The 57,170-nt window shown below is 65.6% G+C and carries 49 protein-coding genes; 20 read left to right on the top strand and 29 right to left on the bottom strand.

What is annotated here, in order from left to right; translation table 11 throughout:
• Positions 1-95: 95 nt before the first annotated feature.
• The 4 genes from VEC01_RS01045 to VEC01_RS01030 form a co-directional block, all read right to left on the bottom strand.
• Positions 96-2,843, bottom strand: coding sequence for a bifunctional diguanylate cyclase/phosphodiesterase (locus tag VEC01_RS01045; RefSeq protein WP_324897875.1), 2,748 nt, complete (start codon positions 2,841-2,843; stop codon positions 96-98).
• 300 nt (positions 2,844-3,143) lie between these two features.
• The gene (locus VEC01_RS01040; RefSeq protein WP_324897873.1) at positions 3,144-3,968 is read right to left on the bottom strand and encodes a cytochrome c; all 825 of its coding nucleotides are present in this window, start codon (positions 3,966-3,968) and stop codon (positions 3,144-3,146) included.
• Between the two features lie 206 nt (positions 3,969-4,174).
• Entirely contained in the window at positions 4,175-5,434 is a 1,260-nt protein-coding gene (locus VEC01_RS01035) for an HD-GYP domain-containing protein (RefSeq protein ID WP_324897871.1), read from the bottom strand.
• A 6-nt stretch (positions 5,435-5,440) separates the two neighbouring features.
• Positions 5,441-5,851 carry a hemerythrin domain-containing protein gene (locus tag VEC01_RS01030; protein WP_324897870.1) on the bottom strand — a complete coding sequence of 137 codons (411 nt, stop codon included), beginning with the start codon at positions 5,849-5,851 and terminating at the stop codon, positions 5,441-5,443.
• A gap of 107 nt (positions 5,852-5,958) precedes the next feature.
• Between VEC01_RS01030 and VEC01_RS01025 the strand changes: the two genes are divergently transcribed.
• Complete coding sequence (locus VEC01_RS01025; protein ID WP_324897868.1) at positions 5,959-6,180, top strand: hypothetical protein; 222 nt, start codon at positions 5,959-5,961, stop codon at positions 6,178-6,180.
• Positions 6,181-6,231: 51 nt separating this feature from the next.
• Here the strand turns inward: VEC01_RS01025 and VEC01_RS01020 are convergent, their stop codons facing one another.
• The 3 genes from VEC01_RS01020 to VEC01_RS01010 all read right to left on the bottom strand — a co-directional run bounded on the left by VEC01_RS01020 (position 6,232) and on the right by VEC01_RS01010 (position 9,856).
• The gene (locus tag VEC01_RS01020) at positions 6,232-6,369 is read right to left on the bottom strand and encodes a hypothetical protein (RefSeq protein ID WP_324897865.1); all 138 of its coding nucleotides are present in this window, start codon (positions 6,367-6,369) and stop codon (positions 6,232-6,234) included.
• Positions 6,370-6,461: 92 nt separating this feature from the next.
• Positions 6,462-7,166 (bottom strand): alpha/beta fold hydrolase, encoded by a 705-nt coding sequence (locus VEC01_RS01015; RefSeq protein WP_324897864.1) that lies wholly within the window; start codon positions 7,164-7,166, stop codon positions 6,462-6,464.
• Between the two features lie 65 nt (positions 7,167-7,231).
• On the bottom strand, positions 7,232-9,856 hold the full coding sequence (locus VEC01_RS01010; RefSeq protein ID WP_324897862.1) for an FG-GAP-like repeat-containing protein: 2,625 nt from the start codon (positions 9,854-9,856) through the stop codon (positions 7,232-7,234).
• A 176-nt stretch (positions 9,857-10,032) separates the two neighbouring features.
• On the opposite strand from VEC01_RS01010, the gene VEC01_RS01005 reads away from it, so the two are divergent.
• On the top strand, positions 10,033-10,311 hold the full coding sequence (locus VEC01_RS01005) for a hypothetical protein (RefSeq protein WP_324897860.1): 279 nt from the start codon (positions 10,033-10,035) through the stop codon (positions 10,309-10,311).
• A gap of 16 nt (positions 10,312-10,327) precedes the next feature.
• On the opposite strand, the gene VEC01_RS01000 is transcribed toward VEC01_RS01005, so the two are convergent.
• The gene (locus VEC01_RS01000) at positions 10,328-10,714 is read right to left on the bottom strand and encodes a helix-turn-helix domain-containing protein (RefSeq protein WP_324897858.1); all 387 of its coding nucleotides are present in this window, start codon (positions 10,712-10,714) and stop codon (positions 10,328-10,330) included.
• A gap of 96 nt (positions 10,715-10,810) precedes the next feature.
• Between VEC01_RS01000 and VEC01_RS00995 the strand changes: the two genes are divergently transcribed.
• Complete coding sequence (locus VEC01_RS00995) at positions 10,811-11,230, top strand: PaaI family thioesterase (protein ID WP_324897856.1); 420 nt, start codon at positions 10,811-10,813, stop codon at positions 11,228-11,230.
• Between the two features lie 38 nt (positions 11,231-11,268).
• Here VEC01_RS00995 and VEC01_RS00990 read toward each other — a convergent pair whose 3' ends face one another.
• The 5 genes from VEC01_RS00990 to VEC01_RS00970 all read right to left on the bottom strand — a co-directional run bounded on the left by VEC01_RS00990 (position 11,269) and on the right by VEC01_RS00970 (position 16,927).
• Positions 11,269-11,688 carry a hypothetical protein gene (locus tag VEC01_RS00990; RefSeq protein ID WP_324897854.1) on the bottom strand — a complete coding sequence of 140 codons (420 nt, stop codon included), beginning with the start codon at positions 11,686-11,688 and terminating at the stop codon, positions 11,269-11,271.
• 332 nt (positions 11,689-12,020) lie between these two features.
• A complete protein-coding gene (locus tag VEC01_RS00985) occupies positions 12,021-13,097 on the bottom strand; it encodes a BMP family ABC transporter substrate-binding protein (RefSeq protein ID WP_324897852.1) in 1,077 nt (358 codons plus the stop codon).
• A 329-nt stretch (positions 13,098-13,426) separates the two neighbouring features.
• A complete protein-coding gene (locus VEC01_RS00980; RefSeq protein WP_324897934.1) occupies positions 13,427-14,341 on the bottom strand; it encodes an ABC transporter permease in 915 nt (304 codons plus the stop codon).
• A complete protein-coding gene (locus VEC01_RS00975) occupies positions 14,341-15,402 on the bottom strand; it encodes an ABC transporter permease (RefSeq protein WP_324897850.1) in 1,062 nt (353 codons plus the stop codon). The genes VEC01_RS00980 and VEC01_RS00975 overlap by 1 nt, the downstream gene beginning before the upstream one ends.
• A complete protein-coding gene (locus tag VEC01_RS00970) occupies positions 15,395-16,927 on the bottom strand; it encodes an ABC transporter ATP-binding protein (RefSeq protein ID WP_324897849.1) in 1,533 nt (510 codons plus the stop codon). Before VEC01_RS00970 ends, VEC01_RS00975 begins: the two co-directional genes overlap by 8 nt.
• 278 nt (positions 16,928-17,205) lie before the next feature.
• On the opposite strand from VEC01_RS00970, the gene VEC01_RS00965 reads away from it, so the two are divergent.
• Together VEC01_RS00965 and VEC01_RS00960 are read left to right on the top strand one after the other, a co-directional pair.
• On the top strand, positions 17,206-18,507 hold the full coding sequence (locus VEC01_RS00965) for an NCS2 family permease (protein WP_324897847.1): 1,302 nt from the start codon (positions 17,206-17,208) through the stop codon (positions 18,505-18,507).
• Positions 18,508-18,769: 262 nt separating this feature from the next.
• A complete protein-coding gene (locus VEC01_RS00960; protein ID WP_324897845.1) occupies positions 18,770-20,227 on the top strand; it encodes a hypothetical protein in 1,458 nt (485 codons plus the stop codon).
• 25 nt (positions 20,228-20,252) lie between these two features.
• Here the strand turns inward: VEC01_RS00960 and VEC01_RS00955 are convergent, their stop codons facing one another.
• Complete coding sequence (locus tag VEC01_RS00955) at positions 20,253-20,468, bottom strand: hypothetical protein (RefSeq protein WP_324897844.1); 216 nt, start codon at positions 20,466-20,468, stop codon at positions 20,253-20,255.
• Positions 20,469-20,728: 260 nt separating this feature from the next.
• Between VEC01_RS00955 and VEC01_RS00950 the strand changes: the two genes are divergently transcribed.
• From VEC01_RS00950 to VEC01_RS00935, 4 genes are all read left to right on the top strand, one after another.
• Positions 20,729-21,205: a DUF2946 domain-containing protein gene (locus tag VEC01_RS00950; protein WP_324897842.1), complete on the top strand. Its 477-nt coding sequence runs from the start codon at positions 20,729-20,731 to the stop codon at positions 21,203-21,205.
• Positions 21,206-21,358: 153 nt separating this feature from the next.
• Positions 21,359-22,330 carry a transporter gene (locus VEC01_RS00945; protein ID WP_324897839.1) on the top strand — a complete coding sequence of 324 codons (972 nt, stop codon included), beginning with the start codon at positions 21,359-21,361 and terminating at the stop codon, positions 22,328-22,330.
• Between the two features lie 87 nt (positions 22,331-22,417).
• Positions 22,418-22,873, top strand: a complete 456-nt coding sequence (locus VEC01_RS00940; protein WP_324897837.1) for a TlpA disulfide reductase family protein — start codon at positions 22,418-22,420, stop codon at positions 22,871-22,873.
• A gap of 157 nt (positions 22,874-23,030) precedes the next feature.
• Positions 23,031-24,224 (top strand): GGDEF domain-containing protein, encoded by a 1,194-nt coding sequence (locus VEC01_RS00935; protein ID WP_324897835.1) that lies wholly within the window; start codon positions 23,031-23,033, stop codon positions 24,222-24,224.
• 24 nt (positions 24,225-24,248) lie between these two features.
• Here VEC01_RS00935 and VEC01_RS00930 read toward each other — a convergent pair whose 3' ends face one another.
• Positions 24,249-24,617 carry an antibiotic biosynthesis monooxygenase gene (locus VEC01_RS00930; RefSeq protein WP_324897833.1) on the bottom strand — a complete coding sequence of 123 codons (369 nt, stop codon included), beginning with the start codon at positions 24,615-24,617 and terminating at the stop codon, positions 24,249-24,251.
• Entirely contained in the window at positions 24,614-24,958 is a 345-nt protein-coding gene (locus VEC01_RS00925; protein ID WP_324897932.1) for an NIPSNAP family protein, read from the bottom strand. Before VEC01_RS00925 ends, VEC01_RS00930 begins: the two co-directional genes overlap by 4 nt.
• A 74-nt stretch (positions 24,959-25,032) precedes the next feature.
• On the opposite strand from VEC01_RS00925, the gene VEC01_RS00920 reads away from it, so the two are divergent.
• Positions 25,033-25,749, top strand: a complete 717-nt coding sequence (locus tag VEC01_RS00920; RefSeq protein WP_324897831.1) for a winged helix-turn-helix domain-containing protein — start codon at positions 25,033-25,035, stop codon at positions 25,747-25,749.
• 16 nt (positions 25,750-25,765) lie between these two features.
• Here VEC01_RS00920 and VEC01_RS00915 read toward each other — a convergent pair whose 3' ends face one another.
• The 5 genes from VEC01_RS00915 to VEC01_RS00895 all read right to left on the bottom strand — a co-directional run bounded on the left by VEC01_RS00915 (position 25,766) and on the right by VEC01_RS00895 (position 34,857).
• On the bottom strand, positions 25,766-26,479 hold the full coding sequence (locus tag VEC01_RS00915) for a biliverdin-producing heme oxygenase (RefSeq protein WP_324897829.1): 714 nt from the start codon (positions 26,477-26,479) through the stop codon (positions 25,766-25,768).
• Entirely contained in the window at positions 26,395-28,671 is a 2,277-nt protein-coding gene (locus VEC01_RS00910) for an ATP-binding protein (protein WP_324897827.1), read from the bottom strand. The genes VEC01_RS00915 and VEC01_RS00910 overlap by 85 nt, the downstream gene beginning before the upstream one ends.
• A 379-nt stretch (positions 28,672-29,050) precedes the next feature.
• Complete coding sequence (locus VEC01_RS00905; protein ID WP_324897825.1) at positions 29,051-30,478, bottom strand: efflux transporter outer membrane subunit; 1,428 nt, start codon at positions 30,476-30,478, stop codon at positions 29,051-29,053.
• A complete protein-coding gene (locus VEC01_RS00900; protein ID WP_324897823.1) occupies positions 30,475-33,630 on the bottom strand; it encodes an efflux RND transporter permease subunit in 3,156 nt (1,051 codons plus the stop codon). Before VEC01_RS00900 ends, VEC01_RS00905 begins: the two co-directional genes overlap by 4 nt.
• 12 nt (positions 33,631-33,642) lie before the next feature.
• Complete coding sequence (locus tag VEC01_RS00895; RefSeq protein ID WP_324897930.1) at positions 33,643-34,857, bottom strand: efflux RND transporter periplasmic adaptor subunit; 1,215 nt, start codon at positions 34,855-34,857, stop codon at positions 33,643-33,645.
• A gap of 148 nt (positions 34,858-35,005) precedes the next feature.
• Between VEC01_RS00895 and VEC01_RS00890 the strand changes: the two genes are divergently transcribed.
• Positions 35,006-35,647 (top strand): TetR family transcriptional regulator, encoded by a 642-nt coding sequence (locus VEC01_RS00890; RefSeq protein WP_324897821.1) that lies wholly within the window; start codon positions 35,006-35,008, stop codon positions 35,645-35,647.
• A gap of 129 nt (positions 35,648-35,776) precedes the next feature.
• Here VEC01_RS00890 and VEC01_RS00885 read toward each other — a convergent pair whose 3' ends face one another.
• Positions 35,777-36,910 (bottom strand): aminotransferase class V-fold PLP-dependent enzyme, encoded by a 1,134-nt coding sequence (locus tag VEC01_RS00885; protein WP_324897819.1) that lies wholly within the window; start codon positions 36,908-36,910, stop codon positions 35,777-35,779.
• A gap of 277 nt (positions 36,911-37,187) precedes the next feature.
• Positions 37,188-37,541, bottom strand: a complete 354-nt coding sequence (uraH, locus tag VEC01_RS00880; protein WP_324897817.1) for a hydroxyisourate hydrolase — start codon at positions 37,539-37,541, stop codon at positions 37,188-37,190.
• A 170-nt stretch (positions 37,542-37,711) separates the two neighbouring features.
• On the opposite strand from uraH, the gene xdhA reads away from it, so the two are divergent.
• The 5 genes from xdhA (at position 37,712) to VEC01_RS00855 (ending at position 45,278) form a co-directional block, all read left to right on the top strand.
• Complete coding sequence (xdhA, locus tag VEC01_RS00875) at positions 37,712-39,199, top strand: xanthine dehydrogenase small subunit (RefSeq protein ID WP_324897815.1); 1,488 nt, start codon at positions 37,712-37,714, stop codon at positions 39,197-39,199.
• Positions 39,196-41,538, top strand: a complete 2,343-nt coding sequence (xdhB, locus tag VEC01_RS00870; RefSeq protein ID WP_324897813.1) for a xanthine dehydrogenase molybdopterin binding subunit — start codon at positions 39,196-39,198, stop codon at positions 41,536-41,538. The genes xdhA and xdhB overlap by 4 nt, the downstream gene beginning before the upstream one ends.
• 15 nt (positions 41,539-41,553) lie before the next feature.
• Complete coding sequence (gene xdhC, locus VEC01_RS00865) at positions 41,554-42,615, top strand: xanthine dehydrogenase accessory protein XdhC (protein WP_324897811.1); 1,062 nt, start codon at positions 41,554-41,556, stop codon at positions 42,613-42,615.
• An 81-nt stretch (positions 42,616-42,696) separates the two neighbouring features.
• Positions 42,697-44,025 carry a guanine deaminase gene (gene guaD / locus VEC01_RS00860; RefSeq protein ID WP_324897809.1) on the top strand — a complete coding sequence of 443 codons (1,329 nt, stop codon included), beginning with the start codon at positions 42,697-42,699 and terminating at the stop codon, positions 44,023-44,025.
• 191 nt (positions 44,026-44,216) lie between these two features.
• The gene (locus VEC01_RS00855; RefSeq protein WP_324897807.1) at positions 44,217-45,278 is read left to right on the top strand and encodes a porin; all 1,062 of its coding nucleotides are present in this window, start codon (positions 44,217-44,219) and stop codon (positions 45,276-45,278) included.
• Between the two features lie 171 nt (positions 45,279-45,449).
• On the opposite strand, the gene VEC01_RS00850 is transcribed toward VEC01_RS00855, so the two are convergent.
• The 4 genes from VEC01_RS00850 to VEC01_RS00835 all read right to left on the bottom strand — a co-directional run bounded on the left by VEC01_RS00850 (position 45,450) and on the right by VEC01_RS00835 (position 50,562).
• The gene (locus tag VEC01_RS00850) at positions 45,450-45,923 is read right to left on the bottom strand and encodes a hypothetical protein (protein WP_324897805.1); all 474 of its coding nucleotides are present in this window, start codon (positions 45,921-45,923) and stop codon (positions 45,450-45,452) included.
• Positions 45,924-45,932: 9 nt separating this feature from the next.
• Positions 45,933-48,737 carry an ATP-binding protein gene (locus VEC01_RS00845; protein WP_324897803.1) on the bottom strand — a complete coding sequence of 935 codons (2,805 nt, stop codon included), beginning with the start codon at positions 48,735-48,737 and terminating at the stop codon, positions 45,933-45,935.
• An 86-nt stretch (positions 48,738-48,823) separates the two neighbouring features.
• Complete coding sequence (locus VEC01_RS00840) at positions 48,824-49,288, bottom strand: DUF2269 domain-containing protein (RefSeq protein ID WP_324897802.1); 465 nt, start codon at positions 49,286-49,288, stop codon at positions 48,824-48,826.
• Positions 49,288-50,562: an SDR family oxidoreductase gene (locus VEC01_RS00835; protein ID WP_324897800.1), complete on the bottom strand. Its 1,275-nt coding sequence runs from the start codon at positions 50,560-50,562 to the stop codon at positions 49,288-49,290. The genes VEC01_RS00840 and VEC01_RS00835 overlap by 1 nt, the downstream gene beginning before the upstream one ends.
• 112 nt (positions 50,563-50,674) lie before the next feature.
• Here VEC01_RS00835 and VEC01_RS00830 point away from each other — a divergent pair, with 112 nt between their 5' ends.
• The gene (locus VEC01_RS00830) at positions 50,675-51,166 is read left to right on the top strand and encodes a hypothetical protein (RefSeq protein WP_324897798.1); all 492 of its coding nucleotides are present in this window, start codon (positions 50,675-50,677) and stop codon (positions 51,164-51,166) included.
• Positions 51,167-51,218: 52 nt separating this feature from the next.
• Positions 51,219-51,926: an intradiol ring-cleavage dioxygenase gene (locus VEC01_RS00825; protein ID WP_324897796.1), complete on the top strand. Its 708-nt coding sequence runs from the start codon at positions 51,219-51,221 to the stop codon at positions 51,924-51,926.
• A 23-nt stretch (positions 51,927-51,949) separates the two neighbouring features.
• Here VEC01_RS00825 and VEC01_RS00820 read toward each other — a convergent pair whose 3' ends face one another.
• Positions 51,950-53,575 (bottom strand): aromatic amino acid ammonia-lyase, encoded by a 1,626-nt coding sequence (locus tag VEC01_RS00820; protein WP_324897794.1) that lies wholly within the window; start codon positions 53,573-53,575, stop codon positions 51,950-51,952.
• A 79-nt stretch (positions 53,576-53,654) separates the two neighbouring features.
• Positions 53,655-54,857, bottom strand: a complete 1,203-nt coding sequence (locus VEC01_RS00815; RefSeq protein WP_324897792.1) for a urate hydroxylase PuuD — start codon at positions 54,855-54,857, stop codon at positions 53,655-53,657.
• 244 nt (positions 54,858-55,101) lie between these two features.
• Here VEC01_RS00815 and VEC01_RS00810 point away from each other — a divergent pair, with 244 nt between their 5' ends.
• Together VEC01_RS00810 and puuE are read left to right on the top strand one after the other, a co-directional pair.
• Complete coding sequence (locus VEC01_RS00810) at positions 55,102-56,037, top strand: LysR substrate-binding domain-containing protein (protein WP_324897790.1); 936 nt, start codon at positions 55,102-55,104, stop codon at positions 56,035-56,037.
• Positions 56,038-56,169: 132 nt separating this feature from the next.
• Positions 56,170-57,135 carry an allantoinase PuuE gene (gene puuE / locus VEC01_RS00805; protein ID WP_324897788.1) on the top strand — a complete coding sequence of 322 codons (966 nt, stop codon included), beginning with the start codon at positions 56,170-56,172 and terminating at the stop codon, positions 57,133-57,135.
• Positions 57,136-57,170: the final 35 nt, after the last annotated feature.

Raw genomic sequence — 57,170 nt, 5'->3', positions numbered from 1 at the left:
AAGGCCGGTGCAAAAAACGGCGGCATTTTTGCGCGGCGCACGCGGCTTGCGCCGCATGACGGCACTGCCCTGTCGACGGCTTCCGTGTTGGATAATCAGGCCGGCAGCGGCTCTCGGTGGCGCTGAACGAAGCGACCGCTCGCAAGCAGCGCAGGGCATTCCTCTGCGGGCACCGGCTTGCTGAACAGATAACCCTGGTAGGAATCGCAATCGAGGTCACGCAGGAAGTCCTGCTGCTCGCGCAGTTCCACGCCTTCCGCCACCACATCCATTCCCAGGCTCTTGGCCAGCGACACCACCGCCTTGACGATCGCCGCATCATCCGGGTCGGTATGGATGTCGCGCACGAAGGAGCGGTCGATCTTGAGGCTGCTGACCGGGAAACGCTTCAGGTAGACCAGGCTCGAATAGCCGGTGCCGAAATCGTCCAGCGCGATACCAACGCCCATGCCCGCGATCCGCCGCAGCATCCGTTCCGCCTCGTCCGGATGCTGCACCAGCATGCTCTCGGTGATTTCCAGCTCCAGCCAGGCGGCGTCCAGCCCGCTGTCGCGCAGCGCCGCGGCCACCATATCGGCCAGGTTCTTGTTGCGGAACTGGCGCGCCGAGATGTTGACGCCCATGACCGTATGCGGCAGGCCCTGGTCCTGCCATGCCTTGTTCTGGCGGCAGGCGGTGCGCAATATCCATTCGCCGATGCTGTCGATCAGGCCGGTTTCCTCCGCGATGCCGATGAACTGCGACGGCGGCACCAGTCCGAGTTCCGGATGCCGCCAGCGCACCAGCGCTTCCATGCCCTTCACCTTGCCGCTGCGCGCGCAGACCTGCGGCTGGTAATGCAATAGCAGCTCGTCGTTCTGGACCGCCCTGCGCAAGCGGTTTTCGAGCGCCATGCGGCCGCTCGCGCGGGCATCCATCTCAGGCGCATAGAATCGATAGGCATTGCGCCCGTCGCACTTGGCCTGGTTCATCGCGATGCCGGCGTTCTTGAGCATGCTTTCGGCGTCATTGCCGTCGTCCGGCGCGACGGTGATGCCGACGCTGACCGAGAGGAAGAGTTCATTGCCGTCGACCAGCAGCGGCGTTGCGAATGCCTGCAGCACGGTGTCGGCTGCGAGCTGGATTTCCTGCTCGCTGCGCACCTCCTTCAGGATCACGAATTCATCCGCTCCCGGCCGGGCGATGTCATGGCGTTCGCCCAGGCTCTTCGCCAGCCGCTCCCCAACCGCCTTGAGCACGCGGTCGCCGGCCTGCTGGCCGAGCGAGTCGTTGATTTCCTTGAAGCGGTCGACGTCGGCCAGCAGCACCGCGAGCCGGCTGCCGTCGAGGGTGGCGCGGTGGATCGCCTGCGCAAGGCGGTCACGCAGCAGGTGACGGTTCGGCATGCCGGTGAGCGCGTCGAACTGCGATATGTAGGCCAGCTTTTCCTCGTAGTGCCGACGCTCGCTGACATCGCGGATGATGGCCGATACGATCAGCCCCTCGTCAGTCATCAGCGGGCTCAGGCTGACCTCCACCGGAAACTCGGTTCCGTCCTTGCGCTGCGCGGTCAAGCCGAGGCGCGGCGCCAGCTGGAACTTGTCCGGCGCCGCCGCATACTGCCCGGCGCTTTTTTCGTGCCGCTCGCGCGCCCGCTCGGGTAGCAGCATTTCAATGGTGCGGCCCGTCAGTTCATGGATCGCATAGCCGAACATGCGCACGGCCTGGAGATTGGCAAAAACGATACGGCGCGATGCGTCGGCGATGACGATCGCGTCCGGCGCGGATTCGAGCAGGTTCCGGTACTTCTGCTCGGTGCGCTGGCGCACGTCGAGCATGTTGTTGAACTGCTCGGCGACGTCCTGGATTTCAGGCGGGCCCTCGACCTGCGCGCGCCGGTCGAGATCGCCGCCGGCAACGGCGCGGGCCGCGTCCGCAATGCCGATCACCGGCGACACGATGCGCCGTCCGAACAGGTAGGCAAGCGCGCCGCCCAGCATCGTGAGCAGGACCAGCACGCCGCCGGTACGTGCCGCCTCGCCGAACACGCCGGAGAGTATGGTCGCCGCCGGGACGCGGCATATCACGAACCAGTCGGTGCCGGACACCGTGGTAAAGCCATAAGCCGCGCCGCCGTCGGCTGCGGCCCAGGTGTGTCCCTGCCGCTCGCGCTGTATCCGTTCCAGCAGGCCGCGGTCGGGAAAAGCAGTGCCGACGCGTTTCTCCGGCTCGGCAGAGGTCGCGATGACGGTGCCGTCAGCGCCGACGATGCTGATCACCGCGCCCGCGGGAAGCACCGCATCCGCCGGCAGCGGGTTGTAGCGCACCAGGTCGACCGGGAAGCCGATGGCGCCGATGAAGCCGCCGTTCGCGTCGCGGACCGGATACGCGAGCACGGACACCCATTTTCCGCTCACCGGGCCCACATGCGGCGCACCGGCGACATAGCGGTTGGCGGACGCGACCTGCTGAAGCCATGCCGCGCCCGCGACCGAAGCGAGCTTGCCGCGGGATTGCGCGAGCGCCGAACAAACGACGCGGCCGGCCGCGTCGGCAATGGCGATATTGGCAAACTGCGGAAGGAAATCGCGGAAGTCGCTTAGGATGCTGTCGCAATTTGCAGGATCGAGCGCACGCACCTTGGGCCGGCGCGCCAGTCCCGCGAGCAGCTGCTCGGAGTCGCGCACCATGCGCTGCGCGTCCGCGGACGCGATGCGCGCCAGCGACAGTGCGGTCGCACTCCCTTCTGCAATGCTGCTGCGGATCCCGGCTTGCAGCGAATAGGCAAGCAGCACCGCCATCGGAAGAACAATGGCGAATACGAGGGCGAACAGGTGTCGGCGGATCGGCCAGCTGCGGGGCATCGATAGTCAGCTTGATATGAAATTGACCTGGCTCAAGCAAGTTCGGTGCCGGTTGCGCGACGCCGGGTGCGGACACCCGGCGGCACGCGGCCGGCGCATCCCTGCCTGATCATCCTGTCATGCTGGGGAAACGAAGGAGCGGCCAAATCGGTTCCCGAATCCGGGAACCGGGCGCAGCAGTTTTCCAGCCGATTGGAATCCGTGCAACGCTCGCCGCTCCCCGGCGGTAACGCGCGCACGGCGGACAGGAGGCCCGGTCAATGCGGCCGGCGTGCGGCAGACGCTCCCGTGGATCTTGTGTTATTTGCCGTGACCATGCGCATGGCCGTGTGCATGCCCGTGCGCGTGGCCGCCCGCGTGTTCCTGCGCTTGCGTGCCCTGCTGCTTGACGAAGCTCTTCAGCACGTATTCCGACACGTCCGCGATGTCCTGGTTGCGCAGGCTCTTATCCCATGCGCCGGCGTGGACCTTGCCGCGCGAGACGGTCGAATACAGCGTGAATCCGCTCGCCGTGCGCAAGCCGGGGTCGCGGAAATCGCGCGGCTTCGCCGATGCGGTGCGTTTCGGGTCGCCGCGGCCGTCGCCCTGCGCGCCGTGACAGGACTGGCAATTGGCGGCGTACACCGCTTTTCCGTTGGCCGGATTCGGCTTCAGGCCATAGGGATAATCGACCGCCTTGATATGGGACGCGGAGTGGTCGTGGCCCGCATGCTTGTGGCTGTCGCCATGGAGCTGGTCGTTCGGCACCACCTTGCCGTCCATGAAGGTCACGATCACATAATCGACGACCGCCTCGATCTGCTCCCGCGAGAGATGGTTAGACCAGGCGATCATCGCGGTGCGGTTGCCCTCCCTGGTCCGCGTGCCCTTGTTCAGCACCTCGATCATATGGGCGCGCGACAAGTCCTTGCGCGCCTTCTCGGAAGTGAAGTCGGCCGGCGCCGGGTCCAGTGCGTGCTTTGCCTGTGTATCGCCATCGCCTTTTTCACCATGGCAGACCGCGCAATGGTGGTGATAGAGCGCGGCGGGCTCGCGCGGGCTCACATGGCTCTTCCAGGACTTGTCCTGCGCGGCGGCCGGCAGTGTCGCGAATGCGAGCAGCGCCGCGGCGAGGCGCCAGCTCATGCTTGAATGCGTTGCAGCTTTGTTCTGATACATCGTCATGTTCCTTGATCCGCAACCGCCGCACGCAATACCCGTGCCCGCGGCAACGGCTGCCATCGTCGGCGACTGCGGCAATGCTTGTCAAGGGCCTGCCGCGATTCAGGCGCGCCGTGCATGATGCCAGTCCTGCAATTGTCAAAGGATCCGGGCAAGCGGCGAACGGCGTATCAGGCGACGTGCAGCGCCTGCGCGCGCACTTCCGTCAAGTCCTCGTAGGCACCGTTGATCAAGGAGACGATATCCCCGTCAATTGCTCCCTGCCGTACAAGGTCGTCGAGCACGCGCAGGCTTTCGGCCCTGCTCATGCCTTGCCGGTACGGCCGGTCTTCGGTGATCGCGGTGAACACGTCGGCCACCGCGACGATCCGCGCTTCCAGCGGAATCGACCGGCGCCGGAACGGATACCCGGCGCCATCGAGGCGCTCATGATGCAGCGCCGCCCAGGTGCAGACATCTTCCAGGCCCGGCACCGCGGACAGGATCTGGTAAGTGTAGTAGGGATGCTGGCGGATCAGGACCGTCTCTTCGCGCGTCAGCCTTCCCGGCTTTTCGAGCATCGCGGGAGGCACCGCGAGTTTGCCGAGGTCGTGCAGGTAACCCGCCACGCCGACCAGGCGTACCGTCGGCCTCGCGAGGCCGATGCGTGCCGCGAGCAGTTCGCTTGTGCTCGCCACCGCGCTCGAATGCGCGGCGGTGTACGCGCTGCGGTAATCGACGATGCTGGCGAAGACTTTTGCAAGGCCGTGCAGGCGGTCGCCGTTCAGGATCACCGCGCCGCCCCCGAAACGTTCGCGCAGGATGGATTCCTTGTGCTTGCTCACGAGGTCGAGCCAGAACGATTCCCTGCACGCTGCCTGCACGAATGCGTCGACGACATCCGGATGAAAACGCTCGCCGCTGCGCGCGCGTATCGTCCTGATTGACGCGTCCGCATGGGTTACCGCCGGCGACCCTTCCGGCGGCAGGACCGCGACCCGGTCCGCCAGCCGCAGAATATGACTCTCGAGCGGGACGGCGTGGCCGCGAAAGGTTTTTCCCTCGCCGTGATTCCAGTCGACATGGTGAAAGCGGATCGCGCGCGCGGCGCCGGCAAACGGCTCGAAGCGGGAAAACAGCCGATGGCAATCCTCGCCGTGATCGTGCACGTTGAGGCCGCCCTTGTCGAACGGGTCGCTCGCAAGCGCCCGGTCCAGTACCGGACGTGCAGCCGGTGCGCAGGCGGCGGCGACGTCGTGCAATGCGCCCGCGACCAGGATGCTTTGCACCTCGGCCGCCGCAAAGCCCATTTCCTCCGCAATGCATGCGGACGCGTACGCCACGCGCAGATGATGCTCGGATATCGCGGGATGGAGCAGATCCATCGCGCGCGAAAACGACAGCACCATGTCCAGGGAATTGACGACGATCGCCGCCGATAGCATGTCCATGCGCAGCTACATTGCTTCGATGGCCGGATAGAAGTGCTTGTCTTCCTGCTGGATGCGCGCGTGCAGCTTCTTGAGTACGGTGTTGGCGTCGGCGCGGAAGCCTGCCGGGTTCTGCGCCACGTTGGCGGCGGTATTCCATTTGCGCGCGAACTCTTCATAGCTTCGCGCGATCACTTTCATGTCTTCCTGGTACTGCGCTCCCATTTTCGCCAGCGTGTGCTTGCTGCTGGAACGCAAGGCCGGATACAGCACGCTGTCCTCGACGGTGAGGTGGAGCTTGATCAATGAGCTCATCGCCACCACATTCTCCGCAATCTCGCGCGCATGCTCGGCGATGCCGGCAACGCTGTAGGTCCGCAGGATGTTGATGCAGTCGTAGATTTTCGTGTGCTGATGTTTGAATTTGTCGATGTTCATGATGATTCCTTTCCCTTTCGAAATTATTTTAGATACCTGGAATAAAAGATTCAAGTAAAATATATCTTTAAGGAAATCGTGATCTTGTCCGCAAGAAGGATTGAAGGATGCAAACCAAGACAACTGAACAAAGGATGCCGCGTTCCGCACCAGGCACCTGGAGTACCGATGACTACATCCGGCGCTGGGCGCATGGGAAAGGGATGACGCGCGGGGAGTGTGTGGTCGAGCTGCAGAGCCTGCACGACAAATGGATTGCCAGGATCGATTTCGACCGCGATGGCCAGCCGGTGGAGCGTATCGTCGCGCCGCGCCCGCGCGCATTCTGAATTCATTCGCGCTGCCGCGCGCTCCTGCCGGCGCAGTGCGCGGCGCGGCCGCTACTTCATGTAATGCAGCGGAAAGTAGAACAGCGCCACCAGTCCGAGCGCGCCCAGGCAGGTCACCACCGCGACGATGAAGCGCGACATCCGGTCCGCCTTGCTTTCCCTCGGCTTGTTGTTTGATTGCTCGGCCAACGTTGCTCCCGATAGCGTGTGGATGTCGATGTGGAAGAGTATGCGCCGGAACGCGGGTTGTTTGAAGGCCGGAACAGAGAAATTGCAGGCGGCTATGCGGCTGCCGCAGCGAGCAGAAGACGCAGCAATTCCTCGGGCGCACTGATCATCGGGTCATGTCCGGTAGCAATTTCGAAGACCTCCCAACCGGGCTGCCGGCGCACGCGCTCGCGCGTCATCGCAATGGTAGGCAGGGCCGGCGCGTTGCAGTCGATAAAGGTGCGCGGCAGCGCTTCCACGCGAGCAGCATCGAAATGCAGTGCATCGTCGTAGACGCCGCCGGGCTGCGGCGTTTGCCGGCGTGCAACCCATGCGGCATCATCGCCGGCCAGGCCGAACGCGGCGGGGTCGGCCGGCGGTATGCTGCCCGTCGCCGCGATTGCCTGGCGGCGCTGCGCCTGCGTCTGCGCGGGATGGCCGCTCGACCAGCTTTCGCCGGGCTCAGGGACCACCGCATCCAGGTAGACCAGGCGCGCGATGCGCTGCGGCATCCGGTCGGCGAGCCCGGTGATCACCATCCCGCCATAGCTGTGCCCGACTACGATGGCGCCCTGCAATTCCTCCGCCTCGATAACCGCGGCCACATCATCGATATGCGTGCGCAGCGTAATTCCGGCCGACAATTGATGCGCGCGTTCGCCGGTACCGGTCAGGGTCACCGCAAACGCGCGGTGTCCTGCCTTCCACAATCCGGGCAGGATTCTCTTCCAGCACCATGCGCCATGCCAGGCGCCGTGCACGAGAACGAAGTCAGCCATGTTTTTCTCCATTGTCGGTTCATCGCTTATGCTGCCAGCAAATCCCCTCTTCGCACAAGCCGGGATCAGCCGGGCGGACCCGCGTCCGAAATCCCGATCAATGCGATTGCCGCCGCCGTATCCGCCGGCGTGACCGCGGCAGCGATCGCCATGCCCCTGGCGATCGATTCCTCCGCGGTCTTGTAACCCAGGCCCTGCTGTACCGCGAAGTAATCGGCCACCGCAAGCTTGTTGTCGAGGAGGTCGGCGACCCATCCCCATTGCTGGTGGCCCTTGAAGCTGTGCGCAGACGACAGCATGGCAGCGACCAGGTTGCCCTTGCTCGAGCGCCCCGCCGCCAGTTCGCCGCTCCAGTAACCGACGTCGCTGTCGGCCGGCGCGGTGTCGCCGCTGCGCCCGAGCACGTTCTTGTAAATGCGCCTGACGAAGTCGTCGTTGCTCATCGCGGCGGTGTAGCCGGTCAGCTCCGGATACTGGACTGCGGCGGCATAAAAGCTGTCCGCAATGCCGGAAAGCGTCTGCCCCGCATTGAACCGGCCTATCCAGTACGCCAGCCCTTCCGCATCCGGCACGCGGTTGAAAAAGGCGATGTAGAGTTCCTGCAGCAGCTTGAGATCAGCGCTGTTGACAGTCTGGGCGGCGTCGCCGATGGACAGGTCGACGTTGAAGTCGGCGAAGGCGAGCCGCTCCACGTTTTTCAGCAGGTCGTTTCCGCCGGCTTTGGCCTTGTCCTCGAGCGCGACGCCGGTGCCGGTCCTGGTAATGCGGTAATCGGCGCGGCGCCCGGCAAGGTTGACGGTATCCACACCCGCCTTCCCGTCGAAGCTGTCGTTGCCGTCGCTTCCATGGAAGAAGTCGTCACCCGCGGAGCCGGACAGGCTGGCGCCGCCGAAACCCGCCTTGTATATCCGCTGGTTGTCGAACCGGTTCACGAACGCATGAATGCTTTGCGAAGCGACGGTGACGATGTCTTCGGCGCCGTCGCCGTCGATGTCGGCCGCGACGCTGCGTCCGTCGAACGCCGACGACCAGCCCTTGCTGAAGCTGCCGTCGCCGCGGTTGAGCAGGACGAAGGAGCTGGTGAAGCCGCCGACCGAGGCCAGGATGTCGGCATGGCCGTCATGATTGAAATCCACGCTGGTCAGCGAATCGAACCAGCCCTTGCCGAATTCCGCCTGCACCGCGGCCGGCAGACGGGCAGCGGTCTCGTCGCGGAAGCTGCCGTTGCCTTCATTGACGAGCAGCTGGATGTATGCGGTCGTGTAGTAGCTGCTGTTGCCGTAGTCGACCGAGCTGCCGCCGCCGTTCGTCACCGACAGCATCAGGTCCGGTTTCGCGTCGCCGTTCAGGTCGATCGCTTTTACGTCCAGCACGATTTCCTGCGCCACGCCACTGGCGGGCAGGTTGATCGGCACGGCTTTCGCAAAACTGCCAGCGCCGTCGTTCAACAGCAGCTGCGTGGCCGGGGTGCTGCCGGCACTGTCCCACTTGCCGACGATGAGGTCGGCATGCCGGTCGCCGTTTACGTCGATCATGCCGGAAGCCGCATTCGTTTGCGCGCCGCCCGGCAGCAAGTCGGGGCGGTGCGCGAAATGCCCGGTCTTGTCGTTGATGTACAGGACATTGCCGAGGCTAAGCGTATTGACCAGCAAGTCCGGATAACCGTCGGCGTTGACGTCGCCGGTGCTGCCGGCGTGATTGGTCGCGGTCTGCTGGATGAGCGTGGCCGAGGCGTCCGCAAATTGCCGGGTCGTCGAGGAAGACAGGAACAGGCGGTTCTGCCCGCCCGGAAAGGGCGGCGCGTCGTTGCCGAAATCCAGCTGGAACACGTCCGTCATGCCGTCCCGGTTGAAGTCGGCCGCAATTGTGCGTCCGCCGCCGACCACGAGCTTCGGCGCGTTCGGAAACACGCCGGTGGTAGCGTCGGAAAACCTGCCCTGTCCGTCGCCGGTAAAAAAATAGATCGGCGACGGCGCGGTGCCGGTTCCGACCTGGGTGCACAGGTAGAGATCGGCGCTGCCGTCGCCGTTGAAGTCGCCGGCCTTTACCTGCGTAATGCCGGAGCCGGAGGGCAGCGCTATCGTTGTCGCGCCGGGCACGCGGAGAAAGCCGTTGACCGGGACGAAGCTGTCGCGGGACAGATAGGCATGGTCCGAGCCTTCGCCGGTAAAGGTGATGGCGGAAATTCCCTTCAGCGTATCCGTGCCGCGTTCGCCGTTCGGAAAATTCTTGACCACGGTGAAGCTGTCGCTGGCTGCGTCATAACTGATGGCCGCGTCGGTCGACCTGGCGAAGTAATAGCTGACTTCGTCCGTGCCGCCACCGCCGATGAAGGTGTCGTTGCCCCGGGCGCCGGAAAAAAACTCGTTGCGCGCCGAGCCGGTAAAGACATCGTCGAACGGCGAGCCATGCACGCTGCTGATGTTGACCAGGGTATCGACGCCGCCCAAGCCGTCGTCCGCCCACCCGTTGGCCAAGTCCACCTTGACGCCTCTTGCCGCATCCCAATAGGCGACATTCGACCAGCGGTCAGTGCCATAAAACGTGTCATTGCCGGCGCCGCCAACGGCGTGCCCGATCTTAAGGGTGATCGTATCGTTGCCGGCGCCACCATGGATCGTTGTCCAATCCGGGAGTCCCGCTTTTACCTGGTCGATGACGTCGTCCTGGGCGCTGCCGTTGTAATCCATCTGCCGATTTCCATAGTTTCCAAAAGGCAATTATGGAGAGTATCGGCGCGGGCGTCCATCCCGGTTCCGCCGATCCCGGCCTTGTCTGATCCCGGTCATGCGGCGTTCACCATTCCCGGGAAAATAACCGGTCCGCGCGCCTACACTGAAAACTGTTTCGACATCCAGGTCCCGTCATGGCATCCGCACTGTCCTCCCTCGTCCTCGCGGCCTCCGCCACGGTCGCCGACCTGCCGCCGGCCGAGGTCGAAAGAAGCTACTGGGATTGCGAATTCACCGCGATACAAGGCACCATCGATCTCGACGCCGGCGCCGCATGCAGCGCGATCTACGAGCAGTTGAAGGCGGACAAGTTCGACGGCGACTTCGACCGTTTCCTCGCCTGGTGGCGGGAGAACAAGGAACGCGAGTTGTCGGCGCGGATGGGTCCGGGACGGCCGCGGCGCGGCCAGTAGCCGCGCCTGCCGGGCCTCACTCTTTCGATGCGCGCGCGCGGGCGAAGCAGGCAAGGTCTTCGCGCCCGACACTCTGCGCCCAGCGGTCCGACCAGGCGGCCAGCGGGCGCATCGCCGCCAGCAGCTCGCGGCCGGCGGCAGTGAGACCGTAGCCGCCCCCCTCTTCCAGGTCGATGACGCCGGCATGCCTGAGCTCCTTCAGGCGCGCGTTCAGCACGTTCGGGGAACTGATCTCGCACCGTTCCTGCAGCGCGCGGAACGACTGCCGCTCGCCGCTGCGCAAGTCCCACAGGATGCGCAGCGCCCACCTGCGCCCGAGCAAGTCCAGCACCACCATGATCGGCTGGCCCGACCGGGAATTACGCACCGGCTTGCCCGGTTCGATGACTTTTCTGCTTGGCATGGCTCGCTTGACCTCTTCCATCCGCTCCGCTATCTTTTAAATAGCGCTATCCTTTCGATAGCTGCTTGCGCAAGCATACCCTTTTTGGAGACGAGAATGAATGGATTGATCGAGCGGGCGCGGCAGGCCCTCGATGCCCAGCCCTTCAGCAGGCTGCTTGGCGCGTCGCTGGAGCATATCGATGCGGAATCGGCGGTGCTCACGCTGCCGCTGCGGGACGACCTGAAGCAGCAGCACGGTTTCGCGCATGGCGGCGTGGTCAGCTACCTGGCAGATAATGCGCTCACCTTTGCCGGCGGCGCGCGCCTGGGCGGCGCCGCCATCCTGACCAGCGAGTTCAAGATCAACTACCTGCGCCCTGCCATCGGCAGCCTGCTGGTCGCACGCGCCGGCGTCATCCATGCCGGCGCGCGCCAGGCGGTTTGCCGCTGCGACATCCTTGCCCGGGAGCAGGATACGGAAAAGCTGGTCGCGACCGCACAGGGTACGATCGTCAAGGTTGACGGGGCGAATTAGGCGCAAGGAGGCGGCCCCGGCGCAGGATTGCGGAGCGGTCAGACCAGCGCCAGATGCCGCTGCGTCTCGGGCAGGAACTCGCGGATATCGCGCGGCTTGCGGCGCCGCGGGTGTTCGATTTCGTCGCGCCGCATCTCGCGTGCCGCGCGCCACAGCATCATGTCGTCCTCATACGGGCGCAGTCCGGCCGTCTTCTCCCAGGTCACGCGCCGGTGCGTGCTGAAGTCCCACAGCACCGGCGTGAGCCCTTCCAGCTTGCCTTCCGCCTGCAACTTGAGCGCCAGTCCCATTACCTCGCCGGCATGCGGCACGTCTTCCGGAAAGTGGATCGAATTGGCCCAGGCGCGCACGTCGCAAAAGTCGAGGACCTGCCCGCGGACCGGTTTGGACCAGTGGTCGGGATGCGCGCTCTGGTTCGGCCAACGGCCCGCGCCTACCGATGTGCCTGGTTTGAACATAGTGAACTCCTTGTTCAGGTGGCGGCCGTCCCAAGGAGCGGTCGCCGTGGAAGTCATTGCAGGCCTCCCTGGCTTGCACCCGGCGTTGACGGATTTTGGTGGTTTCAGTTCCCCGAAAATCGCCGGATTTGCACACTGTTCATGCGTACAGTATAGCGCATTTTCCCAAGGCGTCATGCGGGTTTGCGGGCAGCCTTCCTGTTTTTCCAAGGCGTAATTCAGTTGCCGGAAACACATGCTTCTCCGGCGATCGTCCAAATAAAAAAAGGCCTGCATCTCTGCAGGCCTTTTCATCGTTTGCGGCCGTTGTGACGGCAGCGGTCGCGCGGCGATCACTTGCCGGGCAGCTTGCCCTGAACGCCTTCGACGTAGAAGTCCATCTTGTTGAGCGCGTCGTCGGTCATGGCGCCCTTTTCATGGCGGACCTTGCCTTCGTTATCCTTGACCGGGCCGTCGAACGGCGAGATCTTGCCGGACACGATGTCCTTTTCGGCAGCGGCGACCAGCTGCTTCACGTCGTTCGGCACGCTGGCGTTCATGCCTTCCAGCTTGACGAAGCCATCCTTGATGCCGCCCCAGACGCCGGTCGACTTCCACTTCCCGTCCAGCACCTGCTGCGCGGCCTTGGTGTAATAGTCGCCCCAGTGATGGGTCACTGCCGCGAGCTGCGCCTTCGGACCGAACTTCTTCATGTCGGAGTGGTAGGCGACGGCGAACTTGCCCTTCTCTTCGGCGGCCTGCACTACGGCGTGCGAGTCGGTATGGTGGGTGACCACGTCGGCGCCCTGACCCATCAGCGTGATCGCGGCGTCGCGTTCCTTGCCCGGGTCGAACCAGCTGTTGACCCAGATGACGCGCACTTCCGCCTTCGGGTTCACGCTGCGCATGCCGCGGGTGAAGGCGTTGATGCCCTGCAGGACTTCCGGAATCGGGAACGCGCCGACATAGCCGGCGACATTGGACTTGCTCATCTTGCCGGCGAGGACGCCTGCGAGGTAGCGGCCTTCATAGAAGCGCGCGTTCGCGGTGGCGACGTTCGGCGCGGTCTTGTAGCCGGTCAGGTGCACGAACTTCACGTCCGGGAATTGCTTGGCGACCTTCAGCGTCGGGTTCATGTAGCCGAACGACGTGGTGAAGATCAGCTTGTTGCCCTGCTGCGCGAGGTCGCGGATCAAGCGCTCGGCGTCGGCGCCTTCCGGCACGCTCTCGACGAAGCGGGTCTTGATCTTGTTGCCGAGCGCCTGTTCCATCTGCTTGCGGCCCATGTCGTGCTGGAAGGTCCAGCCGGCTTCGCCGATCGGGCTGACATACACGTAACCGACATTGAGCGGCGCGTTATCCGCGGCAAATGCAAGCACTGGCAGTGCGGCAATCGCGGCGAGTGCGCCGCGCAGGAAGCTTTTCGACATGGTTTTCCTCTACAGGTAACTCCCACTGTTTCATCAATGGACGCCAAGCACGCCGAGTGGGAACGACAGCGGATTGGTCGGACGCGGTCCTGCGCCGAAGTCCGGATCATCTGCGGGCGCAGCCATGCGCGCCCGTAACGATACGGCCTTTCCTGCCCCTGCAAGCGCCACCACCAGCGCTCTTGTCGGCGTTCAACCTACAAGATAAAGCGCCAGTTACAGTTTATGCATGCGGGCCCGGGCGGCAATATATCACTAAGCTGATAACAACCATATAGCTGCGATGATATTTGCGCGGATTTCCGTTGCAACCGCCGCTGTTCGCCGGTTCACTGCGGACTGAAATTCTTCCCGAGCGACGCCGGCATGTTCAGCTTGATCCAGTTCGCATTGGTCGAAATCAGCACCAGCACCACGATGGTCGCGAGATACGGCAGCATCGACAGCCATTGCGACGGGATCGACACGCCCAGTCCCTGCACATGGAAGGTCATGATGGTAACGCCGCCGAACAGGTAGGCGCCGACCAGCACGCGCGCCGGGCGCCAGGTCGCGAAGGTGGTCAGCGCCAGCGCGATCCAGCCGCGGCCGGCCACCATGCCCTCGACCCACATCGGGGTGTAGACCAGCGACATGAACGCGCCCGCCAGCCCGCAGCAGGCGCCGCCGAACAGCAGCGCGGCGAGCCGGATCAGGCGCACGTCGTAGCCGAGCGCATGCGCGGATGCCGGCGATTCGCCGACCGCGCGCAGCACCAGCCCGGCGCGGCTCCTGTACAGGAACCAGATGATCGCGCCGCACAGCAGCAGCGACAGGTAGACCATCGGATGCTGGCGGAACAGCGCGGTGCCGAGGAACGGAATGTCGGACAGCAGGGGCAACGCAAATTTCGCGTTTTCCAGGCTGTGGCCGACGTAGCTGATGCCGATGTAGGCCGACGCGCCGCCGCCGAACAGCGACAGCGCCAGGCCGGTCGCATACTGGTTGGTGCCGAGCCATACCGTCAGCAGCGCGAAAAAGCCGGCCAGCAGCATGCCGGCGGCTGCGGCGGTGACGAAGCCGAGCGCGACGCTGTCGGTATGCACCACGGTGGCGAAGCCGACGATGGCGGCGACCAGCATCATGCCCTCGGCGCCGAGATTGACCACGCCCGACTTCTCGTTGATCAGGAGGCCGAGCGCGGCCAGCATCAGCGGCGTGCCGGCATTGATCGACGCGGCGATGAGCGGCGCGAAGGATTCCATCATTTTCTCCAGCTTAACTTGTAATGGATCAGCACGTCGCAGGCCAAGAGCGAGAACAGCAGGATGCCCTGGAACACGCCGGTGATCGCGCTCGGCATGCCCAGCCGCGACTGCGACAGTTCGCCGCCAATGTAGAACAGCGCCATGATGAAGCTTGAAAACACCACGCCCACCGGATGCAGGCGGCCGACATAGGCGACGATGATCGCCGCGAAGCCGTAGCCGGGCGACACCGACGGCGTCAGCTGGCCGATCGGGCCGATCACTTCGGCGGTGCCGGCGATGCCGGCCAGCGCGCCGCAGGCCAGCATCGAGGTCCACAGCGCGCGGCGCGAGGAAAAGCCGGCATAGCGCGCGGCCGCCGGCGCCATGCCGCCCACCTGCAGACGGTAGCCGGCGAAGCTCTTCGACAGGAACAGCCAGGCGAGCGCGGAGGCGGCCAGCGCCATCGCAAAGCCGAGATGCAGGCGGGTGCCGTCGACGATATTGGGCAGCAGGAAGCCGTCCGACAGCATGCGCGACTGCGGGAAGTTGAAGCCTTCCGGATCGCGCAGCGGGCCGTGCACCAGGTAATTGAGCAGCAGCTGCGCGACATACACCAGCATCAGCGACACCAGGATCTCGTTGGCGTTGAAGCGGTCGCGCAGCAAGGCGGTGATCGCCGCCCACGCCATGCCGCCGGCCGCGCCCGCCAGCAGCACCAGCGCGATCAGCCCGGCGCCGCCGCCCTCGCCGCTGTCGAAATACAGCCCGACCGCGCCGCCGGCGATCGCGCCCACCACCAGCTGCCCCTCGGCGCCGATGTTGAACACGTTGGCGCGGAAGCAGATCGCCAGGCCGACCGAAATCAGCAGCAGCGGCGCGACCTTCACGCCGACTTCCGCCCAGCCCTGCAGGGTGCGGACCGGTTCGATGAAGAACACCGACAGGCCGGTCAGCGGATTCTTGCCGAGCGCGGCGAACAGCATCACGCCGCACAGCAGCGTCAGCAGCACCGCCAGCAGCGGCGACAGCCAGGCCATCAGCGCCGACGGCGCCGGGCGCTTTTCCAGCTTAAGCATGGGCCGCCTCCTGCTGCGCCGGTTTCGTCTGGTCCCACAGGCCGCTCATCCACTGGCCGATCAGGTCGACCGTGGCCTGCGAACGCCGGATCGGCGGCGACAGCCGGCCCTTGGCGATCACCACCAGGCGGTCGGAAATCTCGAACAGCTCGTCCAGTTCCTCCGACACCACGAGCACCGCGCAACCGGCGTCGCGCAGCGCCACCAGCTCGGCGCGGATCTGCGCGGCGGCGCCGACGTCGACGCCCCAGGTCGGCTGCGCGACGATCAGCGCCTTCGGTTCGCGCAGCACTTCGCGGCCGACGATGTATTTCTGCAGGTTGCCGCCCGACAGGCTGCCGGCGGTCGACTGCGGCCCGGGCGCCTTCACCTTGAAGCGCTCGATGATGGCGGCGGCCAGCTTGTGGATCGCGCTAAAGCGGATCAGGCCGTGCCGTACGGTGGCGTTGTCCTGGTGCGACAGCAGGATGTTGTGCGCCAGCGACAGATCGGGCACGGCGCCGCGCCCGAGGCGCTCTTCCGGCACGAAGCCGAGTCCGCGCCGGCGGCGGGCGGCGGCATCGAGACGGCCGACGGGTTCGCCGGCGAGCACAATCGCATCCGGCGCCGCGCGCGGGTCTTCCCCCGACAGCGCCGCCAGCAATTCCTGCTGGCCATTGCCGGACACGCCGGCCACGCCGACGATTTCGCCGGCATGCACGTCGAGGTTGATGCCTTCCAGGGGGATGCCGAACGGATGGTTCTTCGGCAGCGACAGGTCGCGCAGCGACAGCATCTTCTCGCCCGGCTGCCGGTCCGCGGCCTTGATCGCCGGCGGTTCCGAGCCGATCATCAGGCGCGACAGGCTGGCCGCAGTTTCCCGGGTCGGATCGCAGATGCCGGTCACTTTGCCGGCCCGCATCACCGTGCACTTGTGGCACAGCGCCCGGATTTCGTCGAGCTTGTGGCTGATATAAAGAATGCTGCAGCCTTCGGCCGCGAGCTGGCGCAGCGTGGCGAACAGCTTTTCCACCGCCTGCGGCGTCAGCACCGACGTCGGCTCATCGAGGATCAACAGTTGCGGTTTTGTCAGCAGCGCGCGCACGATCTCGACGCGCTGGCATTCGCCGACCGACAGCGTATGCACATGGCGTTCCGGCTCCAGGTTCAGGCCGTACTGCGCGGCGGTGGTCTTGATGCGCCGGCTCAGTTCATGCAGGTCGGTACTCCCGGGCAGGCCGAGCGCGATGTTTTCGGTAACCGTCAGCGTGTCGAACAGCGAGAAATGCTGGAACACCATCGCGATGCCGAGCTTGCGCGCCTCGGCCGGATTGGCGATCTGCACCTCGCGGCCGTTCCAGAACACCTGGCCGGCATCCGGCTTGACCGCGCCGTAGATGATCTTCATCAGCGTCGACTTGCCGGCGCCGTTCTCGCCGAGGATGGAGTGGATCTCGCCCGGCATCACGTTCAGGTCGATGCCGTCGTTGGCGACCACGGAAGGATAACGCTTCGTGATCCTGCTCAGGGTTAGGCGGGTATCCATGTCTCACTCTTCACTTGCCAGCTGCTACCGAATTTTGCCGAAGGCGATATGGTAGTGGCTCTGCGGTCGATATTCTTGTAATTCATGAAAATTACAGGAAATAATTTGTGCAACTATACCTTTGTCTGTATGGCTCATATAGATCGAAGGGTATAGAGCGCGTCGGAAATCGTCTGTATCCGCGCCGAATACAACATTGTCGGTGCATCTCGGCAAATCCTCGAAAATCATGTCTAATAAGCACCCCTCATGCCAACAACACGAATAGGAGAAAACCCATGAGCACCATGGAGCGGTTCTTCAAACTGAAGGAACACGGCACCAACGTCCGCACCGAACTGGTCGCCGGCTTCACCACCTTCCTCACGATGGCCTACATCATCTTCGTGAACCCCTCCATCCTCGGCGACGCCGGCATGCCCAAGGACGCGGTGTTCGTCGCCACCTGCATCGCGGCCGCGCTCGGTTCGCTGATCATGGGCCTGTACGCGAATTATCCGATCGCGATGGCGCCGGGCATGGGCCTGAACGCGTATTTCGCGTACAGCGTGGTCAAGGGCATGGGCTACAGCTGGGAAGCGGCGCTGGGCGCGGTTGCGCTGTCGGGCATCCTGTTCGTGATCGTCAGCGTGCTGCGGATCCGTGAAATGATCGTCAACGGCATCCCGCGCTCGGTCCGGATCGCGATCACCGCCGGCATCGGCTTGTTCCTGGGGATCATTTCACTGAAGAACGCCGGCATCGTCGCCGCCCATCCGGCCACCTTCATCACCCTCGGCGACCTGCACGCGACGCCGGCGGTCCTGGCCATCGTCGGCTTTTTCCTGATCGTGGCTCTGGACCGGCTCGGCGTGCGTGGCGCGATCCTGATCGGCATCCTGGCCGTCACCATCCTCTCCTTCCTGGTCGGCGGCAACAAGTTCGGCGGCGTGTTTTCGGCGCCGCCGTCGCTGGAACCGACGCTGTTCAAGCTGGACATTTCCGGCGCGCTGTCGATCGGCATCCTGAATGTGGTGCTGGTGTTTTTTCTGGTCGAGCTGTTCGATGCCACCGGCACGCTGATGGGCGTGGCCAACCGCGCCGGCCTGCTGAAGGCGGGCAAGATGGACCGGCTGAACAAGGCGCTGCTGGCCGACAGCAGCGCGATCGTCGCCGGCGCCTTCATGGGCACTTCCAGCACCACCGCCTACATCGAAAGCGCGGCCGGCGTGCAGGCCGGCGGCCGCACCGGCCTGACCGCGGTGGCGGTCGCGCTGCTGTTCCTCGCCTGCCTGTTCATTGCGCCGCTGGCCGGCGCGGTGCCGGCGTACGCGACCGCGCCCGCGCTGTTCTACGTCGCCTGCCTGATGCTGCGCGACCTGGCCGACGTGGACTGGGCCGACAGCACCGAAAGCGTGCCGGCGGTGATCACCGCGCTGATGATGCCCTTCACCTACTCCATCGCCAACGGCGTGGCGTTCGGCTTCATCTCCTACGCCGGGCTGAAGCTGTTCACCGGCCGCGCGCGCGAGGTGCCGGTGATCGTGTGGATCATTGCAGCGATCTTCGTGTTCCGGTATGTGTACCTGGGCGCTGAATAGGCAGCGCGGCACGAATACCGGCGACCGGAGTCCGATGGCGCGCCGGTCCGCGCCGCATCAATGAACGAAGGCCCGCTGCGCGGGCCTTCGTTCATTTGAGGCGGCCTCCGGCGTCAGCCGGCGCCCTCTCCATTCCTCGAACGACGACGGCAATGCGGGCCACGCGCCCCCGCACGGACGGCACGGCGGGCTTTTGCACGACAAATCCGCGACAAAATTGCGACAAATGCATGGCCCGGGTCAGCTACCCTGCAGGTTTTCCATGGCTGATCGTTTCCCCAACATGTCGAACGTTTTGTTCCGGTCCGGCGCGGCGCCGCTACCAAGCCCGCAACGGCGCGCGCTGCTACGCACCCTGGCGGCGGCCGCCTTGCCCGGTGCGCTCGCCGCCTGCGGCGGTGGCGGTGGCAACGCCGGCGGCGGCGTGGATCCGGCGCCGCAGCCGGTCAGGCGGGCCTTGCCCGGCAGCGCAGTGATGAAGGTGCGCGCCTTCGCCGGCGGCTGGGTCGCGCTCGCGGAAAAACTGCGCCCCCTGGCCAACGTCACCACGCCGGAGCGCCACCTGCTGCTGGCAGACGGCACCGGCGCGCAAACGGCGACCTACCGGCCGCCGGAAGGCTGGTCGCTGCTGGACTTTGCGGTCCATCCGTCAACCGACATCAGCGCCGTGCTGGGGACGAATCGCGCGGTGCGGCTGGTGCGGCTGGATCGCCTCGGCCGTTTGCTGGCGCAGGCCGACTTCGCCGATCCCCTGGCGGCCACCGATCCGTACATGGGAGACCCGCTGCAGATTCGCGACTCCGGCGCACTGCTGCCCTACGGCACCCGTGACGCCGCACGGCTCGCGGCGCTGGGCGAGGACGTGGTGATGGCATTGCGCACCGGGCGCAATGCGGTGCTGGCTTACCGGCTGCGCCAGAGCGTGGCGGGCGTGCAGACCGGCTGGCGCACGCTGGTGGAGCCGGGCGTGGCGATCGGAGCGATCGGCCTGACCTCGGGCACCTTCGATCCGTTCGGCGGGCTGGACAACCAGTGGCAGGTCTTCCTCGACGTCGACGCCGGCGGCGCGATCGCGATTGCGGTCAACCTCAACCTGACCGAATTGCTGGAAGGGCATGGCGACTATTTCGGGCAAGCGCTCGACCCGTCCGTCACCAGCGGCGCGCTGGTCACCCGGCTCGACGCGGGCGGCAGGCGCATCGGTGCAACACTGATCGACACGGTGCAGAAATCGGAAATCCATGCGCTGCGCTGGATCGACGGCCGCGTCGTGGTGGGCGGGCGCGTGCGTACCGAGCAGCGCGCCGACGGCGGCGGCTGGGACGGCTACCTGGCCGTCGTGCCGGCCGGCGGGGCGGCGCTGCAGAAGGCGACGGCGGTGGACGTGGAGCGCGGCGACGTGATTTTCGATATCGCACCGCTGGGCGGCGGCCGCATGCTGCTGGCCGGCGCCAGCGCCTACCTGCAGAATCCGGCGGGCGGCAGCATCTCCGAAGAGGCGGCGCCGCTGCTTGCGGTCGCCGACGCGCAAGGGCGCATCACGCAGCGCATTGCGGTGGCGGCCGGGCCGCGCCACAACCAGTTGCGTTCGCTGGCGCCGTGGAACGGCGACTGGCTGCTTGGCGGGATGACCAACGGTCCGGGCACGCATTCGGCCGACGGCAACCCGGGCCTGCTCTTTGCCGACGGTTACGTGCGGCAGGCGACAGTAAGCGCCTGACGCCGCGCCGCACACTGCCAGCCTGTCAGGCCGGGACCTCGGCCGCTGGCGCGAACAGCTTGTCGTACGCTACCAGCAGTGTCTGGTGCATTGCACTGCCTTGCATGCCGGCGCCCGGCGTGTCGGGTCCAAAGAATCGTTCGCCGCAGTCAGGCAGCGCTTCTGCCTGCCGCACCGTTTCCGCGCGCCAGAGCAGCACCAGCGAACGGCGACAGGTCGTGACCGCGTCAGCCTTAAGCATGCTCTCGATGCAAACGGAAATCGGAAACGCTTGCGTCGTGCGCAGTGCGCAGTGGGCACAGCACCGTGGCGCCAACGCCGCGCGCAGCCGCCGTTGGCATTGCGTTTCCAATACCAGGGAAATCTCGTGGCGCCGGCCAAAGGCCTGAGCGCGCCAGGCGGACCGCCGCATTGTTGCGTGGTTTTCACAGCCGCACAAAGGCAGCGGCTACAATTCATCGCTCGCCGGCAATACATTAAGACAAATCAATTTTTAATCCGGTGTGCGCGGATATCATTCGCTTCGCGCGGATCGCGGCCTGCTTGCGGGCAGACCTGGCCATACTGGAAAAAGCTGTTGTGAGACGGAGTATTCGAATCAGACATATTGCTGCATGGATCGCCTGTTTTGCGATCCTGCTCGCGGCCCTTGCGCCGACTGTCTCCCGTATACTCGCCGCCACCTGCGACGCGCCACTCGCGCGGGCTGAGATTTGCGCCACCCACGGCGACGAGATGGCGCAGGAAGAGGATCACTCCGCGCACCATTCTTCGGCACCCGCCGGAAAGGAACTGCATTTCGATCACTGCCCGTTCTGCGCGACGCATGCGGGTTCATTCGGCCTGGCGCCGGTAGACGCCCTTCCCCTTCCCGAGGCAAGCGGGGCGCCGATGCTCCCGCCGCTCTTCTATCAATCTCCACGCCCGCTGTTCGCATGGGCCACGCCGCAACCGCGCGCGCCGCCCGCGCATTCCTGACTGCCGTTGACAGCCGCTGTCCCGCCTGCGCGCGGGATAGCCGGCCCTGTTTTGCCTCATCAATATGCTGCCGTGCCGGTAGGCAGGCGGCCGCCTGTCCCCGCGACCTTGATCCGTCGCGGGGACGGCCAGGAATCACATTGGAGTTGAAAATTGAAAGCATCGAAAATTGTCGCGCTCGCCGTCTGCGGCGGCGCCCTGGGCATCGTCCTTCCTTCCTCGGCACTTGCCAGCTGCGGAACGGCGTTTTGCACGGTCAACAGCAACTGGACGTCGGAAAGCGCGGCAACCGAGACCGGGTCCGTGCTCGACCTGCGTTACGAGTATGTCTCCCAGAACCAGCCACGCAGCGGGACCGATGACGTCGCCGTCGGCCAGATTCGCAAGCATCACGATGAAGTCAAGACCGTGAACCGCAACCTGATCCTGTCGTATTCCCACACCTTCAGTTCGGGGTGGGGGCTTTCCGTGACGGCGCCGGTGGTCGACCGCAACCACTTCCATATCCACAATCACCACGGCGCGCAGCTTCCGGAACGCTGGGACTTCACCGAACTCGGCGACATGCGCGTGATCGGCAGGTACCAGTCGCCCGACATGGGCGATCCGCGCAGCCCGCGCGCGACCGGCATCAGCTTCGGATTGAAGCTGCCCACCGGCAGGACCAGCGTGGGCAATGCCAGCGGCGATGTGGCGGAACGGACGCTGCAGCCGGGCACCGGCACGACCGATGCCATCCTCGGTGCTTACTATCACCAGAAACTGCCGCAATCCAACGCGTCCTGGTTCGCGCAGGCGCAGTACCAGCAGGCGCTGAACAGCCGCGACAATTTCAAGCCGGGCGCACAGCTGAGCGCGGACGTGGGTTATCGCCACGGCGTGACCGACCAGCTCGGCGCGCTGATCCAGCTTAACCTGCTGTTGAAGCGCCGCGACAGCGGTTCTGCGGCCGAACCGGCCGATAGCGGCGCGCGCTATCTGTCCCTCAGCCCGGGACTGAGCTACGCCGTTTCGGATAATGTGCAGGTGTATGGTTTCTTCCAGAAGCCGCTGTACCAGCATGTGAACGGCGTCCAGCTGACCGCCGACAAGGCGCTGGTGATCGGCGTGAGCGGCCGTTTCTAGGGCTTTTCCCGGAACGTGGCACGGATGGGAATGCGGCGCATCGGGCCGCATTCCCTGCCCCGTGGCGACACGATGGAGGTTCATGCAATGATGAAGAAAATTGCCGCCGTCGCGGCACTCCTGGCGTTGCCGGTCCTGGCGGCCGCGGCGGACTTTTCGTTCACCGACACCACGGGAAAGACGCATACGATGTCCAGCCATCCCGGCAAATGGGTGCTGGTCAATCTTTGGGCAACCTGGTGCGCGCCCTGCCTTGCCGAAATGCCCGAGCTGGAAGCATTGAGCAAGGCGAGGCGCAGCGATCTGGTGGTGCTGGGTCTCGCGGTCGATGGACAAGCCGCGCCGCGCGTGGCCCGGTTCGCCGAAAAGCTCGGGGTCAGCTATCCGGTGATTGCAGGCAATGCGGCGATGGCGCAGCAATTCGGCCCCAAAGGTTATCCGACCAGCATTCTTTATAATGCGTCGGGCCAGCAGGTATTCGTGAAGGAAGGGCCGGTTACCCGGCAGGAAATAGAGGGCATCCTGAATCGCGGGAAACCTTGATCAGCGCTTTACTTGATGCGAAAGCGGCAAGCTTCATCGACCCGCAACCGGGACGCCTCGCGTCCCGGAGTTGATGCAAATCATTTCCCTAGGGGAATCTTCGGACCATAATCTCTCGAATTACAAGAACCGGCACACCGGAAAGGCTGGTCGGGAGATGAAAAAAAATCAGCGAAATCAAGGGGAGACAACTCCGGATTCATGCACCGGCGGCGCGCCGGGACACGCGGCCTCGGCCGACCTTGCCCGTTCGCTTGAAACGCGCGGCCGCGTGCTGTTCGACCTGGGAAGCCAGAACCTGATCAGCCTGGTGCTGTACCCGGTGCTATGGCTTGTCCTGATGCTTCATGCGGACCTCGCCCGGCGCGATCCGCTCTTCTTCTGGGCCAACCTGGTGGTCCTGATCCTCAGCACCGTCCTTCGCTACCGGGTGCACCTGCGCATGAGGGAGTGCGCGTACAGCGACGCGCCGGTGGTCGAACGGATGCTGGTTGGCGCGGTATTGCTCAATGCCGCGCACTGGGCGGTCATGACGGTGTGGGCCCTTGTCGATCCGGCGCTGCATTCCATTCGCATCGCGATGCTCCTTGTCGGCACCGGCATGATCGGCAGCGGGACCTTCGCCGTCGTGTTCAATACGACCCTGCGCGTGATGTTCCCCGCCATCCTGGCGGTCCCCGCCGGAATCACCCTCCTCCTGTCGGAGAATCCCGACGAGCGCGTCTGGGGAGCGCTTTGCCTTGTTTTCCTGGCCTACATCCTTGCCGCCGGCCGCAAGCGGCAGCAGGACTACTACAAAGCGGTCGGCACCGCGATGCTGCTGGAGCAGCGGACCAAGGAGCTGGAACAGATCAGCTTCACCGATGCGGTTACCGGGCTGCGGAACCGCAGCTACTTCGATGCGCATTTCGAGCTTGAATGGAGACGCGCGCACCGCCAGCAGTATCCGCTGTCGCTGCTCATGATCGACGTCGACCACTTCAAGGCTATCAACGACCGCTTCGGCCATCCCGCCGGCGACCGCTGCCTGGCCGCGTTAGGCCTGTGCATCGCCAGGGCCAGGCGCCGTGCCGGGGACATCCTCGCGCGCTTCGGCGGGGACGAGTTCGTCATCCTGCTGGCCAATGCGGACGAGCCGGCCGCGGAAAGAATCGCGGCGGCGCTGGGTCACGAGGTCCGTCGTCTTGCAGTGCACGAGCAGGGCGAGCCGATTCCGCTGACGATCAGCGTCGGCGTGGCCACCATGATTCCATCCGACCCGGCCCATGCGCGGGAACTCCTGGCGCTTGCGGACGCGGCCCTCTATGAAGCCAAGCAAAGCGGACGCAACCAGTGGAAACGCGCCGCCTGAAGCGGCCTTGCACGCGGCGCTGCGTCAGCTGCCGGCCGCCTCGGCGGAATCGCCGTGGATCCGCTTCGAATCTTCCGGCGCCTCCTCTCTTTCGTTCATCCCGTAGTCCCGGATCACCGAAGCGATGCGCAGGCGGTAATCCGCGAAGGCCTGGCGGCGGCCGATCGCCTGTGCTTCGCGATGCGCCTCCTGGTTTCGCCAGTGACACACCGCCTGCTCATCGCGCCAGAACGACAGCGACAGGATTTTCCCGGGTTGCGACAGGCTTTCGAAGCGCTCGATCGATACAAAGCCGTCCATCTGCTCCAGCAGCGGCCTCAGGCGCGCCGCGGTGTCCAGGTAGGTCTGTTTCTGCCCCTCGCGCGGCAGCACCTCGAAGATGACCGCGATCATGCCGCACCCGTCATCACCGGCGCGACCGCGAAGGTGCCGGCCACGAGTTCCACGAAGGTGCGCTCCTCGCGCAGGATGAACCTGCGGGACTGCGCCATCTCGAAGTTCGAGCATCCGTCCGGGTCGGCCTTCAGCCGGGCGCGGTAGCGCTCGTACGCCGCCAGGCTGTCGAACGCGATCAGGCCCCAGGCGATATTGTTCGTCCCCTCGTGCGGCAGGAAGTAGCCGATCAGATGGCCGCCGCAGCGGGGAATGATGCGCCCCCAGTTCTCCGCGTATTTCCGGAAGGCTTCGCGTTGAAAAGGGTCAATTTCGTATCGGATAAAACAGGCAATCGTCATCATCGGTCTCCTTCGTTCGGACAGGTGAACGATAACTCCTTGTAGCAGTGTGATGGTTCGTCTAACATCGAACCATGAGAGACGGTCCGAACATCGTTGGCATTGCTGCGCTCATCGGGGATCACGCCCGGGCGGAAGTCCTGACTGCATTAATGACGGGAAAGTCGTTGACGGCGACCGAGCTGGCCGACATCGCCGGCGTGACCAAGCAAACCATGAGCGCCCACCTGGCGAAACTGGCCGATGCCGCGCTGATCGCAGTCGACGTGCAGGGCCGGCACCGCTACTACCGGCTGGCCGATGACGATGTGGCCCACCTGCTCGAGACCTTGATGGGGGTGGCGTTCAGGACCGGAGCGGTGCGGCTGCGCTCCAGCCCGCGCGAACCGGCATTGCGCAAGGCCCGCGTCTGCTATGACCACCTGGCGGGCGAACTCGGCGTGCTCGTGTATGACGGCCTGATTCGCCGGAACGCGCTGACCGCGCACGGCGACAAGATCGAACTGAGCAGCATCGGCCACCAGATTTTCCGTGCCTTGGGAATTCCTGCCGAATCGCTGGCGGGACGGCGGCGCACGCTGTGCAAGAGCTGCATGGATTGGAGCGAGCGGCGTCATCACCTTGCCGGCGCGCTGGGCGCCGCATTGCTGCAGCGGATGCTCGAGCTCGGCTGGGCAACACGCGACGCCGGCTCGCGCGTGATTCACTTTTCAGCATCCGGCGAAGCCGCACTGCGCAAGGTGTTCGAAGAACGGGACGCGCGCCGCATCGAATCACCCCCGGTCTTGTAGGCACTTCTGGCGTTCCTCAAGCCGGCGCATCGACCAGATGCTGCCTGAGCAGGACAAACATGCGCCTTGCGCCGTCAAGCGCATGGATGCGCAACGGGCCGCCCGGATCACGGCTCTCGAGAAACTGCAGCGTCTCGAGCCATTTTTCCCTTGATTCCGGTCCGTATCCGCTGAAGAACCGCAGCCCTGTTTCCGCCTCGATCTGCAAGTGCTTCCTGAAATGTTTCGACAACACCGCGCCGCCTAGCATCGAGCCTTCGATCACATAAATCGCGCCGAGAATATGTTCCTCGGATGGGAACAGGGCGGGAAATCGCTGCTCCGCCATATAGGCGGCATACGGCGCGACAGCAACGCCGAGCGCCCTGAGATCTTGTTCCAGCCAGCTCAGCTTGCGGCGGCCGCCGCAATAGAACCGCGCCACAGTCGACTGCCTGCCGGCGCTGTCCTGCAAGAAGCGTTCGAACGGCAGATAGAAGCCGTGGTAGTGAACAAGGAGGCGGCGGTAATCTTCCAGTCGGAAGCCAGCCCGCAGCAGGTTCAGCGCGCATTCCAGGTCCCTGTGCTCGGGCGTTGTGCCGGCCCTGAGCAAGTCGTGCAGGCTCGGCGCGGCCGCCGGCGGGTAAACGGCATGCCCGGCTCCGGTCATGGTCGGGCTCCGGGCTGGCTGCCCGCCTGCGGCAGCGTGAAATAGAAGGTGCTTCCGGCACCCGGCCGGCTGGTGGCCCACATTCTTCCGCCATGCCGTTCCACGATGCCTTTCGCGATCCACAGTCCCAGTCCCGTGCCCTGCCGCCGCGTATCGTCGGCCTGCCAGTATCGTTCGAAAATCTTCTCGATGTGTTGCGGAGGAATGCCCTCGCCGGTGTCGGCAACGCTGAACACGATTTCGGATTGCTGCGCATGTACGGCAACGTTGACCTTGCCGCCCGGCGGCGTGAATTTCAGCGCATTGCCGACCAGGTTGTTGAGCACCTGGAAAATCCTGTGCCGCGCGCACAGGACCTGGCATGGCGCATTTGCCGGCGCGGCCGCGAGCTGGACGCCTTTTTCATTGGCCACCGGCGCGGAAACGTTGACCACTTCCCGGATCAGGTCTTCCGCATGTTCCGGCTTCAGATCCACGTCAAGGGTGCCGGCTTCGATTTTTGCGACGTCCAGGATATTCGCGATCAGTTTGTCCATCATCTTCGTCGCCCGCTCGCCGCGCTCGACCATGCGCTGCACCGCCTTGTCGGTGCTCGGATGGAAGCGCCGCAGGAATTCGATGCTCATGGAGACCGCACTCAACGGCGTCTTCAAATCATGGGACACCATCATCACCATCTCGTCCTTTTCCCTGCTCAGCTGCTCGGCCCTCTGCCGTGCCTCCTGCTCTTTCCTGTACTCCTGTTGCAGCGCCAGCGCGATGATGTCGGCGCGCAAACCCTCGACTGCGGCGATTTCGACGCTTTTCCATGGAATTGCCGTTCCTGTCACCACCTCCTTCCAGGATTCGAAAGACGCGCGCGGATGCAGTGTCAGGAGGTCGCCGCTCTGCCGCAGCGGCTTGTCCGGTGCGCCGGCCCAGGTTACCGTGGTCGTCACTTCCGGCCGGAACCACAGCACATAGTCGCGCTCCGCGCGCGCGATCGACATCGCGAGCAAGCCGCTGGCCACTTCCTTGTACGCCGCGGCCCCGGGGAAATACGAAGAAAGCCGGTTGGTTTCGAAAACCGGCGCATCGGGATAGGCGTGCACCAGCCAGGTGACGATTTTCTCCAGCTCCGCGACCGGCGGCGTCGGCCCGACCAGCGTCCACTCGTTGCCATAGCAGAGCGCGACTGCGCCCGCTTCTGCGCCGGCCATATCAAGCATCTTGTCCGCATGCCGGGGCAAGCCCTGCGTGAGGTCCGGTTCGTCCTCCAGCGCACGCATCAATCTTTCCCGCGCCTGGCCGAGCCGATTCCTGTGGTGCTGGTCTTCTTGCATCTCCTTGATCATGAGCTGCGTCGATACGAGGCGTCCGACCAGCTCGGCGGCGGCGCGCGTGTCCCGGTCGACCAGCAACGGCGCCGCGTGGTGGCACGCGATCAGCCCCCACAGCCTGCCGTTGTCTACCAGCGATACGGTCAGGCTCGCCTTCACGCCCATGTTCCTCAGATACTCCAGGTGGACGGGCGAGACGCTGCGCAACAAGGCCTTGCCAAGGTCGAGCGGGGCGCCGGAACCGGGGTGCGTTCCGGGATGGATGCGGGAAGGCAGATAGTCGACATCCGGGATCATGCGCAGCCAGTTCTGCAGGAAAATGGCGCGTGCCTGCGCAGGAATGTCCGATGCCGGGAAGTGATGCCCGAGATAGGAAGCGACATGCGGACTGCATGCTTCGGACAGGACGATGCCGTGCCAGTCGGCATCAAAACGGTAAATCATCACCCGGTCGAATCCGGTAATCTTTTTTACCTGTTGTGCCGCCCTGTCGCACAGTTCCTGCACGCTGCCGGCGCTTTGCAGTGCGCCGACCGCCTCCCGGACCGCGTTCTGAAACAGCCCGGGCGTGCCGGCAACAGCGGGTTCGGCTTCGACGAACAGGGTGTCGTGGTGCCGGTGCGCCCGCAATTCCCAATCCCGGGCATCTTTATCGTCGCCAGGAAACAGCTTGACGAGCACCGTCTCTTGCCCGCCGGCGTCGGGCGCAGCGAGATAGACGCCGAGCCTGGCCGGATCCTGCGTGCTCATGAGCCCGGACAGCGGCCGGCCGAGCAGATCCGGAGCCGAAACACCAAAGGCCGCGGCGCAGTTTTCGCTGACGTTTTGAACCAGCAGTCGTTGGGGATCGACGGTGAGCAATACGCCGAATGGCTGAATTGCACCGGGGATATGGATAGGTTCTTTCTCGCACTGGGAAAGCAGGCCAGCGAGCTGATCCGGATCGGATGCCATGGATGCTGTTGATGCCAGTCGAAGATAGTAGTTGAACCCGCGCAATGATTACCGCGAGAACGCCCTTCTCACGACGCGATGCTACAGCGAGTGAAACTCTGCATTGTAGGGCAGCTTCGATCAGCGTCATCGACGAATGACAAACAGACCTGTTGAGGATGCAGGAAAACCGCCCGATGCTGGTGGAACGGACGGGATGCGCGATGGACCTTTCTCTATCGCATAAGAATGTGTCGCCTGCGGCAAAGACGGCATGGGGTAGGCCGGCACGGGATGGCGTCGCGGTTGAAGCGCTTTCGTACCACGCTTTCGACGGCTTGTTTCACCGGCGGGGCGCCGGTCCGCCGCAAGGACGAAACCGGCGCCGGTCATGCACGGCCTAGCCCGCCGCCGTTTCCTTCAGTCCGCCACCCAGTGCGCGGTACAGGTCCACCGCATTCGTCAGGCGAAGCAGGCGCGCCTGCACCAGCGACTGTTCCGCGGAAAACAGCTCGCGCTGCGCGTCCAGCACCTCGAGCGAACTCGCCACGCCGTTCTGGTAGCGCTGCTCGGCCAGTTTCAGCCGCTCGCGCTGGGCGTCGACCACGCGTGCCTGCGCGTCGGCCTGCTCGTCGATCGCGCCGCGCGCGGCGAGCGCATCCGATACTTCCCGGAACGCGGCCTGGATCGACTTTTCATAATCCGCCACCGCGATATTGTTGCGCACCTGGGTCAGCGTCAGGTTCGCCTGGTTGCGGCCGGCATCGAAGATCGGCAGCACCAATTGCGGCACGAAGGACCAGGTACGCGTACCGGCATCGAACAGGCCGGACAGCTCGCTGCTGGCCGAACCGAGGCCGGCGGTCAGCGAAATGCGCGGGAAGAACGCTGCGCGCGCCGCGCCGATGCTGGCATTGGCCGCTCTGAGACGCTGCTCGCCGGCGCGGATGTCGGGGCGGCGCGCAAGCAGGTCGGACGGCAGGCCTGCCGGCAGGTCCGCCACGATGCCCTGCGCGGCAAGCGCGCCGGGTGCCGGCAGCCCGTCCAGCGGTTTGCCGACGAGCAGAGTCAACGCATTGAACGCCTGCGCCCGTTGCCGCGCCAGCGCGGCGAGCGAGGCCCGCGCCGACTGCACCAGGATTTCGTTCTGGCGCAGGTCGAGCGCCGACGAGGCGCCGACTTCGAAGCGCTGCTGCGACAGCTTGTACGCGGATTCGCGCGAGGCCAGCGTGCGGCGCGCGAGGTCTTCCTGTTCGGCCAGCGCGCGCTCGGACAGGTAGGCTTTCGCCACTTCGGCCACCAGGCTGATGTGCACCGCGCGCCGCGCTTCTTCCGTTGCCAGATACTGCGCGAGCGCGGCCTCGTTCAGGCTGCGCACCCGGCCGAAAAAGTCCAGCTCGAAGGCGGCAAGCGTCAGGCCGACCTGGTAGCCGCTTCCCACCACCGAGGCGCCGGTCGGCGAGGTGGCGGCGGCGCTGCGCGCGCGCGAGCCGGATGCGGTGCCGGCGAGGTTCGGCAGCAGGTCCGCGGCGACGATGTTGTACTGCGCGCGAGCTTCCTCGATGCGCAGCGCCGCAGCGCGCAGATCGCGGTTATGCTCCAGCGCCGCCACGATCAGGCCTTGCAGGCGCGGTTCCCGGAAAAACTCGCGCCAGCCGCTGTCGGCAGTGACGCCGGCGGTCCGCACCGCCTCCACAGGGACTGCGGCAGGATAGGCGGCGGCGACCGGCGCGTCGGGCCGCTGGTACACCGGCGCCAGCGAGCAGGCCGACAGCACGGCGGCCGCCAGCAGCGGCAGCGTGAACGACGGGATGCGCAACTTGCTCATGCTCCTTCTCCTTCGGTGGTGACGTGGTGCGAGTGCGCAAGCGTGAATTCCTGTTCGCGCTTGCTGGCGGGGAAGAGCTTGCGGACCACGACGAAGAAGACCGGCACAAGGAACACCGCGAGCACGGTGGCGGTGATCATGCCGCCCATCACGCCGGTGCCGATCGCGCGCTGGCTGGCGGAGCCGGCCCCGCTTGCGATCACCAGCGGCAGCACGCCGAGGATGAAGGCAAGCGAGGTCATGATGATCGGGCGGAACCGCAGCTTCGCCGCCTCCAGCGTGGCCGTCAGCAAGTCCTTGCCTTCCGCCTGCAGGTCCTTGGCGAACTCGATGATCAGGATCGCGTTCTTCGCCGACAGGCCGATGATGGTGATCAGGCCGACCTTGAAGTAGACGTCATTCGGCATGCCGCGCAGCGTCACGCCCAGCAGCGCGCCGAGCAGGCCGAGCGGGACGACCAGCATCACCGACAGCGGGATCGACGTGCTCTCGTACAGCGCCGCCAGCACCAGGAACACGGCCAGCAGCGACAGCGCCATGAGCATCGGCATCTGCGCGCCGGAGATCTTTTCTTCGCGCGACTGGCCGGTCCATTCGAACGCGAAGCCCGGCGGCAACTGGCGCGCCAGGCGCTCCATCTCCGCCATTGCTTCGCCGCTGCTGTAGCCGGGCGCCGCCTGGCCGGCGATCTTCATCGCCGGGTAGCCGTTGTAGCGCACCACCTGGACCGGGCCGGTGATCCAGTTCAGCGTGGTGAAGGCGGCCAGCGGCACCATCTCGCCGCTGACATTGCGCACGTACAGCTGGCGCAGGTCCTCGGGCTGTGTGCGCTGCGCCGGTTCGGCCTGCATGATCACGCGCTGCTGGCGTCCTTCGTTCGGGAAGTCGTTCAGGTAGGACGAACCGAGCGCCGCAGTCAGCGTCGCATTGATGTCGGAAAAGGAAACCCCGAGGGCGCTTGCCTTGTCGCGGTCGATGTCGACCTGCAGCTGCGGCGCGTCTTCCAGGCCCTCCGGGCGCACGCCCGCCAGCAGCTGGCTCTTGGCAGCCATGCCGAGCAACTGGTTGCGCGCCGCGAGCAGCGCGTCGTGCCCGCGCCCGCCGCGGTCCTGCAGACGGAAGTTGAAGCCGGTCGCGGTGCCGAGCTCGGGGATCGGCGGCGGGTTGAGCGCGAACACGATCGCATCCTTGATCTGCAGCAGCACGCCCATCGCCTTCCCGGAAATCGCATCCGCGGTATTGGCCGCATCGCGCTCGCTCCAGTCCTTCAGCGGTACGAAGGCGATGCCTGCGTTCTGGCCGCTGCCGGAGAAGCTGAAGCCGGTCACCGCGACGGTGTGCTGCACGCCGGGCTGCTTCAGGAAATAGTCTTCGACCTGCGTCACCACGTCCAGCGTCCGGTTGGCGCTCGCGCCCGGCGGCAGCTGGATGTTGGTCAGGATGTAACCCTGGTCCTCGTTCGGCAGGAAAGAGGCCGGCAGGCGCATGAACAGCAATCCGACGCAGGCAAGGATCACGCCGTACACTATCATGTAGCGCGCGGTCTTGCCGAGCGCGCCGGCGACGACGCGCTGGTAGGCGTTGGTCGTGCTGTGGAACCTGCGGTTGAACCAGCCGAAGAAACCTTTCTTTTCGTGATGGTGGCCGGCTTCGACCGGCTTGAGGATGGTGGCGCACAGGGCCGGCGTCAGGGTCAGTGCCATCAGCGCGGAGAACGCCATCGACGCCACCATGGACAGCGAGAACTGGCGATAGATCGCGCCGACCGCGCCGCCGAAGAAGGCCATCGGGATGAACACCGCGATCAGCACCAGCGTAATGCCGACGATCGCGCCGGTGATCTGGCTCATCGCCTTCCTGGTCGCCGCCGCTGGCGACAGGCCTTCCTCGCTCATGATGCGTTCCACGTTTTCGACCACCACGATGGCGTCGTCGACCAGGATGCCGATCGCCAGCACCATGCCGAACATGGTCAGCACGTTGATGGAAAAGCCGAACGCGTACATCGCCGCGAAGGTTCCCATCAGCGCCACCGGCACCACGATGGTCGGGATCAGCGTGTAGCGGATGTTCTGCAGGAACAGGTACATCACCAGGAACACCAGCAGCACCGCTTCGAGCAGGGTCTTGACCACTTCCTCGATCGAAATCCTGACGAACTTCGAGGTGTCGTAGGGGATGTCGTACTGCACGCCGGCCGGGAAGTACTGTTTCAGTTCTTCCATCTTCTCGCGCACCAGGGTCGCGGTGCCGAGCGCATTGGCGGTCGGCGACAGCTGGATGCCGACCGCCGACGACGGCTTGCCATCAATGCGGGCGGAGGTCGCGTATGCCTGCCCGCCCAGCTCCACCCGCGCGACGTCGCGCAGGCGGATCACCGAGCCGTCGGTGTTGGCGCGCAGCACGATCTTGCCGAACTGTTCTGCGCTGGACAGCTGGCCGGTGACGACGATCGGCGCGGTGACCTGCTGGTTGGTGGGGGACGGCAGTTCGCCGAGGGTGCCGGACGCGACCTGCGCGTTCTGCGCGCGGATCGCGTTGCCGATGTCGGCCGGCGTCAGCTTGAAGCCGACCATCTTGTCCGGATTGATCCAGACGCGCATCGCGCGTTCGGTGCCGAACAGGATCGCTTCGCCCACGCCGTCGACACGCTTGATTTCATTGAGCACGTTGCGCGACAGGTAGTCGCCGAGCGCGACCGGATCCAGGCTGCCATCCTTCGACGACAGCGTGACCACCATCAGGAAGTTGCTGCGCGCCTTGGTCACCTGCACGCCCTGCTGTGCGACCGCCTGCGGCAGGCGCGGTTCGACGCGCCGCATGCGGTTCTGCACCTCGACGGCCGCAAGGTCGATGTTGGTGCCGGGCGCGAAGGTCGCGGTGATCTGCGCCTGGCCATTGCCCTGGCTCTGCGATTCGACGTACTGCAAGCCGGGCGCGCCGTTCAGCTCCTGCTCGATCAGGCTGGTCACGCCTTCCTCCAGCGTCTGCGCGCTGGCGCCGGGATAGACGGCGGTGATCACGACGGAAGGCGGCGCGATCGTCGGGTATTGCGCGACCGGCAGCCCGGTGATCGACAATGCGCCGGCGATCAGGATGAAGATGGCCAGCACCCAGGCGAAGACCGGGCGCTCGATGAAGAATTTTCCCATACGCTTGCTCGCTTACTTGTTGGTTGTTTGCGCTTGCGGCGCGCCGGATTGCGCCGGGCTTGGATTGCCTGCGGCGGCCTGCTTCCACTGCACCGCGTTCACCACGGCGCCGGGCGGGGCTTTCTGGAAGCCCTCGACGACGATGCGCTCGCCCGCTTTCAAACCCTCGCTGACGATCCATCTGTCGCCGGCGGCGGTATCGGCCTTCACCGGGCGCGGCGCGATCTTGTTGTCCTGCCCGACCACCATCACGACACTGGCGCCAGACTGGCGCAGCACCGCCTGCTGCGGCACCGCGATCGCGTTTTCCTGTACCGCCTGTTCGACCCGCGCGCGCACGTACATGCCCGGCAACAGCGAACGGTCCGGATTAGGTACGACTGCCCGCAGCGTAATGGCGCCGGTGCCGGGGTCGACGGTCTGGTCGGAGAACAGCAGCTTGCCCGGATGCGGATAGACCTCGCCGTTTTCCATCACGATGCTCACCCTCGCCTCGTCCTTGCCCGCCTTCTGCAATTTCCCGTCGCGCATCGCGCGCTGCAGCTTCAGCGCTTCACCCGCCGGCTGGGTGATGTTCACGTAGAGCGGATCGATCTGCTGGATCGTCGCCAGGGGCGTCGCCGCACCCTGGCCGACCAGCGCGCCCTCGGTGACGAGCGCGCGCCCGATACGGCCGGAGATCGGTGCGTTGACGGTGGCGTAGCCGAGATTCAGGCGCGCTGCCGCCAGTGCCGCCTTCGCCGCCGCAACGTCCGCCGCCGCCTGCTTTTGCGCGGTCAGCGCGTCGTCGTATTCCTGGCGGCTGATCGCATTGGTCTCGACCAGCGGCTTGTAGCGCTGTGCCTTGAGCCCGGCCTGAGCGAGGTTCGCGTCCGCCCTGGCCAGCGTCGCCTCGGCGCTGGCGACCGTTGCCTGAAACGGTGCCGGATCGATCCGGAACAGCACTTCGTTTTCCTTCACTTCGGCGCCCTCCCGGAACACCCGCCTGGTGACGATCCCGGCTACCCGGGCGCGCACCTCCGCCAGGCGGCTCGCTTCAAGCCGCCCCGGGAGTTCGTCTGCCAGCGCAATCCGTTCCGGTGCGACCGTGACGACCGAAACTTCCGGCGGCGGCATGCCCGCCGGCGCCTGCGCTTGTGCGCTGCGGATCTGTTCTCCGCAGCCGGCAAGGACCGCAATGGCGACGGAGAGGGCGGCGAGTAAAGGAATTTTCTGGTGTGCAATCATGTTTTTCGAGAAGAAGTTGAGGAAGAGCACCGTTTTTTCTGGCCTTGCCTGCGTGCAGGCGGTACCTTTTCACATCGATCGGCGTATTATACATACGTTCGCGTATGTATATATGGCGCTGGCGATTGGTTTTACCTAAGGAAGCGATATGGTGAGAAAGACAAAGGAAGAAGCGCTCGAAACCCGCAACCGCTTGCTGGACGCCGCGGCGGACGTATTCCATCGCGACGGTTTTGCCCGCACCACGCTCGACGCGGTGGCGGAAGCGGCCGGCATGACGCGCGGCGCGGTGTATTGGCATTTCAAGAACAAGAGCGACTTGTTCAATGCGATGTGCGATCGCGTGCGCCTGCCGATGGAAGAGCTGGCCGAAGCCGGCTATGACGCGGAAACCGGCGACCCGCTGGACCACATGCGCAAGGTCTGCGTCTTTTTCCTGAAGGAGTGCGCAGGCAACACGCACTTGCGCAAGGTGATGGAAATTCTTTTCCGCAAGACGGAGTTCGTCGACCCGGCCGACCTGATCTATATGCGGCAGCACGAGGCGGCGATGCGCGGCAGGGAACGCATCGTCAAGACCCTGACTCTCGCGATCGACGCGCAGCATCTTGCGCCCGACACCGATATCCGCCTGGCGGCCGTGCTGCTGCAGGCGAGCATCGAAGGCATCCTGGTGAACTGGCTGATCGCGCCCGACTACTTTTCTCTGGAGGACGAAGCGGAACGGCTGGTGGATGCCTGCATTGCCACCTTGCGCAATGCCCCCAGCCTCAGGAAGGCGGCCGCTTAATCTGCGCACCGGCGCGGCGGCAGGCGGCAACACAGCGCAAAAAAGCCCACGCATCGTTTCGATGCCGTGGGCTTCTCTTCATTCGCCGGCTCGCGGCGCTAATTCGACGCTGATGCGGCGCGCAGGTTGTCAGCCCGCCCCGACCTGGTCGAGCGCCTTTTCCAGGTTCGCCACGGTCCGCTCGATATTGTGCAGCTTGTCCAGGCCGAACAGGCCGATGCGGAAGGTCTTGAAATCTGCCGGTTCGTCGCACTGCAGCGGCACGCCCGCCGCCACCTGCAGGCCAGCGTCGGCGAACTTCTTGCCCGACTTGATGCCGTCGTCGCCGGTATAGCTGACCACCACGCCCGGCGCCTTGAAGCCGCCGGCGGCGACGCTCCTGATGCCCCGGCTCTCGAGCAGCGCCCGCACGCGGTCGCCGAGTTCCTGCTGTTCGGCGCGGATCTTGTCGAAGCCGTACGCATCCATCTCCTGCATCACCTTGCGCAGCACGATCAGGCCGTCGGTCGGCATCGTCGCGTGGTAGGCGAAGCTGCCGCCTTCGTAGGCTTCCATGATCTGCAGCCATTTTTTCAGGTCGCAGGCAAAGCTCGTGCTGGTGGTGCCGTCGATGCGCTCGCGCGCGGCGGCGCCGAGCATCACCAGCCCGCAGCAGGGCGATGCGCTCCAGCCCTTCTGCGGCGCGCTGACCACGATGTCGATGCCGAGCGCCTGCATGTCCACCCAGATCGCGCCGGAGGCGATGCAGTCGAGCACGAACATGCCGCCGGCCGCATGCACCGCGTCGGCCACCTGGCGCAGGTAGTCGTCGGGCAGGATCATGCCGGAAGCGGTTTCGACGTGCGGCGCGAACACCAGGTCGGGTTTGGTTTCGCGGATCGCCGCCACCACTTCCTCGATCGGCGCCGGTGCGAAAGCCGCCTGGCTGCCCTGCTCCACCGGACGCGCCTTCATGACGCTGCAGTGGGGCGTGATGCCGCCCATTTCGAGGATCTGGGTCCAGCGGTAGCTGAACCAGCCGTTGCGGATCACCAGGCATTTCTTGTTGGTCGCAAACTGCCGCGCGACCGCTTCCATGCCGAAGGTGCCGCTGCCGGGAACGACGATCGCGGACTTTGCGCCGTAGACTTTTTTCAGGGTCGCCGACACATCCCGCATCGTGTCCTGGAACAGCTGCGACATGTGGTTGACCGCGCGGTCGGTATAGACGACCGAATATTCGAGAAGCCCGTCGGGATCGACGTGGGGTAACAAACCTGGCACTCGCGCCTCCATCAATAGGTGAGAAATTCCGGGACCGGCCTGCATTTGCCGTTTGGCAAGCAGCCGATGCGATATTGCAAACAGGGTCGATTCTACTGGAGCTCGGACGAAACCGCGCCCCGGGTTCGCAAATCCTTGATGCAGCCAGCTTGCACTTGGAGCGGTTTGACAGCGCATGCAAGAGCGCCGGGGTCGGGTCGAGAAGCGCAACCGTACGTGAGGTACGGTGAGCATCGCAGGCCCGAGATCGGCCTCTTTCATGCGTTGACAAACCGCTCTAGCTGCCGCGATAGGTCGAATACGACCACGGCGACATCACCAGCGGCACATGGTAATTCTGGGTCGGGTCGGCAATGCCGAAAGCGATGATCACGCGGTCGAGGAAACGCGGCTCCGGCAGTTGCACGCCGCGCGCGGCAAAGTAATCGCCGGCCGCGAACACCAGTTCATACTGGCCGGCGCGCATGTCCTCGCCCTGCAGCAACGGTGCATCGCAGCGCCCGTCCTGGTTGGTGACGGTGCTGCACAGCAGCGTGCGCGCGGTCGCTTCCACCGCATACAGTTCCACCATGACGCCCGCGCCGGGCTTGCCCAGCGTGACATCCAGTACGTGCGTGCTCAGTTTTCCCATTGCCGTCTCCGTTAACCGATGCGCAATGATACCCACTGTATTGGCGAGACAACGCAAAACGTTATAAGGTTGCCTATATACCGATTATTTGCGTCGCCCGCAGACGCGCACGCGTGCTTCTTGCATGATGCGAGAATCAGAGTCATACCGACCGTCGAGGCGGAAACAGCATGTCCGAGCCCATACGTTACCTTCATCGCGGCGAACTCCATACCGTCAGCGACGCAGCGACCACGCGCACCATCCTGCAGCATCTGCGCGAGGACCGGCATTGCACCGGCACCAAGGAGGGTTGCGCCGAAGGCGACTGCGGCGCCTGCACCGTGGTGATCGGCGAGCTCAAGGGCGACACCGTCGCGCTGAAGGCGGTCAATTCCTGCATCCAGTTCCTGCCCGCGCTGGATGGCAAGGCACTGTTTACCGTGGAAGACCTGAAGCAGCCGGACGGCAGCCTGCATCCGGTGCAGCAGGCGATGGTGGAATGCCACGGCTCGCAGTGCGGCTTCTGCACCCCGGGCTTCGTGATGTCGCTGTGGGGGCTTTACCTGGCGCAGGAAGACGGCCGGCAGCGGCCGCAGCGCGCCGACATCGACGACGCGCTGTCGGGCAACCTGTGCCGCTGCACCGGTTACCGCCCCATCATCGACGCCGCGCAGCGCATGTTCGAGCTGCCGCGCGTCGCCTTCGACCGCGCCGCGCTGGCCGCATCGCTGCAATCGATCCGGCGCGGCGAGCCGCTCACTTACACTTGCGAAGGCCGCGCCTTCCATGTGCCGCGCACGCTGGAACAGCTGGTGCAACTGCGCGCCGGCAATCCGGACGCGACGCTGTTGTCCGGCTCCACCGACGTCGGCCTGTGGGTCACCAAGCAGATGCGCGAGCTCGGCGACGTCATCTACCTGAACGAGGTTGCCGAGCTGCAGCGCATCGACGAAGCGGACGGCTGGCTGCAGATCGGCGCCGCAGTCACGCTCGAGGACGCCTACCGCGCCGCATGCCGCCACTATCCGCAGGAACTGTCGGAACTGCGCCAGCGCTTTGCATCGCTACCGGTGCGCAATGCCGGCACGCTGATCGGCAACATCGCCAATGGCTCGCCGATCGGCGACTCCGCGCCGTGGCTGATCGCGCTCGGTGCCGAGATCGTGCTGCATGGCAAGGACGGACAGCGCCGCCTGCCGCTGGAAGCCTTCTATCTCGATTACCAGAAAAAGGACTTGCGCCCCGGCGAATTCCTGGAAGCGGTGCGCGTGCCGCTGCCGCGTCCCGGCCTGCGCTTGCGCACCTACAAGCTGTCCAAGCGCTTCGACCAGGATATCTCGGCGGTGTGCGCCGCATTCGCGCTCACGCTTGACGGCAACACTATCCGCGACGCGCGGATCGCGTTCGGCGGCATGGCGGCCACCTCGCGCCGCGCGCCGAAGGCCGAAGCCGCGCTCGCGGGGCGCGAATGGAACGAAGCGGCGCTCGCCGACGCGCTCGCGGCGCTGGCCGACGATTACGCGCCGCTTACCGACATGCGCGCATCCGCCGCCTACCGGATGAAGGCGGCGCAGAACCTGCTGCGCCGCTTCTGGCTGGAGACGCGGCCGGACGCGCCGCTGCCGCCGGCCGCGCTCAATGCGTTTGCCTGTACCAGCACGGAGGGCCAGCCATGAACAAGCAGACCGAGAATTTCCTGCACAGCGCGACCGCGCCGGACTGGACCCAGGTCGGCAAGCCGCATCCGCACGAGTCGGCGCTGCTGCATGTGCTGGGTGAAGCGACCTACACCGACGACATCCCGGAACTGCAGGGCACGCTGCACGCGGCGCTCGGCCTGTCGCAGAAGGCGCATGCGAGGATCAGGTCGATCGATGTGTCCGGGGTGAAGAACGCGCGCGGCGTGGTCGCCGTGCTCACCGCCGCCGACATTCCCGGCACCAACGACTGCGGCCCGATCCTGCATGACGATCCCATCCTCGCCGACGGGCTGGTGCAGTATGTCGGCCAGCCGCTGTTCCTGGTGGTCGCCGACAGCCATGACAACGCGCGCCGCGCGGCGCGGCTGGCCAGGGTGGACTATGAAGAGCTGCCGGCGATCCTGACCGCGCGGGAAGCGAAGCAGGCGCAGTCGCTGGTGCTGCCGCCGATGCGCCTCAAGCGCGGCGACGTGCGTGCCGCGTTCGAACGCGCGCCGCACCGGGTCAGGGGTGAGCTGCTGGTCGGCGGCCAGGAACAGTTTTACCTCGAGGGCCAGGTGTCCTATGCGCTGCCGAAGGAAGACCGCGGCATGCTGGTGTATTGCTCGACCCAGCATCCGTCGGAAATGCAGCATGTGGTTGCGCACGCGCTCGGCCTGCATTCGCACCATGTGGTGGTGGAATGCAGGCGCATGGGCGGCGGCTTCGGCGGCAAGGAATCGCAGTCGGCGCTGTGGGCGGCGGCGGCGGCCATCGCCGCCTACCGGCTGAAGCGCCCGGTCAAGCTGCGTGCCGACCGCGACGACGACATGCTGGTGACCGGCAAGCGCCACGACTTCCATTACGAATACGAAGTCGGCTACGACGACGACGGCCGCATCCTCGCCGCGCGCATCGAGATGACGGCGCGCGCCGGCTATTCCGCCGACCTGTCCGGGCCGGTCGCCACGCGCGCGGTCTGCCATTTCGACAATGCCTATTACCTGTCCGACGTCGACATCCTCGCGCTGTGCGGCAAGACCCACACCCAGTCCAATACCGCGTTCCGCGGCTTCGGCGGGCCGCAGGGCGCCATCGCGATCGAGTATGTGATCGACGAGATCGCGCGCAATCTCGGCAAGGATGCGCTGGACGTGCGCAAGCTCAACTTCTACGGCCGCAGCGATGCCGAGGGCCGCAACATCACGCAATACGGCCAGAAGGTGACCGACAACGTGATCCACGAGCTGGTCGCGCAACTGGAGGCCGACAGCGACTACCGCCGCCGCCGCGCGCAGCTGCGCGCCTTCAATGCGGGCAGCCCGGTGCTGAAGAAAGGGATTGCGCTGACGCCGGTCAAGTTCGGCATCGCGTTCAACCTGACGCACCTGAACCAGGCCGGCGCGCTGGTGCACGTGTATGTGGACGGGTCGGTGCTGGTGAACCATGGCGGCACCGAGATGGGCCAGGGCGTCAACACCAAGGTGGCGCAGGTGGTCGCGCATGAACTCGGGCTCGACCTGTCGCAGGTGCGGGTGTCGGCCACCGATACCAGCAAGGTCGCGAACACGTCGGCGACCGCGGCATCCACCGGCGCCGACCTGAACGGCAAGGCGGCGCAGGACGCGGCGCGCCAGATCCGCGAACGGCTGACCGCGTTCGCCGCGCAGGCATGGAAGGTCGATCCGGCCGCGATCCGCTTCGCCGACAACCAGGTGTATATCGACGGCAGTCCGGAACCCTTCCCCGCATTCGTGCGCCGCGCCTACAACGCGCGCGTGCAGCTGTGGTCGGACGGCTTCTATGCCACGCCCGGCCTGCACTGGGACGCGGCAACAATGTCCGGCAATCCCTTTTTCTACTTCGCGTATGGGGCCGCGGTGTCGGAAGTGGTGGTCGACACCCTGACCGGCGAATGGAAGCTGCTGCGCGCCGACGTGCTGTACGACGCCGGCAGCTCACTCAACCCGGCAATCGACATCGGCCAGGTGGAAGGCGGCTTCATCCAGGGCATGGGCTGGCTGACCACCGAGGAATTGTGGTGGAACCAGGCTGGCCGGCTGATGACGCATGCGCCGTCGACCTATAAGATTCCGGCGATTTCCGATTGCCCGCGCGACTTCCGGGTGAAACTGTTTAACAACAGCAATCCGGCCGACAGCATCCACCGCTCCAAGGCAGTCGGCGAACCGCCGCTGCTGCTGTCGTTCTCGGTGTTCTTCGCGATCCGCGATGCGATTGCCAGCGTCGCGGATTACCGGCGCAATCCGCCGCTGGACGCCCCCGCGACCTGCGAAGCGATCCTGAACGCGGTCGACGCGGTGCGCGCCGCCTGACACCCGGAACATGACATGAACGACTGGCTCGCCGCCCTCCGGACCGCGCTCGCCGCCGGCACCCCCGCGGTGCTGGTCACCGTAGCGTCGGTCGACGGCTCCGGCCCGCGCGAAGCCGGCGCGAAAATGCTGGTCACGCGGGATGCGGCGTTTGATACCATCGGCGGCGGCCATCTCGAACTGCGCGCCTGCGAAATCGCGCGCCAGATGCTGACGGCGGACGGCGGGCGGCGGCTGGAGCGCTTCGCGCTCGGCCCCAGCCTCGGCCAATGCTGCGGCGGCGTGGTGCAACTGGCGTTCGAACATATCGATGCGGTGCAGCGCGGCCATGTCGAGCTGCTCGCCGGGCGCCGCCAGCGGCGCGAAGACAGCTGGCGCGTGGTTGCGCTGGATGCGGATCTTGCGCCGGCATTGACCGACGCTGGCGGCGCGGTGCTCGCCGGGACACTGCCGGTGCCGCTAGCCGGATTCGACCGCGCCTGCGGCTGCCACCTGCTGCGCGATCCCGGCGGCGGCCGCTGGCTGGTCGACCCCTGCCTCGCCTGGCGCGCGCAACTGCTGCTGTTCGGCGCCGGCCATGTCGGCGCGGCGATCGTGCGCGCGCTGACCGAGCTGCCCTGCCACGTAACCTGGATCGACGAACGCGAGGAATTGTTTCCGGATGCGGTGCCCGCCAACGTCACGCTGGAAGCAACCGACACGCCGGAAGCGCTGGCGGCGGCGGCGCCGGCCGGCGCCAGCTACCTCGTGATGACGCACAGCCACGCGCTCGACCAGCGGCTGGCGGAAGCAATCCTCAAGCGCGAGGATGCCGGCTGGTTCGGCCTGATCGGCTCGAAAACCAAGCGCATGCATTTCGAGCATCGCCTGCGCGAGCGCGGCGTGGCGCCGGAGCGGCTGGCCCGGATGGTATGCCCGATCGGCCTGCCGGGCATAGCCGGCAAGGCGCCGGCGGTGATCGCCGCATCGGTGTGCGCGCAGCTGCTGCAGGTCTGGGAACAGGAAGCAAAGCAGCCGCGCGCGCTTGCCCTGTCCAATCAGGGCGCACGGCGGATTGGCAATCCGGTCGGCCTGTAAGGTGCCCCGCAAAACGGACACTGCGCGGCGCATGGCTGCCGGCACGATGAAATTCCTGAAATATACGAACGAAAGCAATACATGAGTTTGGATTCTGTCTCCCCACGCTGCCAGGCCTACCGCGCCGGCGTGCTGCACTTCACCGCCGACCCCGCCTTCGACGGGAACGCCCATGCGTGGCATGAAGACGGCCTGCTGATCGTCGAGGACGGCCGGGTGAAGGCGGCGGGCGACTACGCGCAGCTGGCCGCGAGCCTGCCGCAAGACGCCGTGCTGCATGACTACCGCGGCCGCCTGATCGTCCCCGGCTTCATCGACACCCACATCCACTATCCCCAGGTCGACATGATCGCGTCGCCGGCGCCCGGCCTGCTGCCGTGGCTGGAAAACTACACCTTCCCGGTGGAGAGCCGGTTCGGCGACCCGGCGCATGCGCGCGAGGTGGCGCGCTTTTTCCTTGACGAGCTGCTGCGCTGCGGCACCACAACTGCGATGGTCTACTGCACCGTGCATCCGGAATCGGTCGACGCCTTCTTCGCCGAGAGCGAAGCGCGCGGCCTGCGCATGGTGGCCGGCAAGATCCTGATGGACCGGCACTGCCCGGAATTCCTGCGCGACAGCGCCGAGGGCGGCGTGCGCGACAGTGAAGCGCTGATCCGCAAGTGGCACAAGCGCGGCCGCCAGCTGTATGCGATCACGCCGCGCTTTGCGCCCACTTCCAGCGAGGCGCAGCTGCAACTTGCCGGCGAACTCGCATCCGCCCATCCGGACGCCTTCCTGCAGACCCATGTCGCGGAAAACACCGACGAAGTCGCATGGGTGAAGTCGCTGTTCCCCGATGCGCGCAGCTATCTCGACGTATACGACGGGTACGGCATGATGCGCCCGCGCGCGATGTTCGCGCACTGCATCTGGCTCGACGACCACGACCGCGCGCGCATGCACGAGACCCAGGCGGCGGCCTCCATCTGCCCGACCTCCAACCTGTTCCTCGGCAGCGGGCTGTTCGATTTCGCGAAGGCGGATGCGGCACGGGTGCCGCTGTCGCTGGCGACCGACGTCGGCGGCGGCACGTCCTTTTCGATGCTGCAGACGATGAATGCGGTGTACAAGGTCGCGCGCATGGGCGGCACCTACCTGCCGGCGCTGCGCATGTTCTACCTGGCCACGCTGGGCGGCGCGCGCAGCATGCAGCTGGAAGGGACGATCGGCAACTTCCTGCCGGGCGTCGAAGCCGATTTTGTTGTTTTGGATCCACAGGCGACGCCGCTGCTCGCGCGGCGCACGGGGCGCAGCGAAAGCCTGGAAGAACTGCTGTTCGCGCTTGCGCTGCTGGGCGACGACCGTAGCGTGGAAGCCACTTACAGCGGAGGAAAGCAGGTCCATTCGCGAGCCGGAGAGCATGAATAAGCGTTGCAATACATGCAATTAAAAGATTGACCTAGGTCAAGTTCTTGAGTTTTCTCAGAATTTCTAATTCGCAAGATTAGTTGGGAAAAGTAGAATGGCTGCCGACTGGAAACAGAGGATTGCCAAGCGCCTGGAAGGAAAGACCGAGCGGCAACCTGGTTATTTTTAACTGCATTGCAACAGGAGATGTCATGCAACAAAAACACCTGAAACAAGCCCTGCTGGCCGCCGTTGTTGCCGCCGCAGCCGCCGCGCCGGCGATGGCGCAGACCAATGTCACGGTCAGCGGCCTGGTCGACGCCTATGCCGGTTCCATGCGCAATGCCGGCGACGCGCGCAGCCGCGCGGTCGTCAACAGCGGCGGCATGACCACCTCCTGGTTCGGCTTCAAGGGTTCGGAAGACCTCGGCGGCGGCCTCAAGGCCAACTTCCTGCTGACCAGCTTCTTCCAGGCGGACAGCGGCGTGCAAGGCCGCTTCCCCGGCGACACGATGTGGTCGCGCGACGCCAACGTCGGCCTGTCCGGCGGCTTCGGCGCGCTCTCCTTCGGCCGCGAACTGGCGCCGCACTTCCTGCCGACCATCCTGTTCAACCCGTTCGGCGATTCGTACACCTTCGCACCGCTGATCCTGCACGCAGATGTGCCGCTGTTCAATGCATCCGGCTGGGGCAATTCGGTCGCCGGCGACACCGGCTGGAGCAACTCGATCCGCTACACGACGCCGAACTTCGGCGGCCTGACCGCGAACATCCACTACCAGCTCGGCGAGATCCCCGGCCGCAGCGGCGTCAACAACATCGGCGCCAACGCGCTGTACTTCAACGGTCCGCTCGCGCTGACCGCCTTCTACCACACGGTGGAAGTGAACAACCCGACCAATACCGTCGGCACGCCGGTGGCATTTGCCGCCAGCCGCCAGAAGGCATGGATGGTCGGCGGCAGCTACGACCTGAAGGCGGTGAAGCTGTTCGCCACCTACGGCCAGACCTCGCACAACATCGACGTCGAAGACCAGACCCTGTCGCTGGGCGCCACGGTGCCGATGGGCCAGGGCAAGATCCAGGCCGCCTGGGCGCAGACCAAGCGTGAAGGCACGGCATTCGGCCCGGACCAGAAGCGCAACACGGCGTCGGTCGGCTACGACTATGACCTGTCCAAGCGCACCGATGTGTACGCGGTGTACATGAACGACCGCATCACCGGCACCAACAACGGCAACAGCTTCGGCGTCGGTGTCCGCCACCGCTTCTGATGACTTGATTCGGGCGCACGCGACAGCGGCGCCCGCTTCGCAGCGCGTGCCACAAGCCCGCGCCGCGGAATTGATCGATGAAGATCGATTGATGCGTGAGCCCGGCTAATCGCCGGGCTTTCTTTTTGCGCGGGTCGCGGCCTCTATCGTTGAGCGCCCGCCTGAGCTCGACTAGCCCGCCTCTTCCCCCGGCACGTAGAACCGCAGCGAATCGACGATCGGCGCAAAGTAGGCCTGCGACGCCGCATAGTCGACGCAGGCATAGTCGTGGAAGGATGCCTTGACCACCACCGGCGGCATCGCGAGGATCTTGCCGAGCGACCGATAGCACTTTTCCGCGGCGAGGCAGTCGGTGATCGCGACGCAGGCTTGCCCGGAGCCCCGGTTGACCTGCTCGACGATCTTCCATGCATAGCCCTCCATCGCATCGAGCGCCTTCAGGTCCGCCGTCTTGAACGATCCGGCGATGTCTTCCGCGCTGCGGCCGTCGTCTTCGGACAGGCTCCAGGTGGCGATATAGAGGCCCTTGGTGCCGTCCTTGCACTCGAAGTACAGCGACTTGCCGTCGGGGGTGCGCCGCTCTTCCCAGTCGCTTGGCAGCGACATGAGCCAGATGTCGGTGCGTATCGTGTAGAAATTCGTCATCCAGGCATTCTAAGCGTGACGCGCGGCTTCCGCCAATACCGCCGCCGACGGTTCCGTCAGGAGCAGGGCCAGCCGGTGCAGGTCGATCGGCTTGGTGAGGTGATGGTCGAATCCGGCTTCCTGCGCGCGCTGCTTGTCCTTGTCCTGGCCCCAGCCGGTGACCGCGATCAGCATCGCGCCGGCGCCCTCCGGCAGCCCCCGGATATGGCGCGCGACCTCGTTGCCGTTCAGGCGCGGCATGCCGATGTCGAGCAGCGCGGTGTCGGGCCGGAAGGCGGCGAACTGCGCGAGACCGGCCTCGCCGTCATACGCGACCCTGACCTCATGTCCCTCGAGCTGCAGGAATTCGGCCAGCGTATCGGCCGCATCCCGGTTGTCGTCGACCACCAGCACCCGGCGCTTCACAGTGGAACGCACCGGCACCACCACGCCGGCGTCCGCGGCGCGCAGGTCCGCACGCACCGGCAGGCGCACCGTAAAACTGCTGCCCCGCCCGGGGCCGGCGCTGGCGGCGTCGATGCTGCCGCCGTGCAGCTCGACCAGTCCCCGCGCCAGCGCGAGGCCGATTCCGAGCCCGCCATTCGAACGGTCCTGCGTCGCGCGCACCTGGTTGAACATCTTGAAGATTTCCGACAGCGCATCCTCGCGCAGGCCGATGCCGTTGTCGCTGACGGTGATCGTCACTTCCTCGCCCCGAGCCTCCGCCGCCAGGCGGATGACGCCGCCGTTGTCGGTGTATTTCGCCGCATTGGTCAGCAGGTTGGCAACCACCTGCGCCACGCGCAGCTGATCGGCCTCGAACTGGACCGGATACGGCGGCAGGTCGACCAGCAGCCTGTGCTGCCGGGCATCGATCAGCGGCCGCGCGGTTTCGATCGCCGCATTGACGACCGCGCACAGGTCGGTGCGCGCCTTGCGCAGCTGCAGCATGCCGCGCGTGATCCTCGACACGTCGAGCAGGTCATCCAGCAGCAGGGCCATGTGCGCCACCTGGCGCTCGATCACGTCATGGCTCCAGCTCTTCTGCGCTTCGGTCGCGCCCGGCGCCTTGGAAATCATCGCCGCCTGCCGGATCGGCGCCAGCGGGTTGCGCAGCTCGTGCGCGAGGGTGGCAAGGAATTCATCCTTGCGGCGGTCCGCGTCGCGCAGCGCCTGTTCGTTTTGCTTGCGTTCGGTAATGTCGGCGAACCAGACCGCCAGCGCGTCCCGCATCGGCGAAATGATGACGTGGTACCAGACCCCGGCGCCGCTCGCCTCGGAATGCGCCTCGAATTCCTGCGTCCGTCCGGTTTCCGCTGCGGTCACGTAATGGTCCAGCAGCCCCGGCGGGTCCCAGTGCCCGGGCAGCACGTCGAGCACGCGCCGCCCGGCCAGCGCGGCGGCGTCCTGCCGGAGCACGGTTGCGCCGGCATTGTTCATGTACAGCCACTGGAAATCGACGATGGTTCCGCCCTCGTCCCGCACCGGTGCCAGGACCGTGAACGGAATCGCCGACGACTCCAGTGCGACGCGGAAGCGCTGCTCGCTCTCGTGCGCGACGTCGCGCGCCCGGGCGCGCTCGACGAACACCGCCGCCTTGCGCGCGCAGATGTCGGCCAGCCGGGTTTCGCGCTCGTCTGGCCGGCGCGGCTGGCGGAAATGCACGGAAATGACCCCGATCACCCTGCCCTCGGCGCTGATCAACGGCGTGCTATGCACCGCACGGAAATTTTCCTGGCGCGCGATGCCGCGCCACGCCAGGAAGGCCGGATCGCTTTCGGTATCCTCGACCACGGTGCGCCGGCTGCTGCCGAACGCCAGTCCGCACGCGCCGTCGCCTGGAGCCACGCGCGCCAGCTGCCGCAGCGCGGCGGCGGAAAAGCCGACGCTCGCTTCGAGCGTCAGCGCATCCTTTTGCTCGTCATACAAGGACACCAGCCCCTGGCCGCAGCCATGGAAGGCGGCCAGCGCATCGAGAATGGCACGCAACTGGCTGCGCAGGTCGCCGATTTCCAGCAGCCGGCTGCTCAACTCATGCAGGCGGCGCAAGTCCGCGACCTGCTGCGTCAGCTCGCCCTGGGTTTTCTCGAGCAGTTCCCGCACCCGCTTGCTTTCGGTAATGTCGACCGAGGCGCCGCGCAGGCGCGCCGCCCTGCCGGCGGCATCGCGCTCGATATGGATCTTGGTGAACAGCGAGCGCTCGCTGCCGTCGGGCAGCGTGACACGGTGCTCGGTCTCATAACCCTCGGCGCCTTCGGCCACCTTGCGCTTGAGGACCGCGCGCGCCTCGCGCAATTCCTCCGGGCGCAGTAACGCGTTCCAGTCATCGAGCGGCATCTGGGCGCGGAAATCGCCGCCCTGCGGGTCGCGTCCGAACAGCTTGCGCAAGGTGGCCGACGCGAACATGGAGCGCGCGCCGAGATCGATCTCGAACAGGCCGACGCCGGTGTTTTCCTGTGCCAGCGCGAGCCGGCGCTCCGCGTCGCGCGCGCGCCGGTCCGCCGCGCCGAAGTAGGTGCCGGCGAACACCAGCAGCGTCCCGACCGCGAGGTAGGCAGCGATTGCGACGCGGTCTTCCGGAATCACGATCAGCGGGTTGCCGACCGGCGGCAGCAGGAACATGGCGTTGACGACGCCGGCAACCAGCACGATCACCGCCGGTCCGCGGCCGACAAGCATTGCCGTCAGCAGCAGTGCCGGGAGGAAAAACAGGAAGGGAATGCGCGATCCCACCAGGGGCTGGATCGCCCAGTGCAGCGCCACCGCCACTGCAATCACGGCCGCGGTAACCGCATACCGGATGAAGGCGGAGCGCTCGGCTAGGGAGGCGGCCATCAGCTTCTCGCAGAGTTATTCGAAGAAAAAGTCTACCGCAAGACCGCTGCGGCTGCCCGGTCCCGTGTGGATTCCGTTTGCCGGCATCAGGTCGGCTTGGCCACCATCAGGTAGAACACCGTCACGAACGCAAAAAAGGCCGGAATGCCAAGCACGACCCAGATCCAGAAATAGCGCCAGTACAGGGCGGGAAGCGGCGCTTGTGCCCGGTCCGCGTCGCACGCCACGTCGCGCAGGCGCATCTGCAGCCAGACCACCGGCAGCCAGCAGGCAATCGCCAGCACGTACAGCATGATCGACCAGGAGAGCCACCGGCTGGTCAGAGGGAAACCGGCGAGGCGAATCAGCCAGTACCCGGTCAAGGGCTGGATCACCGCGGTGGTGGTGGTAAACAGCCAGTCGGCCAGCACCACCTGGCGCGACACCACCGCCACCGCGCGCACGTCGCGCGTGAGCGAGGTAACCAGCAGGTAGAAGGCGGAGCCGACGCCGGTGCCGAACAGGAAAGTCGACGACATGATGTGCAGCCATTTCACGGTGACGTAATCCATCAGCGTTCCTCCACTTCCAGCAGCAGCCAGATCGCGGCCAGCATCGGCAGGTTCTTGAGCAGCGGTCCGTACGGATGCAGCCAGAATTCCGGCAGCCGCCAGCTGATGATCGCGGTATAGAACAGGATCACCGCCAGCTGCGCGTACCACAGCAGCCGGCGGCGGCGCAGCAGCAGCGTGGCGATCCCGAAGACGAGATCGAGCAGCGCGGCGCCGTACAGCATCAATGGCGCCAGCACGCCGGTGATGCCGACCCGCGCCAGCAAGGCATAACTGTCCTGCACCGGGTACAGGCCGAGGGACACGATGCCGGTGACGATCCAGACCAGGGCAATGCTCAGGCGCAACATCGGCAGCAGCCAGGCTAGCTGCGCCTGAAGGCGAACGCTGCGCGCGCCGCTGCCGGCGACAAAGTCGCGTGGGGCGCGCGGCGGCCGCCCGAGCAAGGCGGTGATCTGCACCGGGTCGGCCGTGTTGCCGCGTTCCAGCATCTGCAGGGTCTCGGGATCGAGCAGGCTTGCGGGCAACAGCTTGCCGGCAGCAGCCGCGGCGCGCACCAGTGGCAGCGGCATCGGGAGAAACCGGGCTTTCCCCAGGTCCATCGCCTCGCGCAGGCTCGCCAGGAAAGCGCGCAACGAGATCGCGCGCGGGCCGGCCAGCGCCACCCGGGTCCCGGGCGGCAGCGGGTGGTGCAGCAGCGCGACGATCGCCGCCACCAGGTCGTCGACATGCACCGGCTGGATCTGCTGTTCGCCGTTTCCCGGCAGCGCGATCAGCGGCAGGCTGGCCAGCATCGTAAACAGCGCGGCGCTGGCGCCGCCGGCGCCGAACACCAGCGACGGCTGCACGATCACCGAGCGCAGCGGCAGCGCCGCCAGGAAATCATCGGCCCGCTTCTTCGACAGGTGATAGCGGCTTTGCGCCTGGGCGTCGGCGCCGAGCGCCGAGATCTGGACCACCTGCCGCACGCCGGCGTCGGCGCAGGCCTGGAACAGCGCGCGCGGCGCTTCCTCGTGCAGGCGCGCGAAGGTCTGCGCGCCCTGCTCGCGGATGATGCCGACCGCATTGACGACCACATCCACCCCGTCCAGCCGCGGCCGCCAAGCCTGCGGCGTCGTGTCACGCAAAAAATCCGCCTGCACGTAACGAAAGCGGGCGTCGTGCGCCCGCCCGGGATCGCGCACCGCGCACACGACCTCGTGCCCGGCCGCGGCCAGCGCCGCGGCCAGCCGGCTTCCTATGAATCCGCTCGCTCCTGTCAGCAAAACGACCACAACGCATCCTTTCCAGGGAACCTGGCCTTCACTTTACGCATCACAATTGACAACGTTACGACCTGTTATCACGACTGCTGGTTCAGTCACTCTCGACTTGCATGGAGGAAGCATGAAAACCTGGCCGCAAGCCATCCGCGACGGCGCCATTTCGGGCAGCGTCGGCAGTGTGTTGTCGACCGCGGTGCTGAGCGCGCGCGGCGAGCAGGAAAACGACTCGCCGTATGCGCCGACGAACGCGACCAGCCACTGGATCTGGGGCGACCGCGCGGCGCGGCATGACGAGCCGAGCGGCCGCTATACCGCGGTCGGCTATGCGATCCACCATGTGTCGGCCACGCTATGGGCGGTGCTGTACGAAAAATGGTTTGGAGAAAGCGCGGAACGGCGCGAAGTCCGGCCTGCGGTCGCCGGCGCGGCCGCGGTTGCGGCGCTGGCCTGCTTCGTCGACTACAACCTGACGCCGCGACGGCTGACGCCGGGATTCGAGAAGCGCCTGTCCTCGCCTTCACTGTTCCTGGTGTACGCCGCGTTCGGCGCCGGCCTGCTGGTGCGCGGCATGGCTGCCGGCAGGAAAGGTCGCGACGACAAGCTGCTGCAGTAGATTTTTAACGCGGCGGCGGGCGTCAGCGGCGCCGGCGGACTACACTATGCGCATGAACCGCAAACCCGTTCCGAAAACCGGCGTCAGCCGGCGCGATGCCCTGCTGGCGCTCGGTGCGGCCCTCGTCGCCGGCCCGGCGTCGTCGCAGCTGGCCGCGCCCAGGCCTGCCTGCATCCTGACGCCCGAGCAGATGGAGGGTCCGTATTTTTCGGATGTGCGGCTGGACCGGTCCGACATCCGCGGCGATCCGTCCGATGGCTCGGTCAAGCCGGGCGTGCCGCTGGCGCTGTCGCTGCGCGTGCTCGCGGTCACGCCCGGCAATTGCGCGCCGCTGGCGGGCGCCGTCGTCGACCTGTGGCATTGCGATGCCTCGGGCGCCTATTCGGATGCGACGGATAGCGGTTTCCAGACCCGCGGCCGCAAGTTCCTGCGCGGTTACCAGACCACGGATGCCGCGGGCGCCGTGCGCTTTTTCACCATCTACCCCGGCTGGTATCCGGGACGGGCGGTGCACGTCCACTTCAAGGTGCGCAGCGACCTGCTGCAGGGCCGCGAATTCAGTTCCCAGCTCTACTTCCCGAATGCGCTGACTGAACGGGTGCATGCGCGCTCGCCGTATGAACGGACGCGCGGCCGTGGCACCAGGAATGAAAGCGACGGCCTGTTCCGCAACGGCGGCACGCAACTGCTGCTCGACCCGAAGCCCACTTCCGATGGCGGATATATGGCGAGCTTCGACGTCGGCGTCGCGCTCGCCTGAAAGGATCGCCGGACCGGCCGCCGCTACACGAACGCGCCGATCCGCTTCTCCACCGCCGCCCGCACCGACCCCGTCATCACGAAAGCGCGCGCGGCCGCGATGTCGTCATGGAACCAGCGGTCGCCGTCCAGGCAGGCCGGGATCTGGCGCCGGATTTCCTCGTACGCCGCCTGCGTGCCCTGCCCGAGCACGAAGCCCGGCAGCAGGGACTCGGTCATCGTCAATGCCTGCGCCGCGAACAGCATCTCGACCCCGACGATGTATTGCGTGTTGGCGACCACTGTCGCCGCCTTGCGCGCGCACCAGGTGGAATTGGATACATGGTCTTCACTGTTGCCCTTGGCCGGCACGCTGTCGACGCTGCCCGGCATGCACAGCGTGCGGTTTTCCATCACCAGCGCGGTCATCGAGCATTGCACCACCGGATAGCCGGTGTTGACGCCGCGGATGCCGCTCATCAGGTTGCGCGGCAGTCCCCAGGACAGCGTCGGATCGATCAGGCGGTTGATGCGGCGCTCGCAGATGCTGCCGAGGTCCGCCACCGCGATCGCCAGCAGGTCCATCGCCTGCGCCAGGTACTGGCCGTGGAAATTGCCACCGGAAATGATCTCGAAGCCGCCGCCGTCCTTGCCGAAGATCAGCGGGTTGTCGGTCGCGGAATTGATCTCGCGATGGACGATGGTATCGATGTAGTCGAGCGCATCGAATACCGGCCCGTAGACCTGTGGCGCGCAGCGCAGCGAATACACGTCCTGGATGCGCGGCGTGTACGGAACGTCGGCGCGGCGCAGCTCTTCCGGGAACTGCACCGCGCGCGCCTCGTGCGTGGTGCGGGTCGATCCCTGCAGCAGCCTGCGGATCACCGCCGCGGTCTTGATCTGGCCGGCATGCGGGCGCGCCAGGTGGATGCGCTCGTCGTACGCCGACATTTCGGCGCGCATCGCCTCCAGCGTCAGCCCGAGCGACAGGCAGGCGTCGGCCAGCAGGTTGCGGGCATCGTGCGCGGCCAGCACCGCGACCGCGAGAGACACGGTGCAGCCGTTGATCAGCGCCGACGCATCCTTGGCCTTCAGGTCGAACTTCACCGGGCCGATGTTCGCTTCCGCGATCGCTTCCGGCGCGCGCATGCGCCGGCCCCGGTACATCACTTCCGCCTCGTCGAAGCCGGCAATGGCCGCCGCAAGATAGGACAGCGGCGCAAGGTCGCCGGAGGCGCCGACCGATCCCTTCTGCGGCATCACCGGGTGAATGCCGGCATTGAGGAAGGCCAGCAGCCGGTCCACCACCTCGACGCGCGGCGCGGAATAATTGCTGGCAAAGGCATTGGCGCGCAGCAGCATGGTGGCGCGGCTCACCTCTTCCGAAAACGGCTCGCCGAGGCCGGCCGCGTGCGCCTTGATCAGCTGCGTCTGGAACAGTTCGATGTGCTCGACCTTGATGCGTGTATCCTTCAGCAGGCCGACGCCGGTGTTGAAGCTGTACATCATCGGCGCTTCGTCGTGCATCCAGGTGGCTTCGATGTAGTCGCGGCTTTGCCTGAGCGCGTCGCGCGAGGATGGCGCCAGGCCGACCTGCACGCCCGGGTCGCGCGCGATCGCGATCACCTGTTCCGCGCCGAGGGTGAAACCGTCAATCAGTATGGTGGTCATGGTTTTTCCGTGAATTCCGTTTCCTTGCGTGCATGCCGGTGGACGGCATGCAGCATCCGTTGTATCCGTCGGGCGGGTGCTATTTCGCCCCTGCCTCGTACCAGCGCGCGATCAGCGCCCTTTCTTCTTCCGTCATGTTCGTCAGGTTCCCGATCGGCATTGATTTGAGCTGCACCACCTGCCGGTACACCCGCTCCGCATGCTGCTTCAGCAGTTCCGGCGTCTGCAGCATCACGCCCGAGGGCGCCGCCGCGAAACCGGGATGGGTCGGCTGGTCGGCGTGGCAGGATACGCAGCGCTGTTCGACCACCGCCTGCACCTGCGCCATGTCGACCGCCGCGCCGCCGCCGCGCGCGGCCGGCTTCGGCGCGATCGCAACCGCCACCACCAGTAGCAGCGCCATGCCCGCCGCCGGATAGCCGATCGCGATCCGGCCCTTGTGCCTGAGGTTGAAGAAATGCCGGATCAGCACGCCGGCCGCCATGATTCCCGCCAGGATCAGCCAGTTGTACGGATGGTTGTAGGTCATCGCGTAGTGGTTGCTGATCATGATGAACAGCACCGGCAGCGTGAAGTAATTGTTGTGCACGCTGCGCTGCTTGGCGCGCTTGCCGTAGATGGGGTCAGGCGACTTGCCGGCCTTCATCGCCTCCACCATCTTGCGCTGGCCGGGAATGATCTGCATCAGCACATTGGCGACCATGATGGTGCCGATCATCGCGCCCACATGGATGTAGGCGGCGCGTCCGCCGAGCAGCCTGGCCAGCGCCCACGCGGCGGCCACGATCAGCAGGTACATCACGATCCCGAGCAGGCCGTCGCGCTGTCCGAGCGGCGACTTGCACAGCAGGTCGTAGACGGTCCAGCCGATCACCAGCGTGCCGATGCCGATACCGACCGCCTGCAGCGGCGTCAGGTCGGCCACCGCGCGGTCGATCATCATCGCCGACGGATTGACGTAGTAGACCAGGCACAACAGCGCGAAACCGGACAGCCAGGTGCTGTACGCTTCCCATTTGAACCAGTGCAGTTCATCCGGCAGCTGCTTCGGCGCGACGAGATACTTTTGCGGGTTGTAGAAGCCGCCGCCGTGCACCGCCCACAGTTCGCCCGCCACGCCCGCCTTTTCCAGGTCGGAACCCGGCCTGGGCGGCCTGATCGAGTTGTCCAGCCAGACGAAGTAGAAGGAAGCGCCGATCCAGGCGATGCCGGTGATCAGGTGCAGCCAGCGGACCAGCAGGTTGAGCCATTCGACGCCGTAATTGAGCAACAAAGCTTCCATAGATTCCTTACAGACAGAAGCTCGTCTGCCTCCGCGGGCGCTTCAGACGAGGGGGGAAGGGTTTCCCTTGCGGTCGCGAACCTGTTGAAAGCTCCGCTGCGACCCGGTTTTCCATGCGACGGCGTTTGCGAAAGACGCGCGCCGGCCGCTATGATGCAAGACTGTTAAAAGATAGACTTTTTTCTGACCCGGAACATCGGGCATCCAGTATATTTTACATACCAATAACGATATAGAGGACGGAATGTCGGGCCTGCCGGATCATCTGGATATTCATCTGATACGCATCCTGTATCTGTTGCTGTCGGAAAAGAATGTCTCGCGCGTCGCGCTCAAGCTGAACCAGCCGCAGCCGTCGATCTCGGCATCGCTGCGCAAGCTGCGCGAACTGACCGGCGACCCGCTGCTGGTGCGCGGCGCGCGCGGCATGGTGCCGACCCAGCATGGCGAGAGCCTGCTGCTGCCGGCCAAGCGCATCCTGGACGAGACCGAGAAGCTGTTTTCGCACAAAGCGGCCTTTTCCCCGCAGCATGAAGCGCGCACCTTTCACATCGCCGCCCCCGATTACCTCGACAGCCAGTTCCTGCCCAACATCGTCGCCGCATTGCGGCGCGAGTCGCCGAAGAGCCGCGCTGTGATCCACGGCATGGGCGCGCAAAGCGATTACCTGAAGCTGCTGTCGGACGGTGAACTCGACATCGTGATCGCCAACTGGGACGAGCCGCCGGAGCACCTGCACATGTCCAAGCTGTTCGAGGACGAGATCGCGTGCATCATGCGCGCGGACTGCGCGTATGCGCTGCGCACCGGCGCGCACCAGATGACGGTGGAAGACTACCTGGCTCTGCCGCATGTGGCGCCGTCGCAGATGCTTCCCGGCTACAGCGGCGTGATCGAATCCTTCCTTGCAAAGCAGAACCTGTGCCGCAACGTGGTCGCGGAGTCGGCGTATTTCGGCCTGATCCCCTACATGCTTACGCGCACCGACCTGGTGCTGACCACCGGCCGCCAGTTCATGCGCTTCTATGAAAAGAACCTGCCGCTGAAGATCTTTAACGTGCCGATCCCGTTTCCGACCATGCAGTTCTACCAGCTCTGGCATGAACGGGTGCACCATGCGCCGGAGCACAAGTGGCTGCGGGAACTGATCTCCGCCACCGCCAGGGCATTGTCGAAATAGGCTGCGGCGTCGGGCGTCGCCCTATATCGCCCTGCTGAACCCGGGTATCAGCGATTCCATATATCGCGCCGGCGATGCCGTTTTACTATCGGACATCGCACTCCGCAACGACAACAGAATAGCAGGCAAAGCGTGACCGACACCTACCACAACTACCCGCGCGACCTGGCCGGCTACGGCCGCAATCCGCCGCATGCGAAATGGCCGGGCGGCGCCCGCATCGCGGTGCAATTCGTCCTGAACTACGAGGAAGGCGCAGAAAACAGCGTGCTGCACGGCGACCCCGCGTCCGAGACCTTCCTGTCCGAAATCATCGGCGCGCAGGCGTTCAACATGCGGCACATGAGCATGGAATCGATCTACGAATACGGCTCGCGCGCCGGGCTTTGGCGTCTGTTGCGGCTGTTCGAGGACAGGAAGCTGCCGCTCACGGTGTTCGGCGTGTCGATGGCGCTCAGGCGCCATCCGGAGGCGGTGGCCGCCTTCCGCGAGCTCGGCCACGAGATCGCCTGCCACGGGCTGCGCTGGATCAGCTACCAGCATATCGACGAAGCGACTGAACGCGCGCACATGCATGAGGCGGTGCAGATCATCCGCGAGATGACCGGCGCCGCGCCGCTCGGCTGGTACACCGGCCGCGACTCGCCCAACACCCGCCGCCTGGTGGTCGAGCACGGCGGCTTTGCCTACGATGCAGACTACTACGGCGACGACCTGCCGTTCTGGACCCGGGTCGACATCAGCGGCCCGGACGGCCGGCAGGAAGCGAAGCCGCACCTGGTGGTGCCGTATACGCTGGACGCGAACGACATGCGCTTTGCCGCGATGCAGGGATTCAATTCCGGCACCCAGTTCTTCGACTACCTGAAGGATGCGTTCGACGTGCTGTACGCGGAAGGCGATCCGGCCGGGCTCGACCGGCCGAAGATGATGTCGGTCGGCCTGCACTGCCGCCTGGCCGGGCGGCCGGGGCGCGCGGCCGCGCTGGCGCGCTTCCTCGACTACGTGCAGTCGCATGACAAGGTGTGGGTCACGCGCCGCATCGACATCGCCGAGCACTGGCGCGCGACCCATCCCCATGAGGAGGCCCGGCCATGAGCGTCACGCTGGAACAGCTGAACGTGTGCGCGCCC

The sequence above is a fragment of the Noviherbaspirillum sp. genome (assembly GCF_035627455.1).
Classification (GTDB): domain Bacteria; phylum Pseudomonadota; class Gammaproteobacteria; order Burkholderiales; family Burkholderiaceae_D; genus Noviherbaspirillum.
Note: the sequence above shows the minus strand (reverse complement) of the source record. Positions and strands in the feature narration are given on the sequence as shown.

Excerpts from the sequence above, each read along its gene's own strand:
- VEC01_RS01025 (WP_324897868.1), top strand. The coding sequence starts at position 5,959 with ATGCAAACCAAGACAACTGAACAAAGGATGCCGCGTTCCGCACCAGGC.
- VEC01_RS00975 (WP_324897850.1), bottom strand. The coding sequence starts at position 15,402 with ATGCTTAAGCTGGAAAAGCGCCCGGCGCCGTCGGCGCTGATGGCCTGG.
- xdhB (WP_324897813.1), top strand. The coding sequence starts at position 39,196 with ATGAACAAGCAGACCGAGAATTTCCTGCACAGCGCGACCGCGCCGGAC.
- VEC01_RS00820 (WP_324897794.1), bottom strand. The coding sequence starts at position 53,575 with ATGACCACCATACTGATTGACGGTTTCACCCTCGGCGCGGAACAGGTG.
- VEC01_RS00845 (WP_324897803.1), bottom strand. The coding sequence starts at position 48,737 with ATGGCCGCCTCCCTAGCCGAGCGCTCCGCCTTCATCCGGTATGCGGTT.
- VEC01_RS00990 (WP_324897854.1), bottom strand. The coding sequence starts at position 11,688 with ATGTTCAAACCAGGCACATCGGTAGGCGCGGGCCGTTGGCCGAACCAG.
- VEC01_RS01015 (WP_324897864.1), bottom strand. The coding sequence starts at position 7,166 with ATGGCTGACTTCGTTCTCGTGCACGGCGCCTGGCATGGCGCATGGTGC.
- VEC01_RS00995 (WP_324897856.1), top strand. The coding sequence starts at position 10,811 with ATGAATGGATTGATCGAGCGGGCGCGGCAGGCCCTCGATGCCCAGCCC.
- VEC01_RS01035 (WP_324897871.1), bottom strand. The coding sequence starts at position 5,434 with ATGGACATGCTATCGGCGGCGATCGTCGTCAATTCCCTGGACATGGTG.
- VEC01_RS01040 (WP_324897873.1), bottom strand. The coding sequence starts at position 3,968 with ATGAGCTGGCGCCTCGCCGCGGCGCTGCTCGCATTCGCGACACTGCCG.
- VEC01_RS00840 (WP_324897802.1), bottom strand. The coding sequence starts at position 49,288 with ATGGATTACGTCACCGTGAAATGGCTGCACATCATGTCGTCGACTTTC.
- VEC01_RS00890 (WP_324897821.1), top strand. The coding sequence starts at position 35,006 with ATGGTGAGAAAGACAAAGGAAGAAGCGCTCGAAACCCGCAACCGCTTG.
- VEC01_RS00930 (WP_324897833.1), bottom strand. The coding sequence starts at position 24,617 with ATGATCGCGGTCATCTTCGAGGTGCTGCCGCGCGAGGGGCAGAAACAG.
- VEC01_RS00940 (WP_324897837.1), top strand. The coding sequence starts at position 22,418 with ATGATGAAGAAAATTGCCGCCGTCGCGGCACTCCTGGCGTTGCCGGTC.
- VEC01_RS00900 (WP_324897823.1), bottom strand. The coding sequence starts at position 33,630 with ATGGGAAAATTCTTCATCGAGCGCCCGGTCTTCGCCTGGGTGCTGGCC.
- VEC01_RS00965 (WP_324897847.1), top strand. The coding sequence starts at position 17,206 with ATGAGCACCATGGAGCGGTTCTTCAAACTGAAGGAACACGGCACCAAC.
- xdhC (WP_324897811.1), top strand. The coding sequence starts at position 41,554 with ATGAACGACTGGCTCGCCGCCCTCCGGACCGCGCTCGCCGCCGGCACC.
- VEC01_RS00810 (WP_324897790.1), top strand. The coding sequence starts at position 55,102 with ATGTCGGGCCTGCCGGATCATCTGGATATTCATCTGATACGCATCCTG.
- VEC01_RS01045 (WP_324897875.1), bottom strand. The coding sequence starts at position 2,843 with ATGCCCCGCAGCTGGCCGATCCGCCGACACCTGTTCGCCCTCGTATTC.
- VEC01_RS00830 (WP_324897798.1), top strand. The coding sequence starts at position 50,675 with ATGAAAACCTGGCCGCAAGCCATCCGCGACGGCGCCATTTCGGGCAGC.
- VEC01_RS00910 (WP_324897827.1), bottom strand. The coding sequence starts at position 28,671 with ATGGCATCCGATCCGGATCAGCTCGCTGGCCTGCTTTCCCAGTGCGAG.
- VEC01_RS00850 (WP_324897805.1), bottom strand. The coding sequence starts at position 45,923 with ATGACGAATTTCTACACGATACGCACCGACATCTGGCTCATGTCGCTG.
- VEC01_RS00920 (WP_324897831.1), top strand. The coding sequence starts at position 25,033 with ATGAGAGACGGTCCGAACATCGTTGGCATTGCTGCGCTCATCGGGGAT.
- xdhA (WP_324897815.1), top strand. The coding sequence starts at position 37,712 with ATGTCCGAGCCCATACGTTACCTTCATCGCGGCGAACTCCATACCGTC.
- VEC01_RS00980 (WP_324897934.1), bottom strand. The coding sequence starts at position 14,341 with ATGGAATCCTTCGCGCCGCTCATCGCCGCGTCGATCAATGCCGGCACG.
- VEC01_RS00925 (WP_324897932.1), bottom strand. The coding sequence starts at position 24,958 with ATGACGATTGCCTGTTTTATCCGATACGAAATTGACCCTTTTCAACGC.
- VEC01_RS00815 (WP_324897792.1), bottom strand. The coding sequence starts at position 54,857 with ATGGAAGCTTTGTTGCTCAATTACGGCGTCGAATGGCTCAACCTGCTG.
- VEC01_RS01000 (WP_324897858.1), bottom strand. The coding sequence starts at position 10,714 with ATGCCAAGCAGAAAAGTCATCGAACCGGGCAAGCCGGTGCGTAATTCC.
- VEC01_RS01005 (WP_324897860.1), top strand. The coding sequence starts at position 10,033 with ATGGCATCCGCACTGTCCTCCCTCGTCCTCGCGGCCTCCGCCACGGTC.
- VEC01_RS00895 (WP_324897930.1), bottom strand. The coding sequence starts at position 34,857 with ATGATTGCACACCAGAAAATTCCTTTACTCGCCGCCCTCTCCGTCGCC.
- VEC01_RS00955 (WP_324897844.1), bottom strand. The coding sequence starts at position 20,468 with ATGCTTAAGGCTGACGCGGTCACGACCTGTCGCCGTTCGCTGGTGCTG.
- uraH (WP_324897817.1), bottom strand. The coding sequence starts at position 37,541 with ATGGGAAAACTGAGCACGCACGTACTGGATGTCACGCTGGGCAAGCCC.
- VEC01_RS00825 (WP_324897796.1), top strand. The coding sequence starts at position 51,219 with ATGAACCGCAAACCCGTTCCGAAAACCGGCGTCAGCCGGCGCGATGCC.
- VEC01_RS00905 (WP_324897825.1), bottom strand. The coding sequence starts at position 30,478 with ATGAGCAAGTTGCGCATCCCGTCGTTCACGCTGCCGCTGCTGGCGGCC.
- VEC01_RS00970 (WP_324897849.1), bottom strand. The coding sequence starts at position 16,927 with ATGGATACCCGCCTAACCCTGAGCAGGATCACGAAGCGTTATCCTTCC.
- guaD (WP_324897809.1), top strand. The coding sequence starts at position 42,697 with ATGAGTTTGGATTCTGTCTCCCCACGCTGCCAGGCCTACCGCGCCGGC.
- VEC01_RS00960 (WP_324897845.1), top strand. The coding sequence starts at position 18,770 with ATGGCTGATCGTTTCCCCAACATGTCGAACGTTTTGTTCCGGTCCGGC.
- VEC01_RS01030 (WP_324897870.1), bottom strand. The coding sequence starts at position 5,851 with ATGAACATCGACAAATTCAAACATCAGCACACGAAAATCTACGACTGC.
- VEC01_RS00985 (WP_324897852.1), bottom strand. The coding sequence starts at position 13,097 with ATGTCGAAAAGCTTCCTGCGCGGCGCACTCGCCGCGATTGCCGCACTG.
- VEC01_RS00855 (WP_324897807.1), top strand. The coding sequence starts at position 44,217 with ATGCAACAAAAACACCTGAAACAAGCCCTGCTGGCCGCCGTTGTTGCC.
- VEC01_RS00935 (WP_324897835.1), top strand. The coding sequence starts at position 23,031 with ATGAAAAAAAATCAGCGAAATCAAGGGGAGACAACTCCGGATTCATGC.
- VEC01_RS01010 (WP_324897862.1), bottom strand. The coding sequence starts at position 9,856 with ATGGATTACAACGGCAGCGCCCAGGACGACGTCATCGACCAGGTAAAA.